The sequence below is a fragment of the Wolbachia endosymbiont (group A) of Bombylius major genome (genome assembly GCF_947251895.1).
GTDB lineage: Bacteria > Pseudomonadota > Alphaproteobacteria > Rickettsiales > Anaplasmataceae > Wolbachia > Wolbachia pipientis.
This window is the reverse complement of sequence record NZ_OX366395.1, coordinates 1,441,787-1,499,457: the sequence shown is the minus strand read 5'-3', so window position 1 is coordinate 1,499,457 and position 57,671 is coordinate 1,441,787. Positions and strand designations below refer to the sequence as shown.

Here is a 57,671-nt window from a genome sequence, read left to right as displayed (position 1 = left end):
ATCTTTAGAAAGAAAATCTACTATTCTTTGGAGGATCTACAGATCGATGTTGATCATTGGTTGCGTTCTTACAATGAGACAAGGCCTCACTCAGGCAAATACTGCTATGGCAAAACACCTATGCAAACGTTTTTTGACAGTAAACATATTGCTTTTCAGAAAAATATTAGTAGCATTAAACAACAGCCTGATATTAGTTTTGACTACGTCAATTCTTCTGTCAGTTAATTCTTCTCTGTCAGATTAAATCTTGTCTTTTACACCTTCATTCTCCTCTTCCTCATCATACAACCATTTTTTTAATAGGCTTTCTGTTTCTTCAAACAATTTCTCTGCTTGTTGCTTATATTTCTTCAAGTAATCGCTTATTTCAAATTTTTCGTAAGGTGCTAACTCCTCGTTTTTGTTGTAAATATATACAACCGCTTGTCCTAAAGCCAACGGAAGATACTGTAATTCTTCTGTCAGTTCCCTTATTTTTTCATCCTGTAAATTGTCTTTTATGTCCAAAGCCTTTTTAACAAATTCCCAAGCTTCAGTTTCATCGAGTACACCTAACCTTATTACTTCTATTCTTCCTTCCTCATATTCTACTCCTTCTACTTCCCATTTTGTGTCATGAGAAGTAATTAAAACATAAGGTTTTTTACAGTCAGGAAAAGATAGTGGTAAAAATTTATTGACGTCTCTATATCCTTTGGCATTGTCAAAAATAAAAAGACTTTCTACGTTCCTAAAATACCTATATACGTCTTTAATGGTAGACTTGATTCCTTCCTCTGTAATAGAAATTTTTGAACCTTCAGTTAACCTTTTTTTTAACTCCTCAGCTAATCCTAAATGACCCTTCAAGATCCTTTTGTGTCTCAGCATTTATCCATATAACATTGCCATCATAATCTTTTCTATATTCATAGGCGTATTTCCTAGCTAACTCACTCTTACCTATTCCCCCAAGACCGCTAATGACAACTATTTGTGATACTTCCGCTTGCTCATTTGTAGTTTTGTGCAACTCTTTGTATATCTTTTGTAATTCACTCCTTCTACCAGTAAACGTTTTAACTGGATACTTCATATTAAACCAAATAGGTTCTTTACGTGCTTGCTGATTATTTAATACTTCTCCTATCTCATCAACCTTTCCTTCTATTCTCTCTACTCCTTGTCTTATCTCACTTACAGTACTGGCCCATAGCTCCACTTTTTGGAAAAATTCTTTTCCTTCTTCTGGTGTGAGAAAACGCTCTCTTTTATCCTTCATCCAATTTGATATCATTGTGGAAAGGGCATTGAGAACGGAGTCATTATCACCAAAGTATTTGAACCTTCTGGCCAAGTCATCATTTATCTCATTTCTGATTAACTTTTCTAGCTCAACATCACTAGGCAAATTCACTACAAACACTAGCTCATTTAAAAAGCCTTTTATTTCTTCATCGCTTACTTCCCTATCTTCAGCACTCATCCTTTGCTTTAAGTATTGAGCAATATTATTACGTAAGTCTCTAAGCTTATATTTTGCACTATCGCCTATATTCAGAAACTCATCCTGTGTTTCTATTTTTTCGACTGTAATTCCCTTGCTTGCTAGACTTTCATAGTCAAAATCAACATTTATAACAATAAAAAAATCCTTTATTTTATCCTTGAATTCTTCATTACCTTGAATTTCTAAAAAGGCAGCAAAATGTTTTACTAAGTTAAGTTCACCACTTTTTGTCAATAAGTCGCCTACACAGATCTTCTTGCTGCCATCTTGTTTATGTTTAACTTGTATAAGCATACATACTGTTGTCCCATTTTGCTCATACCGGAAAACAATATCGTCAAAACCTGCAGCCGAACTCATTTCCGTGGCTAAGCGGAAAAAGTACTTTCTATTCACTGCACGTCTAAAAAACAGCATTAGCCACAATTTTTGATAGTCAATACCATGAATAAAGTTTTTCGCCCCTACAGTAGGATAAGTTTCAGGCATCCTCAACCTCACATAATTTTAAAGATGGTGCCGACAAATGGTAAAAAAATAATAAAATTATATGTCATGAGATTAAAGATATCGTAGCGTAAATCTGAGAATATCTACGAGATGTGCTGTTATGTAAATAAAAAAATGTGACTAATTACTTAATCTTTCACTCAAAATTGAATTCACAACATCAGGGCTGGCTTTTCCCTTGGTGAGTTTCATGACTTCGCCGACAAAGAATCCGTATAATTTTGTTTTACCGCTTTTGTATTCTTGAACTTTATCTTGGTTGCTATTGATGATTGTGTCGATAATTTCCGATATTTGACCTCTATCGGTTATTTGCTTTAGGTCCTGCTCTTCTATGATGAGAGATGCAGGTTTGCCAGTTTCAAACATACTATCGAATACTTGTTTGCCAAGTTTAGCAGAGATTGTTCCATCAACGATAAAATCTAAGAGTTCGGACAAAGCATTTGCTTTGATTGGGGAGCTCACAATATCAATATTTGCTTTATTTAAACGACCGAAAAGCTCTACAGTTAACCAGGTGAACGCGAGCTTTGAATCATGTTTTTTTATCAATTCCTCAAAGTAATCAGCAATCGCCTTATCGGAAGTAATGACGTTTGCATCGTATTCGTTGATACCTAATTTTTCAATGTATCGCTGCTTTTTCTGCTCTGGCAACTCAGGCAAAGATGATTGAATTAAATCAATTTTCTCCTGGCTTACCTCAACAGGTAATAAATCAGGCTCAGGGAAGTATCTATAGTCGCTTGCATCCTCTTTGCTTCTCATCACTTTTGTTTTTCCCAAAGCAACATCAAACAATAAGGTATCTTGACTTATTTCTTCCCCACTTTCTAAAATTTCAATTTGTCTTTGTATTTCATAGTCTATAGCTTGCACAATATAACGTATCGAGTTCAGATTTTTTATCTCACAACGAGTGCCAAGTGCGCTACTGCCTTTTAGGCGGACAGAAACATTTGCATCACAACGAAGTGATCCCTTTTCCATATCACCATCACACGAACCAATGTAACGCAAAATCTGCCTCAATTTTTTCATGCATTCTGCAGCTTCCGCAGATGAACGGAGATCTGGTTCTGAAACAATTTCCATTAAAGCAACCCCTGCACGATTTAAATCTACATAAGTTTTGCTTTCCTCATGAACGCTCTTTCCTGCATCTTGCTCTAAATGAATTCTCGCAATTCTTATTTCTTTTTCATTGTCGTTGATAAATACTCTACCGTTTTTAACTATTGGCTCAAAAAACTGAGTTATCTGGTAACCTTGTGGTAAATCAGGATAAAAATAATTTTTCCGATCAAAGTAAGAACACTTATTAATTTCTGCAGAAAGTGCAAGACCGGTGCGTATTGCTTGCTCTATGCAGTAATAATTTAGTATTGGCAGCGTACCTGGCATTGCCGCATCAACTAGAGAAACTTGAGTGTTATGCTCAGCACCAAACTCCGTTGATGAGCTAGAAAATAGCTTCGTATTAGAAGAAACTTGAGCGTGTACCTCAAGCCCAATTACCGCTTCCCAATCCTCTTTCGTCATGTATTTTATTTAAATGATAATCTTAATATTCTGCAAAATTAGCACAAAAAGTCAAAACAAAACTCATGTTAGCTAAGTGGTATGCAGATTGTTCTACCCATAGAAACAGATTAAATGCAAAACTTACTTGACACCCTTCGCCAGCCCCTTTATCATGAAACTGAAGCTATTTATTTATCTTCTCTGTACAGATTAAATGACAAAAAAACTCAATGTATTTGGCGTCTCATGTTTAATTTTTTGTACTATGTGCACCTTATGTCTTTATCAAATTTCTGGGTTTTTACCTACACAAGCTGAAATACGCTTATAAGTAGTTTAAGACAGTATAGTACGCCAATTTGCAGGATTAGAGAGTGACAACTAGCTAATACGGGATTTCTTTTGCCTTTTTTTCTGCTTAGTAAATTTCTTAAACATTCAAACTAAGGTGAGTTGCATTTAAAAGCAGCTAAATTGCAGTGTTTAAGACTTAAAAAACGCCAATACTGAAAATAGATAACGACTAGGGCTTCTTTTGCCTTTTTTTTTATTTGGTAAATTTCTTAAATATTTATAGCTAAACGATAACCGTCATCCCGCTACTTGTTAGCGGCCGAGATACCGCGAATGAATCGCGGTATGACGTAGGATTGCTGTCATTCCAGTGCCAAGCACCGGGATCCAGCCTTTATTATGCAGTCACTTGGTTGAAATTAAGTCTTCTGGATCCCAGTGTCAGCTACTTGGATGATACCATTCTTTTTCCTGGATTCCAGTGTCTGGGCACTGGAATGACATCCTCCCTTGTGGAGATTGCTCTCAAATCACAATGTTCGTACAGCTATGCAAACACAAAGGTGTCATTCCAGCGCGTGACGCTGGAATCCAGTTGAGCTATTTCAACAAAAATACTGCATTTTGAGATGAACGTTTATTCTCACCAGACTTATTTACAAGTATAACAATTAAAGTCTGGATTCCAGTGTCAAGCACTGGAATGACATCATAGGGGCACTGCCCTTTTGGATGGAAACCAGTGTCAGCTACTTAGATGATACCTTTTTTCTACTTAGTTTGGGTTATGCAAGAAGTCTATTGCATTCCTGAGCAATTTGATTCATTATTCTTTTTGTAAAAAATTTTCTTAACTTTCTCTCCACTTTTTTGGTAAGGTCACTTTAAAGGAAGTCTAATAGATGCTACATAGAAATCCAGATGAGTTTCTAAAGTCTATTCCAAAAGATAAGCGCATAATGTGCCTTGACATGGGAGAAAAGCAAATAGGCATAGCATTTAGCGATAAAACACAGCTCATAGCCACAGCTCATAGCATATATCACAGAAAAAATATGAGCAAAGATTTAGGTTATCTGCATAGAATATTCAAAGAAAATGAATCTGGATCAATGGTAATAGGACTACCATTAAAAATGGACGAGCAAGAAACTAAATGGTGTAAAACTATAATCCAATTCGCAAATAAAATAATAAAAAAATATAAAGTAAATATATACTTACAAGACGAAAGCTTCTCAACATCTATCGCAACTCATACACTAAAAATTACTGGAATATCAATCACAAAATCGAAAAAAATAGATGATAAAATCTCCGCATGTATTATTTTGCAACGAACGTTAGACAAGATAAATACAATCAAATAGTTTTTCCAGATCTGGAAATCTTCAAACTGAATCCCATATAAAAGTTACTCAACAAAACAAGAACCTTTCGTATAAGCATGACAAATTGCTACAGCAAGAGCGTCAGCAGCATGGTGGCATTTTATACTCAAATTTTTAACTATTTGCTTCACCATAAATATAATCTGATCCTTATCAGCATGGCCATTTCCGGTAATGCTTTTTTTTACATAGTTTGCATCATATTCATTCATAGTTAGCTTTGTTATTTTTAACGCTAAAATTACAACCCCTCTTGCATATCCTAAAGTTAGTGAAGATTTAGGATTTTTATTAACAAAAATTTTCTCCACCGCAGCTTCATTCGGAGAGTATAGGGAAATTACTTTCTTTAATTGTTCAAAAATTATATGTAGGCGTTCACCTGTACCCAATTTACCATCAGTTGATATGGTACCGCCGCCCAAAAATTCAATATTATTTTTTTCGTTCAGGCTGATAATGGCCCACCCAGTCTTGCTTATTCCTGGATCTAGACCTATTATTTTAACCACTTAATAAACGCTTAACCAATAGACAAACAAAAATAAAAATATCCAGACTACATCTACAAAGTGCCAATACCAGGAGGCAAACTCAAAGCACAAATGGTCCTGAAGTGTAAATTGGCCTTTCCGTGCTCTAAATAAACACACTGATAAAAATATTATTCCTATTATAACGTGTGCGCAGTGAAAACCGGTAATCATATAAAAATTGGATGTATAAATAAGCTTTTCTCCTGTTTCTTGTAGAGAAAAACTCGCTTCATGATACTCTATTGCTTGCACTATTATAAAAAAAACTCCAAGCAATATAGTTATAGACAGCATTTTAATCATGCTCTTTTTATCATTTTTAAGTAAAGAGTGATTTGCCCAAGTAATTGTTGTACCAGAAAGCAATAATATTAACGTATTCATGAACGGTAGTGACCACGGATCAGGTGGCAAAATTCCCTCAGGGGGCCATTCAACTTTTTTTGCAGGAGAAAACGCCTCAAATAAAAAAACTGGATCAAGCCAGGCTTTAAAGAATGAACAAAAGAACACTATAAAAAATACGACCTCCGAGAGAATAAATAAGTACATTGCAAATTTGAGTCCATGTTTTACAATGGCAGTGTGACATTTGTCATAAATGGCCTCCCTTATTACATCTCTCCACCAATAAAACAGCACCCCTGATACTGCAAAGATTCCCAAAACTAAACAAAACACTCCGAAAATTTGTTTATGAAGCGCGCCAACTAATCCAAGTGCAAGAATAAGAATTGCTGCTGATATAGCAATTGGCCAAGGGCTTGGATCCACTAAATGAAAATCATGTTCTTTACTTTTCATAGCATTTTAAAAAATACTTATTAAGGATACAAATTAGCTTAAAATTGTCAATATTTCCTAAAATCTTGATTGAACTGTGAAAAATTATATGCACCGTTCAAAAAATCTAACATGAATTGGGCGCTTATTCTAAATAACTTAAGCATCATGCTCTTTTCATTTTCTCTTGCTTTGCTGCAATATCCATCAACAATATTTTCCAAAATAATGCATCCAGACTCTATAAAACTACCGCTATAAAAATCAAACCAATCCTTATATCTATTATTTTTCTTGAATCTATTTTTCATACTATCAACGATAGTCTTGTATATAAACATATAAGAATACAAAACTGTTATGGCTTCATAAGTGTTGCTATATGAGGTAGACAAAAGAAAATTAGTGAAATTTAAGCACTCAAGAGATTGCTCTCCACGATTTATAGCATATATAGCAAAGTAGTGGTTATGCAAAATTCTTTCAATAGCAATTGCCCCTCGAGCCACCCTAATAAGTGAAACAACATTGTTACAGTCTTCTACCCTGGATGCAGTAATTAAGACGGTACGAATATAATCACTCAAGAGTAATGTACCTTGTTGAATATAGAATCTGAAACTTTCTATACTTAGAGTGTTATTCGCCAATTCAACATTAAAAGGATGCTCAATTATATCCTTTAAAAGATTTGATCCATAACAACTCTTAATTATACCACTGAACACTACAATACTGCCAACGTAAACAACTTGTGCTAATGCGTTTTTATTGAGGTATATTAGAGTAATATGCCTCATCCAAAAACATTATCTCTAGCTCCAGTCCTTTTCTACAAAGCTCATATATCTTTTCCTTTTCACAGTCACTAGCTTTTTTGTATAGCTCACTTGTAATATCACTAACCTCTTCAACCACCGCGTCCATTCCTTTGCTATTACAGATATCAATCCACTTTTTGTATTTGTTATTTTTAATCCCCTTAGTTGTTATCTCATTTACCATATGGCATATAACAATTTGGTATACATTAAAGAGAGAATAAGACAACACTAAGGTCTCAGTAACAGAATTGTGATACGCAGTACTCATGAAAAGGTCAACACAGGCAGAACAAGCTCTTGACTTTTTATGATTATCAGATAGATCACAATCCTCGAAATATTTTTTATATTGTTCTCGAAAATCAAATGCCCCTTTTGTTATATCAATTAACCTACTCATTGTCTCAACATCATTAACTTTAGCTGCAACAAGTAAATGAGCACGAGCGCAATCTACAGAACCTAGAAAATCCTGCTGAAGGTAAAATTTAAATCTTTTATAATCTAAAGTACCATTCATCAATTCAACATAAAAAGGATGTTCTTTCATCTTATCAATAAGATCGGAAAACTCTTTTACAATTACGTTGTACAGTTCTCCTTCTATTTCGTTATACACTTTATGAGCCTCACAATAAAAACTGAATATAAAAAAAATTATCACTAATATGGTATAATTATTATGAAAAAGCAATTATACTTTAACAATAAGCTAGTATATGAATATGGGGCTGTAAATCAAAAATTTTAGCAATCTAAAGAAATTTTACTATTACCTTCTATATTGAATTCTCTACAAAGATCAGCAGACAAGTTCATGTTTTCCCAAGAAAATCCACCATCATTTTCTGACTTTTTACCAAAATGTCCATAACAGGCTGTACGTTTATATATAGGATGATTAAGCGATAAATGCTTGATTATGCCTTTTGTTGATAAATCTATATTATTCTCAATAAACTTTTTAATTACTCTTTCCTCTATCGTATTCGTACCAAATGTATCAATATAGAATGAAGTAGGTTTTGATATACCAATTGCATAAGAAAGCTGCACCAGACAACGTTCAGCCAACCCTGCAAAGACAATATTTTTAGCAAGGTATCTTGCCATATAAGCTGCAGATCTATCAACTTTGGTTGCATCTTTTCCGGAAAATGCTCCTCCACCGTGTGGAATATAACCTCCATAAGTATCAACCATAATTTTTCGTCCGGTTAATCCACAATCACCAACTGGCCCACCAATAACAAATCTACCAGCTGGATTGACTAAGAGATTTTCCTCAGGACACATCCATCCTTCAGGTAAAGATGAAACTATGTAAGGGTAAATTATTTGTATTAAACAGGACTTGATATGACACTTTAAAAAAGTAAGTTAAGAATAATAAAAATAAGGAGTGTTAGAAATGAGTACAATACAAACAAAAATACTAAAACCAAAACTAGGATTACTAGAGCTAGCAAAACAATTAGGAAATGTGTCTCAAGCGTGCAAAGTGATGGGATACTCAAGAGATACATTTTATCGATTCAAGGAGTTATATGAAAATGGGGGAGAAGAAGCATTACATGAAATAAGTAAGAAAAAACCGCTATTAGCAAACAGTGTAAAAGACAAGATTTAATCTGACAGAGAAGAATTAACTGACAGAAGAATTAACTGACAGAAGAATTGACGTAGTCAAAACTAATATCAGGCTGTTGTTTAATGCTACTAATATTTTTCTGAAAAGCAATATGTTTACTGTCAAAAAACGTTTGCATAGGTGTTTTGCCATAGCAGTATTTGCCTGAGTGAGGCCTTGTCTCATTGTAAGAACGCAACCAATGATCAACATCGATCTGTAGATCCTCCAAAGAATAGTAGATTTTCTTTCTAAAGATAATATTGTAACACTCATCTTGCATAGTTCTATGGAATCTTTCACATATGCCATTAGTTTGTGGAGAGTTGGCTTTGGTTCTAGAATGATCGATATTTTCGATTCCTAAATATAGCTGATAAGCGTGATTTTCGGGCTTGCCACAATACTCCGTACCCCTATCAGTTAGAATGCGTAATAATGGAATTCTCTGCTCATCAAAAAATGGGATAACTCTATCGTTAAGAAGATCTGCAGCTGTAATGGCTGTTCTGTCCGTGTAAAGTTTAACCATTGCAACTCTGGAATAAGTATCAACAAAAGTTTGCTGATAAATGCGCCCTATGCCTTTGATATTGCCCACATAATAGGTATCTTGAGAACCCAAATAACCTGGATGTTGCGTCTCAATTTCACCATGAGCTTCCCTTTGTTCTTTCACTTTTTCTAAAGCTGCAAGTTGTTCTTCAGTTAAAATGATTCCGTCTTGAGCTACTTTTGCCTCCAGTGCTTTAAGTCTCTTTTTCAAAGTTTCAAGGTCATTTCTTAGCCATACAGATCTTACTCCTCCTTGGGAAATTATTATACCTCTTTTTCTCAGCTCATTTGCAGCTCTTTCTTGTCCATATGCAGGAAATTCTGTAGCTATGCCAATTATTGCTCTTTCTATATCTTCCGAAACTCTGTTTGCTAATAGCGGTTTTTTCTTACTTATTTCATGTAATGCTTCTTCTCCCCCATTTTCATATAACTCCTTGAATCGATAAAATGTATCTCTTGAGTATCCCATCACTTTGCACGCTTGAGACACATTTCCTAATTGTTTTGCTAGCTCTAGTAATCCTAGTTTTGGTTTTAGTATTTTTGTTTGTATTGTACTCATTTCTAACACTCCTTATTTTTATTATTCTTAACTTACTTTTTTAAAGTGTCATATCAAGTCCTGTTTAATACAAATCTGTGAACGGTTACCTTGGATGACAGAAAAGAGTGTTGGAAGGAGGCAATATTAAAAACTTAATTTCAGTCCAGCCAAGAACACATAACCAGAGTTGTTATTTTCTATTTTAGGCTCTTTTGTACTAAACTTTACAATATCGAAATAGTATGAAGTACCTAAAAAAAGAGAATTTTCAAGACTTAAAGCATATGATGTTAACTCGTTTGTACCTTCGCCTGCAATATCCCTACCACTACTAAAATATGTTAAGCTTGATTTGTAAGAATCAGAACGGTAAGCGATACCTGCATTCATATAATACGTATTATTTGTTTCAGGATTACGCTTCTCACCAGATTTACCACCATTACCATACGAAAAAATGCAATCAAGATCGAACAATTTTAGCTTCAAACCAAAATTCCAGTGTAGTAATTGATTGCGGCATTCATAATTTTTAGAAGTCCCATCTGAGCAATCAGTTAAATTTTCTCTTGCAAATTCACCAGTTAAGGCAGTAGTAAAACCTATATCATCTGACAAGCTGTTTTTATAGGAAAGGCCAGCAGCAATTAGATTGCTATATTGTAAGTTATTTTTTCCTGGGACGTAACTGAACCCGAGTTGAAAGTTATAGATTTTAGGGGAGATGTAGTTAATTGATGATTGTTTTAACCCTAGTTCGAGTCCATTATACTCACTGTAAATGTTGGGTTTTACCCAAAATACCTTGTCTTTATCATATCCAGGGTCACCATCTTTTTTAGGATCACCGCGCAAATTTGCATAGTTTGCCCAGCAACCATTTACTCCTCCAGCAGCTGCATAAATTTTTGAAGTGTTAATTAACATGCTCTGACCAACTAAACTTCTTTTACCATATTCAATTGATCCAAGTTCCTGGTTTTTTATGATAAAATACCATTCCTCCATGTCTAACTTTTCTATGTCTAACGCTTTTAGGTTTGCAATACCAGAAACCCCTGCCTTAACATTAACCCCCATTTGAGTATTTGGATAAACTTGCTGTAAATAAAGAAAGCGCAAGTATGAATCACTTGAAGTTTTATCCTTAGGCTTAGCATTGAAAGAATCTCTGTTGAAGGCGTAGCCGAATCTCAAATCTATTTTTCCGTCTAGTTCTGCATAAAATATTTCCTTATCCAAAATTGTTTTAGAGCTAGCACTATTCTGCAAAAACAATGATGAAAGCAGTGCTACCAGGTAGTACTTTAACTTCATAAATAAACTTAAATCTTTATAAAAACTTAAGTTTAAACTCAATATAAATAAAAAACAACTTTTCAGAAGGTACCGCTGGTAGATTTTGCTGCCTGTTTTTGAGCTATATTCCCATAAATTATTGATACACTTGGTAATTTTTGCATTAATAACTGCTTATTAATGGCAGAATGTATACGATTAATTATTTTAGATGTACTTTTTACATCGCAGTTAATCAAAACAAAAAGCACTTTATTCTCATCAATATACCCTAGAAAATCATCACTACGGCAATTTTTATAAAAATGTTCTATGATAACTTTCAGTGCATTATTTGTCTCACTACAGCTACTATTTAAGCCAATCACTCCTATAGCTGCATTAATTTGATGTTGAAAGGCAAAATTTAATATAACGTATAACTCTAGAATAGTGGACTCATTGCCCGGTATATCGAATAAGTCATGGTTTTTATATTTTTTACCCATTAGATATTTATCTCTAAAGATTCCTAGTTTATGGGACAAACTGATATCACGTATTAATAGCTCATAATTTATTTTATTACTGGCAAATTGTGCAGTGCGGAAAACTTTTACTTTTGTCCTGATATCTTCTCCTTTAGCATCAGTTAAGGAAAAATCTATCACTTTAGGTAATATATCAAGTAAATCGTGCCCATTTTCGGTATACTCTAAATAATTCTTCATGTCGTCAGCTGCTCTTGCACTTAAAATATTGATTAACGGCTTATTAAGTAAATTCCCTTCCTCGTATTTTAACAAATTCCTTGCGGCTTGATTGAGCCCTAAAATTAACACGTTTTTTTTCTTATTATCCTGACAAACAGATACCACAGCATCATCTTTTCTTCTTGCAGTTATGAAATCATCCATACTTTCATTCTATACAGCGTATTTATAAGTATAATAAGATTATATTAAGATTTACTTACTTATTAATATGCTTAATTGGGTATAGACAAAATGTCATATGGGATGGCTTTGTTAGCTGCTTTAGGTGGTAATAAATGGATAGTCAAGCAAAATTACATTTGTAACTTTACTTGACTTGTCCGTTTTTTTTATGTCTTTATTACAATCATAACCTCTAGCTCTGAGTTATACCCCTTTATTACATTGTATTAGATGGAAGTAGAACAGGACCCAATTTTGCGTTTTGTTGTTCTGAAAGACTCCCTAAAAGATCTGTACCAGGTTTTAGCTGCTCAGCAAAATCAAGATTACTGCTTGGTCCTGAATCTTCCAATTGCACGATAGTGCGGCAAGCTTCTTCGTATGATGGTGGTTGTTCTTCTGAAAGATCTGGGTACAACCCTAACTGCTTAGGTTCATCGTATGGTGGTGCCGAAGGTTTTTTACCATAATCGCCTACTTTTGTTTCTTCTTGTTCTAATTTCTTCACATCTTCAGTATTAGTTGCTTTATCTACATATTTTGGTCCTTCTATAAAGTCTTGCATTTCTTTTGCAAAACTTTGCTCATAGTGCCTCTTTATTAAGTAAGCTACACCTGCTATTATAAGTGCTAACGTTGCAACAACCAAAAATGGAGTTGCTGTATACATAAGAGCCTCTAAAAAACCTATACCACCCCTTCTAAAATCACAAATGTGGATTGCTATAAGTGGAGCAAAAAACAACATACAAAGTGTGGCAATACCAGAAGTACAAAGTGCAGGCACTCCTATTTCCTCACAATGTTCTTTTTCTTTTCTTTTGTTATTAAGGCTTTGATATATTTCATGAATGTTAGTGTTGTTAGTATAGTCTTCTAGTTCTTTTGAAATCTCAGCCTTTAATTTTGCAACCTCATTTTCTAGTATAGAATAGTGTTTTTGCTTCAATTGATCATCCAATACTGATTTACCGCCACTAAGAACATTTAAAATGTCTTGTTTGCATACCTCAATTTTTTTAGAAATTTTAGAATTGTTTTGTAGCTCCGCTTCTTGTATATCTTGATCCATTTTGGCCTGTAATTTTTTACTGATCTCATCAAAATCTTTAGATAAATTCCTGTGAACAAGGTATTTTAATATAACAGGTAAAGCTAGCGCATTTTCTTTATAAAGTGAAGACAAAAGCTCTAAAGCGAAAGAATTAGGTATTGCTTCTCTTGGTAGAGTTAAAGTTAAAATTTTATTGCCAAAGTAATAATGTTTCATAACTAACTCTACCAAAGAATCTTTGAATCCTTTTCGATCATCTATATTAAATGTATTGCCAACAAAGAATTCTTCTAATGCTTTAAAAGGACAACAGTTTTTCTCTAATTTTACTTTTATAATACTGCTTAACATCGTAACCTCACTAATTATTTTATGCACGCAGTTTAACACTATTTTAATTACTTGTTAAAATATTATAGTTATTAACTATAATATTTAATTAATAAAGCTTTATTTCTTTTAATAAGGAGCAATCTAAGATAGACGGCTGTTAGAAACTCTCATTGCTGCCTTTTTGTTAACAGTGGTATTAGACTTCAAGTTACTGCAAAAAATGTTTTAAAACATAGTGATATCTTGACTTTGCTTAGTTAATACTCCAAATTATAAAAAAACAGATAGTCCTATGACGACAAGTCTATTACAAGGCAAAAAGGGGTTAATAACTGGAATAATAAATAAGAGATCAATAGCATGCGGTATAGCAAAAACTCTCTCAGAGCACGGGGCAGAACTTGCAATCACCTACCAGAATGAAATAGTAAAAGAAAAATTATTACCGATAGCAGATGAATTAAATGTGGAGCTAATATTACACTGTGATGTTTCAAATGAAGAAATCATAGATAACGCTTTTGAAATAATAGAGAAAAAATGGGGTACTCTTGACTTTTTGGTGCATGCAATAGCATTCTCCGATAAAAATGAGTTAAATGGTAAATATGTCGATACTTCACTGAATAACTTCCTCAATGCAATGCATATATCGTGCTATTCTTTTACTGCTTTAGCGCAAAGGGCTGAAAAAATGATGTCAAATGGTGGTAGTTTACTTACTTTATCTTATTATGGCGCTGAAAAAGTTATGCCAAATTATAACGTTATGGGTTTATGTAAAGCGGCACTTGAAGCAAGTGTAAAATATATAGCATGTGATCTTGGACCACAAAATATCAGAGTAAATGCAATTTCCGCTGGTCCAATCAGAACTTTAGCATCTTCTGGAATAAGCGATTTTCACTCCATATCAGAATGGAATAGAAATAATTCTCCGCTCAGACGCAATGTTACAATAGAGGATGTTGGCAAGGCAGCGTTATACTTATTAAGCGACTTAAGTAGTGGCACTACTGGAGAAATTTTGCACGTTGATTCAGGATATAACGTTGTGGGAATGAAGGTGGTTGACTAACAAAGTGCTAGTTTCTTCGGGTTCATACACAACTCTATCAGGAGTTTTGTGACTGTGATTGCAGAAAACATAGAACATAAAATTCCTATTGATAAAGTGACAGAAAAGCCTCTAATTGCTCCGCTGCCAATAATGAACATTATTCCTGCAGCAATTAATGTAGTGATATTTGAATCCAGTATTGTCTTTATAGCGTTTTTAAACCCTTCTTCAATAGCACGTTCCACTCTCTTGCCAGATTTTATTTCCTCACGAATTCGCTCAAATATTAAAACATTTGCATCCACCGCCATACCGACAGTGAGTGCAATACCGGCAATTCCAGGTAAAGTTAGAGTTGCTTCAAGCAGAGTGAGAATTGATAATATAAGAATTACATTAGAAAAAAGCGCAACAGAGGCCAATACACCTAATTTGCCGTAAGTGATGATTATAAATAAAGCCACGGCTACAATAGAGATTGTTGCTGCCATTTCCCCTGCCTTTATTGATTCTTCTCCAAGGCTTGGGCCAATGTTTTTTTCTTCAATTATTTTAAGTGGTGCTGGCAGTGCTCCAGATTTTAAAAGTATTGCAAGTTCGCTTGCTTGTTTTTCAGTGAAATTACCGCTAATTTCTCCCTCTCCATTTAAAATTGGCTCACGTATTGTAGGTACTGTTAAGACTGTGTTATCCAGAACAATTGCAAAAGGCTTTCCTACATTTTCTTTAGTGATTTTCGCGAATCTTTTACTCGCTATGCTGTCAAATTTAAAATGCACTGTCGGTTTACCTAAATTGCCGAATCTAACTGATGCGTTAACCAGCGAATCGCCACCTATTTCAGTTTTGCGGAATATTGGATAAGAATTACCTAAAGAATCCTTGAGCATGACAGTAGTTTCGTGATCTATATCCTGCACCTTGGCTATGTTAGTGTTTGCCAAATGAAAAGCTAGCTTAGCAGTTTTGCCAAGCAAAGATTTTATCTGCTTGGTGTCTTCTACTCCAGGCACCTGCACTAATATTTTATTCTGTCCTTGTTTTTGAACGCTGACTTCCTTTGTGCCAAGTTTGTCCAAACGGCGCTGGACATTGTTTATTGATTCTGCAACTACTTCACTGATCAAAGAATTTTTATAATGGGGTTTATATGAAATGAGAATTGAAGAATCTCTTCTATTTAGCTCTAAATTTGGATTTATCGCATTAATCAACACAGATGCTTTTTTATAATCATCAATATTATTTAAAGTTACAACGTTATTTTGTACGTTAGATTCAATATTTTTTGTTAGCAATGTCTCTTTTATCTCACCTGCTAGCATGCCTAGCTTTTCCTTAAAATAGAAGTCTAAGTCTATGTTTAAAAGCAAAGATGCCCCTCCTTTCAGGTCAAGGCCTAAGTTTATTCTTTTTTTCGAAATAAAAAGCTTATTATCAAAGAAATTTGGCAGTGTTATGTATAAAGCAAATAAACAGATGCATAATACTGAAAAAGATTTGACTATAAGCCTGTTGTACATAAGTTGTAGGTTTAAAATTGTAATAATTGATTGTAAGTTAAAAATAGATTTTTGTAAAATTCTCTATTTGACCTTACCCAGAAAAAGTAGAGAGAAAGTTAAGACGTTTTTATCATGAGAATAAATTGTGCAGGAATGCAATAGTTAATAGTAGAATGTCTACGTTATTTGTTATAAAAGATTTCTATGTATTCAAATATGGCAGTTCTGGTTTGTTGAGCGAGAAGTATCAATAAGCAGCTCCCTTTTAAGTGAACTTTTCTGCAACAGAGTTATCGTAACAACAGCCCTTATGGCTCATGCTGGAAATGATGTTTTTTGTATTCAATAGAAATTGGTAATTTTGAGAGGTATACTGTGACCCTTGATCGCTATGTAACAGCAGATTTTTATCGGGTTTGCGTTTATCAACGGCCATCAATAAAGAATCTATAACTAATTATCATGTTACTCATTAACCACCATGCGTGAATATAGGTCAATTATTGCCGCCAACAACCTTCTTTAGTTTTTATGTAGGTAATCCCAAACTTTATTTGGCTGATCAGTAGTAAAATTTTGATCCAATGTGTTCGGAGCCACAACTCGGTTGCTTATTTGCTGTTTTTTATTTTTGAACCTTCGTCTAAGCTTGGCTTTAATGCCATTTTCTTGCATAACACTTTGTACTGTTTTAATTTTTGCCTAAAGCTTTTAATTCAGCGTGAATTTTAGGGGCTCCATATCTGCATTTAGAAGCTTGATGTATTTTTTGAATATCTGCTAGAAGCCCTTCTTTTGCTAATTCTTTACTGCTTTTTTCCTTAGCAACCCATACCACCAGTACAAAACCCTACATAGTTCCTGTGTTTTATAGCAATTTCTATATAAAAGAATACTTTACTCTTTTTCTTTGCCCAGGGCTTTTTTTAAGATGTCTCTTTCTCTTATTAGCTCTTTTTTTAGATCAAATCTTTCTTTGTCATAAGGAGCCTTTGCCTGGAAATGCGTATGCTCCAGACATTTTTCCATCATATTTTCTTACTTAACATACTGCCATCTATACCTAGATCTTTTGCTATTTTTGTACTTGCTTGACCTGTTTCTTTAACCAGCTTAACAGCTTCTAATTTGAATTCTGCTGTATATTCTCTTCTATTTGTCATATTTTGAAAAAACGTTTTATTTTACTCCAAAAACGTCTTAACTTTCTCTCTACTTTTTCTGGACTAATCTGAATCGGTTGACAAATTGGACGTTTGATAAGCATAATTTGGAGCTTCTTGTGTAATGACTATATCATGAGCGTGACTCTCTCTTAATCCTGATGCAGTAATAGTAACAAATTTGCAGTTTTTCTTCATTTCTTCTATATTCCTGTTACCAGTATAACCCATTGCAGCTTGCAATCCGCCAATCAATTGATGGATTACTCCTGAAGCTGGACCTTTGAATGGAACTCTTCCTTCCACTCCTTGTGGAACTAATTTGAGTTTTGAATCTTTATCTTGAAAATAACGGCTAGCTGAACCTCGTTTCATTGCACTAATAGATCCCATTCCTCGATAGCCTTTATATGCTCTGCCCTTATACATGATAATCTCACCTGGACTTTCGTCAGTGCCAGCAAAAATCGAACCAATCATCACAGAGTCAGCACCAGCTGCAATAGCTTTTGCAACATCTCCTGAGTATTTTACCCCACCATCAGCAATTAGTCTTACGTTTCTTGCTCTACACGTCTCTGCAACATTCTTGATTGCAGAGAATTGTGGCACACCAACGCCTGTAACTATTCTGGTTGTACAGATTGATCCTGGTCCTATTCCAACCTTTACTGCATCAACACCCGCATCAATCAACACTTCAGCAGCCTCCTTTGTTGCAATGTTTCCACCAATTAATTGCGTATTAGGATACATCTTTTTTATTTCCCTAATGGTATTGATAACGTTTTCGGAATGACCGTGAGCAGTATCCACAACAACTACATCAACTTCTTCTCCGATCAAAGCTTCACATCTTTCTATACCATCTTTTTTACCAGTGCCAATTGCAGCGGCAACTCTGAGCCGTCCTTTACTGTCTTTACATGAATTTGGGTATCTATTGTATTTTTCAATGTCTTTAACCGTAATTAAACCTATACAACAAGAATTTTCATCTACGACCAAAAGCTTTTCTATTCTATTTTCATGCAACAATTTCATTGCTGAGGCACTATTCACTCCCTGCTCCCGCACTGTCACTAACTTATCTTTTGTCATCACTTCGGAAACTTTTACATTCATGTTCTGGTCTTCAATAAACCTCACATCTCGGTTAGTTAAAATTCCAACTAACTTGCGTTGATCGACTACAGGAATGCCAGAATAATTGTGCTCTCTCATTAATGAAATTGCTTCCGCAACTGTTTTATCCGGTGAAATCGTAATTGGGTTATACACGATCCAACTTTCATATTTTTTCACCCTTCTCACTTCTAAAACTTGTTCATCTATTGATAAATTCTTATGTATGCAACCTATCCCTCCATGTTGGGCAATAGCTATTGCAAAGCCCGATTCAGTAACAGTATCCATTGCAGAGGATATGAGAGGGATATTTAGTTCTATACTATTTGTTAAATAAGTTTTTGTATCTGCATCGCAAGGTAATATATCAGAATAGGCTGGCAAAAGAAGTATATCGTCAAACGAATAACAAGCTTCCATTTTTTTCATAGGCTTTATTTAAAGCTTATACGCCAATTAATTAAATTGCAATAGGCAAAATTAGCTAGGAGCCTTTAATTGTATAGCTCTAACTGTTTTTAGGAGATAGAAAAGCTATATGGTTGCTAATACATTTTATTGCAGAATAAGCATTCTATAGCTAACCCAAGAAAGGTTTCCCTACGTCATACCACGATTCATTTGCGGTATCTCTAGATCCCGCTAACAAGCAGCGGGATGACGGTTCTTCAAATCGTTAAGGTGTCATCCAAGCCTCCTATGATGTCATTCCAGTGTCCCTATGATGTCATCCCAGTGCCCAGACACTGGGATCCAGGAATTTTATTAAGTATAAAAGTAGCCGTTTTATGTTAAAATACAACGTTTTAATGATTATGAAAAAGCTGGATTCCAGACTGGAATGACATCGTTTACTATGTGCCATATTGCAATGTTCGTACAGTAAGCCATAGGATGACAGAAGCGGAGCTATAGAAGCCGGTGTGGCTCTGTCGTATAGCTCTAACTGTTTTTAGGGGATAGAAAGGCTATATGGTTGCTAATATATTTTATTGCAAAATAAGCATTCTACATTATTTGCCAGCAAACAAAACTGCTCAATGGTTAAGTCTTCTGGACGCTGGTTTCCACTCAATTTAGCGTTTTCAAGGACAGTTTCAGCGTGGTTCGTTATATTTTGCAAGCTATTTCTCAGCATCTTTCTTCTTTGAGAAAAAACAGCACGTGTTAATCTTGTTAAGGTTTCCAAATTTACTGCAAATTTTGGGATAGGCAAAGGATTTACTGTAATTACTGAAGAATGTATTTTTGGTCTTGGAAAAAACTCTTTAGGTTCAATATCAAATTCCTTTTTTATATCACATAGTAACTGGCTTAGCACTGATAAGGAACCATAATCTTTAGAATTGGGTCTTGCCGTAATGCGATCTGCTACCTCTTTTTGAAACATTAATGTCAAACTCGTAAAAAATTTTATATTATTTAACCACTTTAAAAATAACACTACCGAGATATTGTAAGGCAAGTTAGCAATAACTTTAACTGGGCGCTCTATCAGCTCTTCTTCTGTAACATGCAGTGCATCCGCTTCTATAATTCTATACTTTCCTTGATGCTCATTTAGCAGTTGGTCATGGTGTTTTACTAAATCTCTATCTTTTTCTATAGAAAGTAGAGACTTTGGATTATGCACCAATATTTCTCTTGTTAATGCACCATATCCAGGACCAATTTCAATGACATTAAAATTTTCCAGACTACCAGCTAAAACGACTATTCTTTTTGTTATCTCACTCGATAAAATAAAATTTTGCCCTAGACTCTTTTTTGGCTTCAGTAAAAATTTTCTCATATTATTTTCATTATACAGTATTTTAAAAATTAGTTGACTAAAATTCATTGATAATTGTATATTATTAATGTGTTTAACGCCGGCTTAGCTCAATTGGTAGAGCAACTGACTTGTAATCAGTAGGTTGTCAGTTCAAGTCCGACAGCCGGCACTCTCACTCATATAAGTAAAGTTGATGTCCTTTTTAATAGTAGCAAATTGGAAAATGAATGGAATGCGTTCTTCATTTGTTGACTTTATAGGCAAACTTAACGACAAGAGCAACGAAATTACCTCTAAATTAGTAATTTGCCCTCCTTTTACGTCATTTCCAAGCAGTATAGAGTTGAACAATAATATTAATATAGGAGCACAGAATTGCCATCATAAAAAGTTCGGTTCTTACACAGGTGAAATTAGCGCAGAAATGTTAAAAGAACTAGGGTGTACTTACGTAATACTTGGGCATTCTGAAAGGGCCAATGAAAAAGATAGTGAAATAAAACTTAAGTCGGAAATAGCAATAGAATCAGGCTTACACCCAATTATCTGTGTAGGTGAAAATTCAGAAGATTATAAGAATGAAAAAACAAAAGAAGTAATAGAATATCAATGCAAAAACCGCTTGCCAACACACGGTGAATATACCGTAGCATATGAGCCAATATGGGCAATAGGCACAGGTCATGTGCCAAATAATGATGCAATTGCTGAGGTGATAGAGGTAATAAAATTGTGTACTAGTAAAAAACACATTATATATGGTGGTTCAGTCAGTTCAGAAAATATAGAAAATTTGTTAAATATTTCAAATTTATCAGGAGTTTTAATTGGCAGTGCAAGCTTAGATTTCGATCACTTTTATAAAATCATACAACAGGTTGAAAAAAAGTTTTCTCTTATCAATTCTAAAAGTAGATAAGAGGGAATTACTCACTATAGAAATAGGGCTATCACGGGCGTCTCAGTAGATTCCGCTAACGCGTACTCCCTAGTCATACCGTCACGGTATCCGCTAACACGTAGCGAGATGAAGGTTGTCAAGGTAACACTGGTTTCCATACAAAAGTGGTGTCATCTAAGTAGCTGATACTGATTTCTATCCAAGACGGTGTCATCCCAGTGCCCAGACACTGGGATCCAGAAGACTTAATTTCAACCAAGTAGCTGCATAATAAAGGCTGGATTCCAGCGTCACGCGCTGGAATGACATCTTTCTTGGTGAACTCAAATCATAATGTTCGTACGGTTGTGGGCTTATAGCTAAAGTAATCTAGAAAATTAACGATATTTTATTCCCCGGTGAACGCTCTATTTTGTTTTCCAACTCTAGTTCTAAAAGAGCCATTAGAGCTATGTTGGTAGAAAGTCCGCTTGCTAGTATAAGTTCATCTATGTCAACAGGTACAGAGTTAATATGATCAACTATAACAGATTTTGCCTGTTGTAATTTTTCTTGTTTTTGGTTAACAAAATGGTGCTCAACATCAAATAGGTTTTTTTGCTGCGGAGGTAAACTAAACCTAATACTCTCTATTATGTCATCAGCGGATTCGATAAGCTTAGCACCGTTTTTAATTAAATAATTACTACCACTACAGCGTGAATCTAAAGGGAAACCAGAAACTGCAAACACCTCTCTCCCTTGATTTAAAGCAAAATCTGCTGTTATTAGAGAGCCAGAACGTTTCGATGCTTCAATCACTGCAACACCCAGCGATAGACCAGATATAATTCGATTCCTCTGAGGAAAATATTGAGGCTTTGGTTTAGTAGCAAATGGAAGCTCAGTAATTACTAAACCACCGTTCCCAGTGATTTTTTTGTATAGATCAAAATTCTCTTTTGGATACACCACATCAATTCCGCTTGCTGTAACAGCAATAGTGGGATGATTTTTGTATATTACACTGTTTGCTGCAGTATCGATTCCTTTTGCAAGTCCAGAAACAATAACAAAACCAGCTTCGCTTAAATCAAGTGCCAACTTATTGGCAAAATTTCTTCCATTCATTGAAGAGTTACGCCCACCGATTATTGCAATTATCTCACGGCTTAATAATGATATATCACCAAGCGCAGTTATTACAGGAGGACAACTAGAGATATTTCTTAAAAGATCAGGGTAATTTGGGTCACATGCGGGTATAATTTTAGCTCCAATTCTTTCTGCATTATTGATTTCTTCTCGTGCATCTTGAATGCCATACACCTTATTATTAGCCACCCTATTGAGATATTTCAACACCTCATCTAGCGATCCATGTGTTCTTAGTATACTAAAAAACTTTATTGGTCCTATAGTTCTAGCCAAGCTTAACCATACTTCTAATTCTTTGTTGTTCAATTTATTTATCTTCATAAAAGGCTTGAATTTCTTATCAATTTAGTGTACCCAAGATAATGCAAATATACAGTGTTTTATGACGCATTTTGTTACAGATAAATGCATAAAATGTAAATATACGGACTGTGTGGAAGTATGTCCCGTTGACTGCTTCTATGAAGGTAAAAACATGCTCGTGATTAACCCAGATGAATGTATTGATTGCGGAGTGTGCATACCTGAGTGTCCGGTGGATGCAATTGTAACTGATGATTCCATAAAAGATATTTTAGAACTAGATGAAGAGTTGCTGAGCAGCGAACAAAAAACTTTCAAGTCATTTTACAACATAAACGTAGAATACTCACAAAAATGGCCAAATATCACAGCTAAAAAACAACCTCTCTATACTGCAGAAGAGTATAAGGAAAAAAAGGATAAAACAACTTATTTTGATGAAAATTTAGAATAATGCTACTGAAGGAAAAGAAACTTTTTGTATTTCAGGGTTGTTGTTTTTGGTTGCTGAAAATAGTTGCGTTATCTAAGTTGTTATGCTGATAAATTAGTATCGATTAACTTAAGGATTAAGGAAAAAAGCTTATTGACTTTTGAAATATTTGATTATAAAATTAGCTATTAGCATCAAATCTTGGGGGTAAGTTGTGAGTATAAATAAAAGAGAAACCATTAAAAAGATTGAAGGGTTACTTTTTCAAGTGAATGGTGATCTTGAAAAAACATGTGATCTATTATCAACAGTAGAGTTAACCGAAGATGATATTAAAATATTGCTGAAAGAGATGATAAAAGAGTATCATAGCTTGTCTGAAAAGATTTCTTATAGTTGTGGAATTACTGCAGGCGGTGCACAAGATGCCAACGCAAACAGCTTCAACGAAGTTTTTAAGCTAGGTTCACAAGAGTTAGCATTAGCAATGATGTCAGATTTCAGAAAGTCTTATGATCAAGAATTATTTAAGAAATATAAAAAAGAAGAAATGTCTTATCCTGAAGGAGAAGGAATACAATTTATTAGAGAATTAAGAGTTCTAAGTAGAATACTTACTATATCTTTAATAAGGAAACTTGATGAAGTTTACAAGTTTACTCCAGAAGAAATTGAGCGTTTGAAGGAATATATGTTAGTTAGCAACTATGATACAAGCAAAAGTCTTTCTGATATAGACAAATATATGCATGCACTATCTGCCTTAATTAAAAACTCTTCACTTGATACAAAAAAGATATTTGAGCTAAATAATCGAATGATAATACACAATACAGCCTTAATTGATTTAGTAACTAGTGGAGTAGTGAAAAAAGAAGAAGCAAAAGAACAATCTGCTGAGGATTTAGAAAAGCTTGTCTGTGAACAGTATAAAGGTACAGCAAACATGCCAGTACCGTTGACGAGCACGCTATTTGAAGTGGATAAAAAAAGTGCTTGAAGAAAGTAAGAAGGTCTTATAGTTAGCCAAAGTAGGTATTTAATAAGCTTAATGTAACCATTATATATGCTATATAGTAAAACATAGAATGCTTATGGTTCCAACTATAGCAATTTTAAGTGGTGGGTTTTCTTGTGAGAGAGAAATATCGCTTATGAGCGGAAAAGCAGTAAAGAAGGCGCTCGATAGCCTTTCATATAATGCAATAGAAATAGATGTTGACAGCAATATTGCTGAAAAGCTTAAAAAAATTAATCCGGGCCTTGCTTTTATCGCTCTGCATGGACCTTATGGTGAAGATGGCTGCATTCAAGGTTTATTGGAAATCTTAGGTATAAAATATACACACTCAGGAGTTATGGCTTCGGCTGTTGCTATGAACAAGGCAATGTCAAAGCATATATTCCGGTCCCTTAGTATTGATACTCCAAAAGGTTATGTAATTAGCCGAGAAGATGTACTAAAAAATAATATTAAAATCGATTATCCGTACGTCTTAAAACCAATTAATGAAGGTTCAAGTATTGGAGTGTACATAATTTTCTCGCACGAGGATTACTTAGAACTGAAAGATAATAGTTCTACTATAATGGAAAAGATGATCGTAGAAGAATACATACCGGGCATAGAGTTACATACTGCTGTATTGCTGGATGAAGCAATTGGTACTATAGAAATAAGACCAAAAAATAAATTCTATGATTATGAAGCAAAGTATACAGATGGATTTGCAGAACATATATTTCCTGCTGAAATTCCTAACAATATATATAAAATGACCTTGGAACACGCACTGAAAGTTCATCAATTTTTAGGATGCAAAACTATTTCCCGCTCAGATTTCCGTTATAATCCCAAAAATAACACTTTAAAAATGCTTGAGATTAATACACATCCTGGCTTTACTGAGTTATCGTTAGTGCCAGAAATTGCAAAATTGGCAAAAGGAATCAATTTTAATGAATTAGTTAAAATTATTATTGAAGATAGTTTGCAGCACAAAAATATTAGGGATTTAAGTCATGTTGAGCAGTATTACTAGAAGCCAAAGGAGTTTTTTGCGTAAGTGTGCCTTGGTTATTATCACAGCACTTTTTCTTACGCTAATACTTTACAGCTCACTTGATAAAATAATAAATCGATTTAATTACTACTTTACTTGGTATAATGACTGCCTATCTAGTTTATTACTCAGTAGTGGATTTTCAATCGACGAAGTAGTCGTGAGCGGCAATAAATTTACAAACAAAAAGGATATTCTAAGTTTGACAGATAGAACGCAACCTATCCTGTATATATCACTTTCAAAACTTGCCGGTAACATACAATCCGTAAGCAGGTGGATAAAACACGTAAGAGTTCACAGAATTTTGCCCAATACTCTACACATTAATATAGATGAGCATAAACCGTTTGCTCTCTGGAAAGATAATAACAAAACCTCGGTAATTGATTTTGAAGGTAAAGTGATCGTAGATGACTATCTAGTAGATGATCTTGTTGTAATTACAGGACAAAACTCGTTATCAAACCTAGAATTTGTTAGAGATGTGTTGGAGAGTAAAACTCAATTAAGAGACCACATTTCTTCTTTTGCTTATATAGGGAATAGAAGATGGAATATCATACTTGATAACGATTCCACAGTAAAACTGCCTGAAGATAACCCTTATAGTGCATGGAACTATTTAAACCACTTACACAATACAACTGATTTTACTTTCAGCGATTGGAGTATTATTGATATGCGTATTACTGATAAAATCTTTGTGAAGAGGTGATCTGCTGTCATCCAAGCAGCGGGATACTTAACCGTCATACCGCGATTCATTCGCGGTATTCAGCCGTTAACAAGCAGCGGAATGACAGCAATCCTACGTCATACCGCGATTCATTCACGGTATCTCTTGGCATAGATCCCGCTAACACGTAGCGGGATGACGGTTGTCAGGCTAGCTGTCATCCCAGTAGCCTCCTTCTCCTGTCATCCCAGTGCCCTCTACCTTGTCATCCCAGTGCCCAGACACTGGGATCCAGGAAAAAGAATGGTGTCATGAAAGTAGCTGACACTGATTCCTTTATGATGGTGTCATCCCAGTGTCAAGCACTGGGATGACAAGGTAGAGGGCACTGGGATGACACCCTACTAGCGGAAGTTACTCTCAAATGTTTGTTCATGTTAGCTATAAATATTAAGAAATTTACCAAACGAAAAGAAAGGCAAAAGAAGCCCCGTGGTGGTTGGCTATTTACTATGTACTAAAATATCGGCGTTTTTTTTATTCTAAAACGCTTGATTAAGAGCGATTTAGTTGCTTTTAAGCCGCAACTAATCTAAATTATAAACATTAAGAAATTTACTAAACAGAAAAAAAGGCAAAAGAAACCCTAGGGTAGCTAGTTATTCACTATCCATTTTTTAAGTTGGCGTTTTTTTATGTTTTAAATGCTTTATAAGCACATTTTAGCTTATATTAGGTAAAAACCTAGAATTTTATAAAGACATAAGGTGCACATAGTGCAAAAAATTAAACATGAGACGCCAGATACGTGAGTTTTTTTGTCATTTAATCTGTACAGAGAAGATAAATAAATAGCTTCAGTACCATGATAAGGGGGCTGGCGAGATGTGTCAAGGAATTTTTACGTAAGAGATCTATTGAAATGCCCCTGTAAAATTATACTATTAATTAGTGCACTGTAAATTTAAAATTATAGATATGTTAAGCAGATTGGTAATTTTGCTATTAGTTTCCATACTTCCTTTTTCTTCATACTCATACCAGTTTAGAACCAAAGCAAAGCAAGCAGTAGTCTTAGATTTAGCTTCAGACTCGTTCATTTTTGACCATAATTCTGATGAAAAAATGGCCCCATCTTCAATGAGCAAGCTAATGACTTTATATGTAGCATTCGATTATCTAAAAGCTGGAATAATACACATGGAGGATAAATTTCGAGTAAGTAGAAAAGCGTGGGAAAGAAAAGGCTCTTCTATGTTTTTGAAAGAAGGTCAATTTGTTACAGTGAGAGAATTACTTGAAGGAATTACAATAGTTTCAGGTAATGATGCCTGCATAACACTAGCCGAGGGCATTGCAGGATCAGAAGAGAACTTTGTGGCTGAAATGAATGAGGTTGCACAAAATTTGAATCTGAATGACAGTCATTTTGTCAACTCAAGTGGGTGGCCAGATGGAGATCATTTTATGAGTGCAAAAGACTTGGTAATGCTGGCAAAAAGGATTTTCACCGATTTTCCTGAATATTATGATTTATTTTCTGAACAATATTTGACATATAATGAAATTGTACAAAAGAATAAAAATCTTCTACTTTTTCACGACATTGGGGTTGATGGCTTAAAAACCGGTTATACAAATGCTGGTGGTTACGGCATTGTAGCATCTGCAAAACGAAATGATAGGAGAATTTTTGCTGTCATAAATGGCTTAAACACTGAGAAAGAGCGAATAGAAGAAGCAAAAAGACTGATACAATATTCCTTAAATCATTTTAACACCAAGAAAATATTCGCTAAGGATAGCATAGTTGAGGAAGTAAATGTTCTCTATGGAAAAGATAAAAAAGTGCCTATTACAGTTGCAAACGATGTTACCATAACTTACAACCGCAAATTGCATGACCAAATTAAGGTGCGTATTGAATATAAAGATATGATACCTGCACCAATTAAAAAAGGTCAAGAAGTGGGCAAAGTTTTTGTAGAAATACCAGGTATTGAGCAACAAACTACACCACTTTATGCAGCAAATGACGTGCAGGAATTGAATTTCGTAGAAAAGTTTTTTAGGATGTTGTTTTAAGTTTGATATTAAAGCAATTTCGAAAGAGAGATTTATTGCACTTTAGTGTAGTTTTAACTAACAATTTCTGTTACAATACAAGATTGAAGTGTTACGAAAATGTGCTGGTTGTATTTGTTGCTGTCTAGTATCCTAGAGATACTGTGGGCTGTAACGCTAAAGTTTAGTAACAGTTTTACTAAAGTTGTGCCTTCGATTGCAACATTGGTAATTATGATCATTAGCATTTACTTTTTATCTCTTGCAGCATGCTTTCTACCTATTAGGGTATGCTATGCAGTTTCCTCTGGAATATGCACAATTGGAATAACTATAATTGGTGCAACCACTTTCACAGAGAATATTAATTTATCTCAAGTTTTATGTATCGTTTTAATTGTAATAGGAAGCATAGGGCTAAAGCTCTCTATTTAAACCTAAAAATTTATGCATGAATTGGATATATTTACTCTTATCGTCACTAATTGAAGTGTTCTGGGTCATAACACTTAAGCATAGTTATGGATTTACTCATCTCGTACCATCAATAATTAGCATACTCTCCATGGCTCTTAGTACATATTTACTTTCGCTCGCTACACGTTCTATACCTATCGGAGTATGCTATGCAATTTGGACTGGAGTGGGCGCTATAGGAGCTTCGATACTTGGAGTTTACCTATTTGATGAACCAGTTAATTTATTCGAAGTAATATGCTTTATTTTAGTTACATTCGGGATTATAGGATTAAAATTGTTTGATACTGCAAAACAAACTGTTGATAAAATGGAATAAAAGATCCCACTGGGATGAAAGAAGCAGATACTCCATATTGTCATGCAAATTGGAATCTACCGTCTTAAGAGTCAAGATAAAAGTTGTTATTTTTTATCATGGCATTTAAACAAACGATAATTTTTCTCATGACAGCAACTAATGCAACCTTAGCAGCTTTGCCAGAATCAACCAAACGCTGATAAAACGCTTTCATTTTTCTGTTGTGGCGCATAGCAACAAGAGCTGACATGTATAGTGCTTTTCTTGCATAAAACCTGCCTCCTTTGATTTGAGCTTTGCCAACTTTTCTTCCACTTTCACTAGTTTTAGGTGCAACTCCAACTAAGCATGCAATTTCTCTATTCTCTAATCCACCAAGCTCAGGCACCTCTGTCAGTAGAACGCTCGCCGTCTTTGACCCAATACCTTTATAGCTGATTAAAAGCTCATTTTTTCCTTTCAATTCAGGGTCAGAATCTATTGTGTCTTCTATGTCTTGCCTAATTTCTTTCAATTGTTTTTCAGCAAACCCTATCTGTCTTTCTATGTATTCTCTAGCTTTTCCCGTCGCACTTTGCAGGCGACACTTGTTTGCATGAATTGCATCATTTAAATTACGCTCAACTGCCCCCAGCTCCTTTAATTCCTCTTGCTTTTGTGGAATTATACATCCTTTTACTTCACCGTCTTTACTGACAAATTCAGCGTATTTTTCCAGTAATTTAGCATCTAACTTGTCAGTTTTTGCAAAATGATTGCAAGCTTTGGCAAATGCATATACCCGATTCGGGTGAGCTTTATGGACAGTTATCTTGCAACAATTTTATAATGAGCTTTTCATAGCCACCAGTTTACACATAACTTGATGGGTAAATCGACTATATTTGTTTCTATAAACTTAGATATAGCATCACTCACGTTTGCTATGCGCTTATACTTGCCATTAATTGAGATGTCCAATGCTTCCTTGGAAACATCTACTCCCATGAAAATTATTCTAGCCATTTTTGTACCTATAAATATCATCAAACAATAATGCAAAATGCTGTATACAGGATTGTAATTCGATCTTTTAGATCCACCTACCGTTCGTACTACATTTTGCTTTAAGCCTTACTATTACCCACAAATAAAAACATAGTATTGTATTTACTCAAATAATTTAATTTTATTAACCTGAAAGCTTATTAGATTAAAATTATTAAACTAAGAGTTATAATTTTAGCAACTAAAAGCTGTAAATTGCACCATATAAACAGTTATTTCAAGCAAAAGTTATGCCATTAAGAGCTATGCAACAAACATTTATATTTGTGGGTAATAGTAAGATCTAAATCCGATAGAGCATTGTTGGCACACCATCAAAAGTCGCCTCAGACCTCTAATGCATCAATGTACAGACTTACACCTTTTAGTTGGTAATACCATTTTAGACGTTTATCATTCGTTTTAGAAAATACTATAGTAGCGGAATGACGAATTTTTGTTTTTCAAATTGTCAGTAAATCTAAGTCAGTTTAGCTATATAAAACATAGTATAAAAAGAGCTATTTTAGCAAAATTTTAAACAAATAAAGTTAATTACTTCACAATTGATACCTTACGAGAAAAGCACATTTGATACAGATTTAAAATACAAGTTAACGAATTATTATGATTTTTACCAAGATAATAATATAGTAAGGTTTGGTAGTGAGGTATCAAAATGGGAAAATACACTAATGCATGGTTTTATAAGAAGACTGACCCAAATCATCACGATTGTGCAAATGATGGCACTTGTGGGCAATCTATACAAAATTGTGAAATTGGTAATACAGACATTTCTTTTTTTGATAGTAACAAAAACTTAATTGCCAAAGTACCTAAACTACCAAAGTATTCTAGTGATAAATATGGGCATCAATTGTATAAGGAAGCCGAGTCAAAGCAGTTCAATTATTTTTCCACAAATATACATGATATTTTGTCTAACAGCTTTACCGTTAAATACGGGTATATAAATTGTACTATAAAATACGACAACTTATCTGAGCAGGAACAAAACCAAATAGAAACAGACATTAAAACTGCCTATGGGGCATTTAAAGAAAAGTTTTGCTTCAAAGATAGTAGCATAATTAAAGATATAAAGGTTTACATTTTCAATAATAGAAGCGATTATATAAAGTATAACAATCTTCTCGGCATAGATGAAGACGGTGGTCCAGGATATATTACACGAGGAGTAACAGATTATCAGAATATTCTGACATATAAGCAAAGTGCCATGGATTTTGTTCTAGGTCATGAGCTAGGTCACATATTTCAATTACGTTTTTCACCATCAGCAACAGTCCGAACTTTGAATATTCTGGATACTGAACTCATAGCAAATGTTGTTGGACGAGAGGTAGAAGAAAAAAATTATAAAGCTATTTGCAAGCAGATGGGTGTAGATGAATATAAAGACCGTGGATCAATGTTTAGTTTTAAATACAAAGGCACCACTTATAGAGCAGAACACAGAGATTATCTTTCAGCAGAAGAAGAAAAACTTCAATTTATCAAAGACATTAAGAACTCTCATGAATCGCTCGTTAGTGAATGTGATGGATTGGGGAACGAGAATACAACTTTAGTGATTTACATTGATGAAAATAAGGAGATAAGTCGAATGTATTTTCAAAACTCCGACAAAAATATATTCAAACAGCTAGATAAGACATTTATAAGCAGAAGTAACCCTGAAGAAGAGGTGGAAGAATCAAATGAAGTAGAACAAAGTGTATTAAACAGGACTTGATATGACACTTTAAAAAAGTAAGTTAAGAATAATAAAAATAAGGAGTGTTAGAAATGAGTACAATACAAACAAAAATACTAAAACCAAAACTAGGATTACTAGAGCTAGCAAAACAATTAGGAAATGTGTCTCAAGCGTGCAAAGTGATGGGATACTCAAGAGATACATTTTATCGATTCAAGGAGTTATATGAAAATGGGGGAGAAGAAGCATTACATGAAATAAGTAAGAAAAAACCGCTATTAGCAAACAGAGTTTCGGAAGATATAGAAAGAGCAATAATTGGCATAGCTACAGAATTTCCTGCATATGGACAAGAAAGAGCTGCAAATGAGCTGAGAAAAAGAGGTATAATAATTTCCCAAGGAGGAGTAAGATCTGTATGGCTAAGAAATGACCTTGAAACTTTGAAAAAGAGACTTAAAGCACTGGAGGCAAAAGTAGCTCAAGACGGAATCATTTTAACTGAAGAACAACTTGCAGCTTTAGAAAAAGTGAAAGAACAAAGGGAAGCTCATGGTGAAATTGAGACGCAACATCCAGGTTATTTGGGTTCTCAAGATACCTATTATGTGGGCAATATCAAAGGCATAGGGCGCATTTATCAGCAAACTTTTGTTGATACTTATTCCAGAGTTGCAATGGTTAAACTTTACACGGACAGAACAGCTATTACAGCTGCAGATCTTCTTAACGATAGAGTTATCCCATTTTTTGATGAGCAGAGAATTCCATTATTACGCATTCTAACTGATAGGGGTACGGAGTATTGTGGCAAGCCCGAAAATCACGCTTATCAGCTATATTTAGGAATCGAAAATATCGATCATTCTAGAACCAAAGCCAACTCTCCACAAACTAATGGCATATGTGAAAGATTCCATAGAACTATGCAAGATGAGTGTTACAATATTATCTTTAGAAAGAAAATCTACTATTCTTTGGAGGATCTACAGATCGATGTTGATCATTGGTTGCGTTCTTACAATGAGACAAGGCCTCACTCAGGCAAATACTGCTATGGCAAAACACCTATGCAAACGTTTTTTGACAGTAAACATATTGCTTTTCAGAAAAATATTAGTAGCATTAAACAACAGCCTGATATTAGTTTTGACTACGTCAATTCTTCTGTCAGTTAATTCTTCTCTGTCAGATTAAATCTTGTCTTTTACACTTCCCGTGTTTCTACGGCGCACTGTCATCCCAGTGCCCAGACACTGGGATCCAGAAGACTTAATTCTAACCAAGTGGTTGCATAATAAAGACTGGATCCAGAAAACTTAACTTTAAATAAGTGGCTGCATAATAAAGACTAGATTCCAGCGTCACGCGCTGGAATGACACCATTTTCGGTCTCTTAAATTGCTTTAGCTACAAACATTAAGAAATTTACCAAACGAAAAAAAAGGCAAAAGAAGCCCTAGTCATTGTCTGTTTTCAGTATTGGCGTTTTTTAAGTCTTAAACGCTGCAATTTAGCTGCTTTTAAATGCAACTCACCTTAGTTTGAATGTTTAAGAAATTTACTAAGCAGAAAAAAAGGCAAAAGAAACCCCGTGTTAGCTAGTTGTCACTCTCTAATCCTGCAAATCGGCGTACTATACTGTCTTAAACGACTTATAAGCGCGTTTCAGCTTATATAGGTAAAAACCCAGAAATGTTGTGAAGACATAAGGTGCACATAGTGCAAAAAATTAAAAATAAGACGCCAACTACGTTGTTTTCTTGCTGTTTAATCTGCACAGATGAAGATAACTGAATACCTTCAGCATCATGATAAGGGGGCTGGCGAAGGGTGTCAAGTAAGTTTTTTCGTTTCTATTCCCAATAAAAGTTTGTTATATGGTTATGCAAGAAGTTTAATACTCATAGTTTCAAGCATATACTGAAATATTTCATTAGCTATAGCAACATCTTGGCGTGGGGCTTTGCCGTGTTCTATAAACACAGAGATTGCATAGCGCGGGTTATGGTAAGGGCCATAAGCGATAAATAACTTATGACTTTCGCCCTTAGAGTTTATCTCTGGTGTACCGGTTTTACCGGCAATTTGTATACCGCTTAGCCCTTTCTTATAGGTTCCAGTTTTAGAATTCACCACATCAAACATAGCTTTTCGAACTATGCTAAGATGCTCACAATCCAAATCAATATCGGGAAAATCTTGTATCGTTTCATTCATCTTAATGTGGGGAATTACCTCTTTTCCTGTTGCAATCCTCGCTGCAAGAACTGCAAGCTGTAGTGGTGTTGTAAGCATATACCCTTGTCCTATAACTAAGTTGATAGTGTCACCTAAATACCACTGCGAATATAGCTTTCGTGTACGCCAATCTCTATCTGGCAACAATCCCGGAGCTTCTTCTTTAAATGTTCCAATCAGTGTCCCACTTCCAATACCAAATTTTCTGGCCATTTCTACTAGAGAGTCTACACTTATTTTTTTTCCTATATTATAAAAGTAAGTGTTGCATGATAATGCCATTGCCTCATTTAAAGATACATACCCATGGACTTTGCTTTTCAGACAACGAAATTTCCGCTCACCTATTTTCATATAGCCCTTACACGAGAATTTCTCTTCTGGTGTTATTATCCCGTCTTTTAAACCCGCAAGCGCAACCATTATTTTAAATATTGAACCAGGTGGAATTTGATATGATAACGCACGATTCACGAGCGGCAATGAAGGAGCATTCAAGCTTTCCCAAGTCTCATTTGATAGCCTGCTAGCAAAAAGATTATTATCGTAAGAAGGTGAATTATATAATGCTAAAATTTCTCCATTATTTACATCAATTACCACTGCGGAGCCTTGGTGATCTTTAAATACCTCTGCGGTTTTCTCTTGCAGATTAATATCAATTGTCAGTTGTACATCTTGTCCGTCTTGTTGTGGTATACTTGATAATTCTTTTATGACGCGTTTTTTAGAATTTATTTCCTGCTCAGATTTTCCTGACTTGCCTTTCAATATATGATCATATGTATATTCAATACCGCTGATTCCTACTTCGCTTATGCCTTGCTGTCTTTTTGTATATCCAATTACATGAGAACACATTGAACCAAACGGGTAATAACGTTTATAAAGAGCAGTTATTTTTTCTGACGATTTTGCTATTTTATACTCGACTTCTGATAATGTCTGCAAATCAACTTCCTTACCAGAACCATCAAACAAAACAACATACGAAATTTTGTTTACCGCAAGTTCAATGCTATTCCTATCTAAAATTTTGCCCCGCTTAGGCATAATAGTAGCAACTCTTATTCTATTACTATTAGATAGTGCTTCGTACTTTTGTCTGTTTCGTATTTGTAAATTATATAACCTGCAACTAAAAACCGCAGAAATGGTAAGCTGAATACCACCTAATATGAATGCTCTGCGGTTAAAGACTTTGTTTTTTGTCCACATAACATTCCTTCAAAATGCACTTTTTTCCCCTCTTTTATTGTTACACTTCTGGCTTTTACCGTATTACAAACCCTTTTTTCCCACTCACTTAAGGTCACAAACTTATAACCTGATTTTTTTAGTATTTTAATAATATGAGGTAAAGCTTCAATTGTGTTTGATCTGTTATTGTGATCATGAAACAGTATAACTGCCCCATTATGTATATTACTTAAAACTCTTTCAACTAAAGCTTCTGGTTTATCACCTTGCCAATCTAGCGAATCAACTGTCCATAATATCGAATACATATTCAATTGATCAGTATTTTTAATCAGATTATCGTCATAACATCCATATGGCGGACGAAACCATTTTACATCTTGTTTTGTTGCACTTTTAATTGGTATATTTGTCTTTTCCAGTTCTTGCAATTGTTCCTCACTTGAAAGTGATGTCAGCTTTCTATGTGACCAAGAGTGATTGCCTAACTCATGACCTGATTCATGAATTTTCTTTACTATTTCAGACGTTTTTTTATTTATACGTTCACCAAGCACAAAAAACGTTGCTTTTGCTTCATAGCTTTCCAGAACATTAATAATATCGTTTATTCTATTGTTGGAAGGCCCATCATCAAACGTAAGCGCAACAAACTTATCGTCGTTATTCAATAATTTTTTTATATTACTTAAATTTCTATATGATAGATCCAGATTACAACTGAGCCCACAGTATGGTAAATTAAAATTACAATCACTACAAAAAGCCGTACTTGAATATAGTAAGAAAAAAGTGATTATCCTTATAAACATTTGTAATCAGCAAAGTGATAGAATACTACACTTTTTTGCTAAGTTAAGCCATCTTTAATTGCTGTAGCCTTTACTTCATCGCTTCTTTAATATATTGTATTAACAATTTTATATAATATATTATGATTGCAAATATAAATACCGTTGCGCTTCAGGGAATTAGCACAGTAAATGTCAATGCACAAATTCATATGGCAAATGGTATTCCAGCTTTTAAAGCAACAAGGACAACATTGCAAATTTAGAGTTCAAAAGGGTTATTCCTCGAGAACTATTGCGTCAGAAAGTTGGCGCTGAATTTGTATATAATGTTGACCTTGGAGGTTTTTATGAATAATAGTGAGAGAAAAGAAAAATTGGAAACTCGCATTTTATCAAGTAGAGGCAGGTCTTTACTTGACCATGAGCTACTGGAACGTACTCTATCTGAATGTGAAGAAGGAAGAGAAGTGGCCAAAAAGCTAATAGAGCTCTTTAGTAGTTTAGGAAGGGTAATTAACGCTGACTTTCATGAGCTAAAAAATGTTACAGGAATGAATGATGGAGCAATAGCAAGTATCTTTTGTCTGAAAGAGATTTTCGATAGGATACTGAAAGGTAAGTTAAAAAAGCTGTCGATTCTTGATAACAGAGAAGAGCTACTAAAATACTTTAAAACAGCAATAGGGCAGTCACGAAAGGAAAGCTTGCGAGTAATATACTTAGATCGAAGTGGTCATTTGATATACGAGTATATTCAAGACTGTGGAACTATAGACAGAGTACCTCTATATGTGAGAGAAATAATCAAACAGGGATTACTGATCGATGCATCATCTATTGCAATTTCACATAATCATCCAAGTGGAGATACAGAACCATCAAAGGAGGATGAGGATAACACACTTACATTAGCTGCAACCTGCGAAAATGTAGGAATGAAATTAATAGATCACATAATCGTAACACAGAAGAGCCACTTTAGTTTTTATGATAGTGGTTTATTGTAATCTGTAGACCGGAAGGAAAGTTCTCCAACTTTCCTTCTTTTTTTCTACTTCATAAATTAAAAAATTCAATATAAGCTTGAGCAGCTAAAATTAGTAATGAAAGGTGGAATTAGGCAAAAAAATAAAAGAACTTAGATTATACTGTGGTTTAACACAAACTGAGTTGGGAAAGAAAATAGGCGTTTCGTATAGACAAATACAAAGGTACGAAAATAGTTCAAACCAAATTTTGGCCAGTAGGCTATACGACTTAGCAAAAGCACTATCGATTAATGTGGCTGATTTTTTTACTGATGTGCATGTCGACTCACATGAAACTTATGATGAAGAAATACTAAAATTAGTCAAAGGATATAATGAAATTAAAAGCAAAAGGTTACGTAGCGTAGTTTATATATTGGTAAAATCTTTTTCTCAAAGTTACAATGAGAGTTAGTATTGCTTCAATACCTCAGTTAATATATTAATAAATGATTGTACAAGATGAACAACATCCTATTGATAAACAAATAGGTGAAAGAATAAGGAAGAGAAGGTTAATATGCGGTTTTAGCCAAAGAGACTTAGGAAAAAAGCTCGGAATTTCATTTCAGCATATACAAGGATATGAAACTGGAGAGGTAAGGCTTGTAATTGATAGATTGTATAATTTGGCAGAAGCTTTGTCCGTTGATATGTCATATTTTTTTACCAAAGCTTCTGAAGACTTACACGATAAGGCCTTTTGTAGCGATGTGGGTAGTGAAGAAATATCAAGGCTAGTGAGGGAATACAGGAAAATTAAGGATGAAACGTTGCGTGATATTGTGCATTCAGTGATAAAAGCGCTTGCCAATAAATAATATTGCCTGAATATATCTTCAATCCACTTCTACAAGCAATGCTAGTTAAGGTAAATTTTTTATGGTAATTTTGATTAAATTTCAAGAACTACTTTACTTTGCAATAATTATGGCTATGTAAAAACATAGCCACCAATCAAGAACGTCCTACAGATGTCGTTTTGGTATCTTTTAATTTGCTCACCCAAGAAAAGGTCTCACTACTTTTAGAATTTTGGTCGCCCCACCTTCCACATCTAGTAAAGCTGCCTTTTTCCACTACTTCTTTAACAGACATTCCACCAAATAAACAACCCTTTCCTACGATTTCTCCTATTTCTTGCAACTCGTTCCACATTTCTTCATCTTCTACCTCAACTTGTACTTGATGATAGTCTTCTGTGTCATGATATACCATTAAATTTAGCTCTCCTAGGCTAGTGCAAAGTGTTACTGTAAAAGCGCTGTTATCGGATATATCTACGTAATTTCTTTTACCGTCTTTCCCAGTTTTGACCTCAACTTCACCATCACCTATTTTTATGATACTACCGCCAAGGTTTAAGTCTCCTTTACTTAAGCCCAAATTTTTTGCACCTTCTACAACTTTGGCAACATCAACTATGCAGCTATGTGAAAATTCAATATAGAAGGTCTTATTATCGATTTCTACATCTTCAACAGTTCCTTCTATAGTAGCGTCTTCTCCAACTTCCCTAAGTTTCTTGAGCCTACTATATATTTGTGGCTCAATTTCTTTTTGCACTTTTTGATACATTTCAGCTATTTTCTTATCAACTTGTACATTAAAATCTGCTCCATGTAAGGCTAACTTTCTGATTATATCTTCTTGTTTATTTTCTTTGAATTCATCACGATACATCTTAAACATTGTAACGTTAGTGAAGCTAAAGCCATCTTCGTTGCGAGCGTTTACTCTTATTCCTAAATCCAAAGCTTCATCGACGATTTTACTTAATTTGTCTAGATTTTCAGCTGCAATAGCTTTTTCCAAGAATTCATTTAATTTCACATTTTCATATTCACTTAGCCTTATCTTGCATAAAGCTGATCGAAATGGATTGAGCTCCTCAGGATATGTTAAGACAGGTAATTTACTAATCTTTTTATTTGCTGTTGGAGCAGCTTTTATAAAATTAGGTAATAACCCTTCTTTTGCTATTCGCTCTACCGCTTTTAACATTTTACTAGACAATTTTTTACCATTTATTTTTTTCATTGTAACCCTCATTTAATTTCATTACTATTCGATCATATCGTGATAAATATTATTTAATTGTTAATATTATACGACTTATTGATTTACTATATATTATAATAACAAGTTTTGCGGGCATCTACACTAGAAAAACACATCCTATAAAAATTATTTCAGTTTCAACAAAAATGGGGTATCGTAATCGTAAAATTGAAAAAAATGGATATCCTATCTTACTCTACTGAAAAGCTGAAAAAGCATTGTCAGCTACTTGATGATGAAGAAAAAATAGTTCTATATGAGCAGCTGCTAGACAAGGCTAAAGATATACTTGAAAACTCAAGAGATGATATTGCAAAGTTGAAAGAGGTAAGCAAAGCAGTTGTAGCAATAGAGGAAACTACCGATAAGCAGTTACTAGAAAAGTTTAATGATGATCACCCGCTAAGAGAAGTGGACATTTTAATCTACTCTCCTCAAGGAAATACTGAATATCTATTCAGCATAGATAACTCATCAGAGCTTTATGATTTAAAAGAAGATAAAGAAAAAGCTCTTTATAATGCAGTAAAGTTAAATGATGTTGAGCTTGTAAAAAAGCTGCTAATGATCCTTTCACCTACAGAAGTAAGTAATTTTGACACGAAATACTTGGAAGAATTGAAAATATTGCTGTCAGGAATTCACAAAGAATTGCAATTATCACAAGATATGAAAAATTATCTTGAGAAGACGATAAAGTTCTATAGTTTTTTATGTAGTAATTTTAACTTACTAGTTACAAATCCTACTGACGTAAAAGCCATAATTGATCTATTTGCTGCTCAACCAAATATTGATTACCAAATAGATAAGCTTCTACTTTCTTTTATTGTAAGAGATGTTGAGGAAAAAAAGCTAAACTCTGAAATTAGTCATATGATAGAACTTCTTGAGCAACACGAAAGATTTGCTGAGCTCGAATACAAGGTTAGAAGATTAAGATCAGAGTTTGCAAGTGGCAAAAGCAGATACTCGGCTGAAGTAATACGAAATAGCATTGCAGAACGAGAAAAAGAGATGAGGGAAATTGAGAAAAAATACGTAAGGCCAAACGATTTAATTAGCGAGAGGCAGAAATTATTAAAGCAATTACTTTGCTAGCTTTTTTTCCACTTCATAAAATTTGTTGTAAATTTGAATAAGAGGTGAAAAGTGCAATTAGGTAAAAAAATAAAACAACTTAGGTTAGATCGTGCTTTGACACAGACCGAATTGGGAAAGAGAATAGGTGTTTCGTATAGACAGATACAAAAGTACGAAAATGGTTCAAATTGTGTTTTGGCCAGTAGATTATATGATTTAGCAAAAGCACTATCGATAGATGTTGCTAACTTTTTTACTGATATGCACACTGACTCACATGAAGCTTATGATGAAGAAATACTAAAGTTAGTCAAAGGATATAACGAAATTAAGAGCAAAAGGTTACGTAGTGCAGTTTATATATTGGTAAAATCTTTTTCTCAAAGTGATAATACATAGTTAATATTACCTGATACGTAAAATGACTATACAACATCCTATCGATAAACAAATAGGTGAAAGAATAAGGAAAAGAAGGCTAATGTGTGGTTTTAGTCAAAGAGACTTAGGAAAAAAGCTTGAAATTTCATTTCAGCATGTACAAGGATATGAAAGCGGAGAGATTAGGCTTGTAGTTGATAGGTTATATAAATTAGCAGAAGTACTATCGGTTGATATGTCGTATTTTTTTACCAAAGCCTCTGAAGACTTACATGATAAGGCCTTCCATAGCGATGTAGGCAGCGAAGAAATATCAAGGCTAGTGAGGGAATATAGAAAAATTGAGGATGAAACTCTGCGTGACATTGTTCATTTAGTGATTAAGGCTCTTGCTAATACAGGCTTTAAAGCATAAATTCTCTCCTTGAGTCGTTGAAGAAAACTTAAACTTTCATTTTCTTCATCATTTTGCTTTTCTTTCACTTTGATGCGTGTAGTTATACCCTACACAAAGTATAATGTTTTAAAAATAAAAACCTGCACCATAAAATATTGAGATTTAGAATATTAACTTATAAAGTCTTTTCGGCAGTTTTAGCGAGGGTTTATTAGCAAGGATGTTGGAGGTTAGCAATGACTATATCTGAAGGTGTAATACAGCGTATAAGGCATAATGATAAGAACGCGATAGGGGGATGATTTTTTGGTCAAGGTGGCTGTGCACCATCCAGCTAAGTTTGATAGCTTAGAACCTGTCTTGAAAGGGAATAAAGAAAAGAGTATGATGAGGTAAGCAAAAAATAGGAGGGTAAATTGTATCCAAGTGATATAAGTGACAAGGAATGGGAAATTTTAGAGCCCTATGTTGCACAAGGAGCGATAGGACGACCAAGAAAACATAACATCAGAACAATTATTAATGCAATAAGGTATATAATGAGGGGTGGTTGCCAGTGGAGAATGCTACCAAAGGATTTTCCCCCATGGAAAACGGTGTATGACTATTTTATCAGGTGGCGTAATAATGGAAAATTGAAAAAAATACATGACATGCTAGTAAAAGAGGTAAGAAAAATGGTTGGTAAAAATGAAACACCTTCAGTAGGTATAATTGACAGTCAATCAGTGAAAACGACTCAAAAAGGGGATCAAGAGGATATGATGCCGGTAAAAAAATAAAGGGTAGAAAACGCCATATTATTGTAGATACACTAGGTCTTGTAATTACTGCAGAGGTACACAGCGCAAGCATTCAGGATCGTGATGGTGCTACCAATCTTTTTATTCAAGCTAAATGCAAAGCTCCAACATTACGTAAGTTTTTTGCTGATCAAGGATACAAAGGTAAATTACAAAATCGATGTTTGTTGGAAACTGGATGTTTGCTAACGATTACCAAGAAATTGGTTGATACAGGATTTCAGGTTATTCCTAAACGTTGGATTGTAGAACGAACCTTTGCTTGGCTTTCCAATTTTAGACGCATGAGCAAGGATTACGAGCATTCTCCTCTTACTTCAAAAAACAATATCTTATTTAATATGATTACTTCTATGCTTACTAAATTAGCTGCTTAACTCCTTTCAAGACAGGTTCTTAGAAGTAACAAAATTTTTAGTAAATAATAAAGGTGTAAGTTTTAACGCTAAAACTAATGACGAAAACAAGCCTATTCATATTGCAGCTGATTTTTGAAATATCGATATTGTAAAGTTTTCTCTTAATAAGGGAGTAGAAGTTGGTACAAAAGGTAAAAACAATTGGACTCCTTTGCATTATGCTACCAATAAAGGATATCTAGGGATTGTAAAGCTTCTAATATAAAAGCAACAACAAGAATCATTTATTAATTCTAAAACCACAGATCAGTCTACTATGCTGCCAAGGAAGGACATTTATCAGCTGTAGAGTTTCTCATAGAAAAAGGAGCAAGAATTGATATTAAAAATTCCAATAATAGATCACCATTGGAACTTGCAAATGATGGAGGACATGAAGAAGTTGAAAGTTTACTAAGAAATGAATTACTTCTTGATGCTGTCAAGAGAAAAGACCGCAGTGGAGTAGAAGCTCAACTTGATAAAGGGGCTAATGTTAATTATGTACGTCGAGAAGATGGCTGTGCACCATGCTGTCAGTTATAACCATGAAAATCTTGAGTTTGTGAAGTTCTTAATAGGGAAAGAAAAGGTGAAATTATTTAGCACCAAAGATTAAAGAAGATATAGTAAATGGGAGGCAGCCAAGAAATTTGAAATTAGTTGATTTGAGAGAAATACCGGTGTTGTGGAGTGAGCAGATGGAAAAATTGTAAGGAATGGCGTCTTAATTTACAAAAGTAACAGAAAGAGTACGTGCCAGAAGGAGCTGATACGAAGGGCCATTCCAAAAGATGTTGAGGAAGTCAAGATTGATGTAAAAAAGCAAATCAATGTTATAAAAGCTGACACTCAATTATGCAAAAATATCAATATAAATGACGAAGATTTTAGCATGCTAGATACGACAATGGCAGAAAATGTATCGAATTTTAGCTGCACATTTTAATAATAGATCTGGGGAAAAATTCTATAGAAATCGAAAAATGCAACGTACAATACTCTAAATCCCAGCATACAACTCGAGAAAGTAGTACATGTGGACTAATCTACAGCTTCCTTTGAACCTGAAAGCGTACTTGAAAATTCATAAGTGCTAAGTAAATTCTTTTTTAACCATCTAAATAAACTTCCTCCATCATTGCTGTGTAACAAGTCATATACGGAGCTATGATCCACTTACAAGTAGTGACTTATGTTGGTGAGATTCTATCTTTAACTCGTCCATACTACACCTTGGTAAGCTTGAATAGCATTTTGCCAAGATTTTATTACTATTAAACAGTGGTTCAAAATGATCATGTCCCTTATTTACTATATGTAAGACATTATTGTCATCATAATCTATCCTATTATACTCACCTGTACTTCTTGATCCTAAACTATCTATTAGTTGATGCAAGGATGGATCTTGTTGTTCATCAGTAGCATGTAATGGATTACTCTCTACAACATGCAATTTTACACCATACTTTCCGCAAAGTATTCTACCTTCAACCTCAGGATCACCCCATCTATTGTTATTTAGAATATTTTTTGCATAAAAATCTGGAGTTTCCCTACGCACCACGCCATTATTATCATGACTGTTAGTAATAGCATTTATGAACCATTCTGGTGGGTTATTTCGTGCAAACTCTTTACAATATTGTCGCAATTGCTCAACAGTAGCTTTTATCCCTAATTGTTGTTCTAGTTCTTGTCTAAACGAATCAAAAAAACAGTTTCCATCTTCAATTGCTTGTCCTAAATAGAAATTATCAGGTATGTTTGATTTTTGTTCTTTATCACCTTGTTTTTCTGCTTTTTCAATAACTCCTTTCTCTAAACCAAAAATCTTACTCCAGTTATATTTACCTTCTAACCCCAATTTTTTACTTTCCTTTTCTGCTGCTTTAGCTAAGTCTGTTTTAGAAATATCCCCTTTTTCTTCACAGAATCTAGATAAAGTTTTAAAGATTTCTACCAGGTGAGTTTTTATGTCAAAATTCTTCTCCTTTTTTACAATATTAGACTCAATATAGCGTAAATCCTGTAATAGTTGTTGCTTTTCATTTACAGTTTGAGCAGCTGAACTAACTGTTTCGGAATATTGACAAAGTTTTCCTGATCTAGTAAAGAAACCTCGTTCTATGGCTTGATCAACTGGTAACCCCCCTAGTAAGCAATTCTTACCTATTTTTTCGTTACAATTTTTTAATTCCTCCAGTAAATCTTGATCGTTCACCTCTACTCTTATTAGATCTTTATTTTGTGTATCAGGATATAACCTGACCTCTAGTTCCCCCTGAATGGTATAGAAAGTTAATACTATATCACCACCTTCTGTAAGATCTGTGTAATTCCTTACACCATCTTTTGTGATAATCTCTACTTCACTATTACCGATCTTTACTATATTTCTTCCACACTTTACATCTCCATGGGTTAGCCCTAAATCCCTTGTTCCATCTGTAATTTGTGCAACATCTATTGTACTGTCCTCTGAATATTCTAAGTAAAAAGTAGCGTTATCCATTTTTGCACGATTTAACTTGCCGTTGGTCGCATTTTTTGCGATTTTCAGGAATTTCTGAGTACAATTAACATACTTTTCATGAGCTTTTATCATATTAGCTTTGTGATCTTTAAATTCTAATTCCAGTTCGCCAATTACATCTATACTGTTTTTAGTATAGCACGCTGCTCCCCACGATACCAACTTACATACTATATCACTTGCAACTTTAGGATTCTTTTCTAATCTACTAATTTCTTTTATTACATAATCTGTAAAGTTGTACTTTTCACCTTGAGAAGATTTTTTAGCGAAATTTAACATTACTCCGAAATCTATAGCTCTATCTACAACTTTTTCCAGTTGATCCATACTTTCAACTTGAGATATGTCATTTAAAAATCCACCTAGCACTATCTGTTGGTTTGGGATACTCCATAAAGTCCTAGGTGGAAGCAAACACTTTTTCTTCTTATTGCACATATTTGCATCTTTTTTAGGATCAGTTGCTCCTGCCTTTAGAAGTAAATCCACTGCTTCTTTGCAAGTAGCTCTAGCATAACTAAGTACTTTTGACATACCTACTCTATCCTGAACAATGAAAATCATTTTGAGATCCTGACTATTCTTATGTTTATCCAGAAACTTGCCTAAATTTTCAATAGCCTGACGATTAAAAACTTCACCTATAACATGAGGTTTTTTATAATCTTCAGGCGAGAGTATACCTAAAAGTATATCATACAGCTCTTTACTCAACTTTTTCTGATTGTCAGTTAAGAAGCATTCTAAAATGTGGCAGTTATTATTATCAATAGCAGTTTGTAATGGGGTTTTTCGTTTATTGTCCCGTATGTTAGGATCAGCTTTTCCCTCCAAGAGTAGATTTATAGTGAGATACCTATAGTTACTATCAGCAGCATAATGTAAAGGTGTTTTCCCTTCATTGCTTTCTATATTAGGATCAGCCCCTGCTTGTAGAAGTAAATTGACTAAAGTAGGACCGCTCTGATCATCATTGAGTCTTGAAGCAGCATGCAATAACGTTAATCCTGACTCTCCCCTTTTAAGGTTAAGAACAACTTTTAAATCTTGATCGTCCTTGTTATTTTTTAAAAAATTTTCAAGTTTTTTAGTATCGTACTCATGAAGATAAGAACCTATACCCTTAAGAGTTTTTAGTAATTCTTTATTTAACTTTTTTTGATTCTCGTTCAAATTTGTTGTATGAGCAAGCCATATACACACCAGCTCCTCAAATGAACATTGACCATCAACTAGAGATCTACCTCCATTTAATTCAGATGGAACCCATAAATATTTTTTAATTAACTCGTACTCTTCATCCAATAGTTTGTCTGTTTCTGACCACTCTTGTCCAGGACTTAATTTCTCTTCTAGCTTTTTGCTCGCTTGTTTACTTTGCCCGTTGATAGCTTCAGCAATAACCATATTTTCCTCCTAGCTTGATATATTATGTACAATATATAATATGAGTCAAGCTGATTTTAATATAATATTTTTATTATTTTGCAATTTTTGAGTTTTTGTAGTAAGTTCAGGTGTTTACATAAACTTTCTTTTAACCTAATAAAGATGCCTGATAGGATAGTAAACTTGCAACCTTGATTCAGAGTGTTAAGCAATCAACATAGCAGAATTTATAGTCTCTTTCCTTCCACATCAACTTCAACTTGACACTTCTATAAAATTCTCCGACATTGATTTTGAACTTACTACACGGATTTTTTTGCCTGCCCATCTGTAATCCACTACTCAATAAAGCCGATCTGGTTACAAAATGAAGTAGTCAATATAACACTATCAACCAATTCTAACTATAAACCTTGTATCTTGAAAAAAGCATCTAATGTTTTAAGCTTAAGCATTAGTTGGAGAAGGGAGGAACTCTGATATAAACCTTAGATATAAAATCTGTTTTGCAGATAAGAGCTCCCTCTCAAAAGTATAGGCTGGACGGCGTCTTAGAAAGACCTAAATGGTTCTAATTCTGTATTAACAAGGTTAGCCTTACTTTTCATTTTTAATGGTAACGTATGGGGTTATATATGATCAACAACTTTCTTGGCATAGATGTATCAAAAGATCGCTTTGATGTTTTTCTCTCATTTATAAGTAAAAAAGGAAAACGTGAAACTAGGAAAAGGAGCTTTAAGAACGATGATCATGGGTTTCAAGGTTTACTGAGCTTTCTACAAAAACATAATGTAGAACAAGTAAAAGCCTGCATGGAAGCTACCGGTTGTTATAGTGAAGCTTTGGCTGAATTTCTACACAATACTGGACATTTTGTTAGTGTTGTAAATCCTTATTGCATAAAATCCTACGCAAGAAGTAAGCTTACACGGCAAAAAAATGATCAGACTGATGCAGAAATTATTGCTGATTGTTGCCAAAGACAGGAACCTACTCGTTGGACACCACCTTCTCCTGAACTGAAAAAATTAAAACATCTTTATCGTTGCTCGGTTGCGTTAAAAGATGAATTGATATTAGTAAATAACCACTTAGAAAAAAAAGAGAGACTGCCCAAAGAAGTTGCAAATGCTTGGGAAGACCTTGCAATGAATATAGCTCAAAAAATAGAAACAATAAAAAACTCCGTACGTGAACTATTAAAGCAACACAAAGAGTTGTTGGAAAATTTTCAACTTCTACTGACTATTCCAGGAATAGGAGAGGAATCAGCAGTAGCTATTTTAGCTGAGGTTCCTGACATAGAAGTTTTTAGAAATGCCAGACAATTGGCAGCATATGCAGGAGTTATACCGAGAAATATAACATCAGGTTCATCTGTATATGCCAAACCCAGATTAAGTAAATCCGGTTCACAACCATTACGTAAGGCACTTTTCTTTCCTGCCATAGTAGCTAAGAATCACAATCCTATTATTATGAGCTTTTGCCAGAGATTAAAGGAAAAGGGTAAGCATAATATGGCCATAGTTGGGTCTGCAATGCGTAAGTTACTTCATATTGTTTTGGTATTTTAAGATCAAAAAAGGCTTTTGATCCTGACCATATCAAAAACTACAGGGCCAGGAGGTTAACTGAAGGTTTAGTACTTTAAAATCAAAAAATGCTTCCATTCTATCTTATGTAAAATGGCATCTTACACAAATTCATTGAATGTAATTGGTATGTTGATAAGTAAATTAGTTTTATATATACAAGACAGCAGAAATTTACTTATCAACATAACTATAATCTGTATCCGCTATACAGGATGTGAGTTGGAAGTATTTTTTAGTTTTACAATACAGCCTAGGCAATGAGACAATTTTTATAAATTTTTTGTTGACTGACAAGACGGCGTCTGCTATTTATGACAGACAATTAAACTCTCAATAATCCCTTTTATCTATAAGGAAAGTCGTCCACAGTGTCAATTCCTAAGTTATCTTTTATGCGTAGAACATTACTAACTGCTATAAGGGTATTTGGGACATTTTGTGCTGGTGCTGGCGCTTGATCATTAAATACGGCATACGAGAAAACCATTTTATCTCCATCAGTAATGCGATCAAACCCTCTACTCTGCAGATAACCCTCCACCTGTTCATCTGCTTCTTCTTCTCTATTTTGTACGTCTGCTTCAGTGGCAGCAAACTTTAGCTCTGTTCCAATCGGATGAGTACCTCCCATCCTTCCTATAGCTCGTGACAATACTAAGTCTAACTTTCCTCCTCCTCCAACCTGAAATTCACTAACTACCCTAGCAGGATTATCGCAAGTGTAAAATAATCCATGCAATGCAGCATGAAACCCAGCTTCTCTAGCATTATCTCTGTTCACTACCCATGCTAATGATTGGAGTCCTGCATTATTTGGCTGGGGTGGATTTAGCACGTTGGAAATTGCTTGGTAAAACCGTTCATGACTGTCTGGATCTTCATTTTCCCAGCCAGTATTCATCATTACATTTGCAGCGCGATGCACATTACTAACGCCACCTATTCGTAAAAGCTCACCTTGAAAAGGCTGATTACCTCTATCAAGCAGGTAGTCAGCAGGCGAGTCAAATGTTTCTACATTAACAGTTAAACCAAGATTATCATTTACTCCTCTTGTCCTTCTATTTATGGTCAAATTACACACCACTTCATGTACCATAGCATTCGGCCAACGCGATAGATCCAATCCATTGTCCGGAAAAAGTTGATTAGCCAATACGTGGCGAACATGAAATACGATCACCTCCTCCTTCTGGTCTCTACCTCGTGATACATGCAAAACCATAGTCAAAGCACGATCTCCAATATTTACTTGTGTATTGTATCTTTGCTCATCTAACATTTTTGCATTACCGTCATAGTGAAACAAGTGCTTATCTACTATTGCACGATTTCCTTCTATTGGCACAGTTCCTTTTGCAAATGCAATACTTGCGAAAGCAAATCCACTTGTATAGAGAAATATTCTTCTATCTCTAGCGTTAACACCACCCCTATTCCTAATACCTGGTACAGCAGGTACACCAAAGGCTGGATGGAGTAGATAATCCCTAACATTTTCTCCAATCTCCTCATCCTCTACAGGTTCAAATAATCTTTCCATTAAAGAAGAACCTTTTGCTAAAAAAGCCCTCACACCAAGCTGTAAACGTCCTGGGTTACCAAAATCGAAATTCACTCCAGCGCAGACAGCTCTTGGTGATAATGTTGGAATAGATATGGATGAAACGGGACATCCATTAACATAATTTCCAGCCTGCTCTAATGCACGGCCAGCATTCCTATCTGCTCTTCTGCCTGCCTTAAGTTCAGTTACACAGGGAACAGAATTAATTAACCTCTGTGTACCACGTACAATAGAAGTAATATCTGCATATCCACCACCTACAAACAGCTCAAGGTAAATATTGGCTACATTGCGATATCTAAAATGCATCAAAACACCGGAAACAAAACCATGATAGTCAGACTCTCTACCATAGAAGTCCAATGCCTGACTATATCTATCGTAGACACCAATAATATGCTGAAACACTTCCTCAGTAGTGTCGTGTACATCATCTGCATCATCACTTTCTAGCTGATTCATCAAATCCGGTAAATAATTATTTTGCAGCCCAGGTGTTCTGGTAATCTCTTGAAAACTATGTCTACGAGTTAAATAAGATGCATGATTTCCAGTAAACGGCCCTTGTCCTGCCTGAAATATCCTACATCTTACTGCTTCCTCTTCTTCATCTTCACCTTGATTATCCGCCCATATAAATGTTTTATACTCTTGCCATTCAAGCTCTTCATCTCGCAGGATACCTTCCAGCTGCTCCCTTTCCTGCTGGCTAAACCTAGAACCGTAGCTATTCTCTCTGTCAGCAATAGTATAGCACCTTACAACTCTTCTGTTATTTCCATCAGTTGTTAGAATTGCAACCTTTAGATTTCCCCTTCCAGGACTACCTGGATCATTATCAAAACGAAAGAAGATTCTTTCATCATTGTTTGCAACACCAGAATCATGTGCAGTAGCAAACATGCCAAAAAAGAACGCAGGAAAAAAGTGATCTTTGCCAACTGAATGCAGAAAAGATGGACATGAATCCAAGAAATATTCAAACTTTTCCGTGAATTCTCCACAATTTCCATTTATTAAACTTCTAACTAACCCATGCATAAAATACTCCTACTTATTGCGACCAGAAAAACTACTAACTTCAGTGCTTCCTAGTGTAGACTGTGGGTCACCAGCTCCACCAAAATCACCTCTTCCGTTAGGCACGGATACCGTATCTAATTCAGCAAACAACTTTTCTGCTAATTTACCATAGTCTATATTTTTTCTCATACCATCCCTACCAACCATTTTTAGGTTATCAACAACAGATTTTTTAAAATACATAAAACTTTCAACTGCACAAAACTCTTTGGCAAACTGTAGTACCTTTAACACCTCTTCCTTTTTTGTACAACCAAGTTGCCAATCGACAATCAATCCTGCAAGCGCACGCTTAATCGGAACCCTTCCATTAGAAAAAAATACCGCAGCTTTTTCCTCACGCCCCTCATGATTATTGAAATTACCACACTTTATAAGGTTCATTATAGCTTCCCTAGCTTGAATAGTTGACTCAGAATTTTCGAGCATCATGTCCGAAAGTGAGGAGAGAAGAAGAGTATAACTCCTAGGTGAAAGTATCTTATCCTCCAGTATTTTATCTTTAAACATCGGAAGTATAGCTTGCATCGTATCAAAAAAACCTTGATGTATCAACGCGCTAAAGAGAGAGTACACTCCTTTATCTTTTTTTGATAGCTCAGAATCTTTAAACAGCTTGTTTTTTGCTTGATCGCTCATTTTACTAAGACAAAAGTCTAAAGTAACAGCACCATTATGGTCACATTGAACAGAGGATAATATAGTAACTGCATCAGTAATTTTCCTTTCTCTTTCTTTTTCATTTAGAAGGCTATAAAAATATTCTACTCCTTCGCTCCACTTAAGTTCTATAGCTTTCTTAAATCCTTCTGTTGCGCTGACATGCTTCTTAAATTCTCCAGATTTTTTATCAACCCAAAAGCTAAATACAGGGTCTTGACTCTTCATATAACCCAACAACTCACTCTTTACATATTTGTTATTGCTAGTTGCAGGCTTACCATCATCATCTATCTCTTCAGAAGAGAAGCTACTTTTGTAAGATTCAAACTGCTTCTGAAAGAGCAAAGGAATTTTATCTATCACGCAGTATCGACATGCCATATCATATATAGGAAGAGGGTTCTTTATTTCGCCTATTTTTTCTTCAGTAAACCTCTGTCCTAAGATTGTATTGTTCAATCTCGTACCTGACCAACAACTTTCATCGCGAAATATGTTGTATAAGAATTGTAGCTTATCATCTTTAAGATATTCTACCTGCCTAATGTAAGTTTTTACCCATCTTTCAATAGCTGAACGCCTTTCAGCCATGACCTTGGAATCTGTATGTTGAATAACACTCTTTAACTTACTAAGCACTGCAGCATGACGCTCCATCTTTTTTGGCATTGTACCTCCTATATAAAAATATTGAGAGTACTATACAAAAGTTAGAATTAAATAGCAACACTAAAATCACCAAAGATAGAAAAAACTCCATGCAAAATATTTTCTATGTTCGAACAAATACAAAAATTCTATTGGAATTATAAGAAATACAAAAGAAAACATCCTTTACCGTTCAAGAAGTTAAACAAGAATCACAAGCGATAAAAGATATACTTACGTTATCATCACAGTCTAAAAATCTAGGCTATAACAATCAAAAAATAAGCGCAAAACCAAAAATAGTGGGAGCGGTTCTTAAAAAATCAGTTAAAAGTAAATCGATAGTACCATTAAGAGCTGAGAATCAAGATTATAGACAAGTAGTGCCAAAAGTGGAGGTGCCTGTTATAGTGGTTAATCGCAAGATGAAAAGTAAAGTAAAAGCAACAGTGGAAAATTTTGAGCAAAACCAAGCAAGAGAATGTGTAGGTATGCAACCCGCTAAAAGTAGTGCCATTATAGCAGCACAATCAGATGTTGGTATAAAGAAAAATCCATTAAAAGTTGCTTCCCAAGCTCAGTCATCCTTTATGAGAAATAAAAGATCTCTAGAAAATCCTGCAAAGTAGCAGTTTGATCATGAGCCTTGTGAAAGCTCTCTTAATTACACATGTAAACGTAAAGCAGTTAGTTACACAGTTTGAAAGACACCTAGAAATAGAGTGAATCCAAATAGATTCTCTAAAAATAGAGTTAAATTTGTTACTTGTTATAATTACAACTTCTATAGACCTGTTGCAAAAGGAAAGCTGCTGTTTTTTACGGTAGTTATTTTCAAAAAAAATCTGATTTACTTTACAGCAGGTCTTATATTATTTTGGAACTTGTTTTTCTACTCTAACTGCCTATTCTGTAAAACCTAAAGAGGTATGCATAAAAACTACTTGCATTGCTAATGTTATTCATTAGCATATAATCAAATCTAATATAGGTTTCTATATAAAATAGGCAGTGGAATTTATGCTCAAAGTGGAGCGTTCAATAGATTACTTAGAAAAAGAAAAAAATAATTCAGAAGCTTCCAAAATATTAGAGAAAGTACAACGTATAGGACAAGCTTATAAATCTTCTGAACTTAAACGTTATCGTAGGTTTGATAGTGATGGTGAAAGAGAGAAAAATACAGAGCTATTTTCTGCTATAAGAAATGGCAACCTGCAGAAAGTACAAGATCTTTTAAAAGCAGGAGTAAAGCTTAACATCATTGATAAAAATAATAAAGATAATACACCTTTACACTATGCTGTTGAAAGGGATAAAAAAGAAATAGTTAGAAAATTACTGCAAGAATGGAAGGCAGATGTTAACGCTAAAAACAATAAAGGTGATACACCTTTGCATATTGCTGTTTCCAGAAATAACAAAAAACTTGTATCGCTACTTCTAGATAAACAAGCAAGAAGTGATATCAAAAATAATGAGGGTAAAGAGCCATATGAATTAGCTAAAAATCAAGAGGTAAGCTATATTTTTAAACATAGGAGCTCTCATTCTTCTGACTATAATGATATTATGAGTCAAGCCAATCTTAATGAGGAGTTGATAAAAATTGTTAAGAGTAGCACCTCAGAAAAATAAAAATCAAACGACATTGAAGATCTTTTGAAGAAAGGAGCGAACATTAATTTTCAGGACGCTAATTATGAGTTAAATACACCGTTACATGCGGCTGTTCGCAAACAGGAACCTAAAGTAGTTAAGCTGCTTGTCAAAAATGGAGCAATACAAATCAAGAATAGTAAAGGTAAAATGCCACTAGATATTGCTAAAAGTCTTAATAACGAAGGTATTATTCAAGAATTAGGCAGAGCTTCACTTCTAAAAAGGGCAAATACTGGAGAAAACAAGCCAGAAATTGGTTCTTCTAAAAAGCCAAGAATTTCCGTAATCGCTCACAGAGATAAGGTGATTTACAAAGTAAATATAAAAGTGTAAAGAAATAGGAAGCTAAATATGGAATGGGTAAATGACAAAAGTGCTGCAAGAAAAGATTGTAGCAGAAAACGCTAATCTCAAGGAAGAAATAAAAGCGCTGATCAGAGAAAATGACAGCTTGAAAGCAAAAATAGTTGAATTACAAGACAAATTGGGCTTAAATTCGCAAAATTCATCGCTGCCACCATCACGAGATATATATCGTAAGAAAGCAAAAAAGAAAAGTGATAAAAAACCAGGAGGTCAGCCAGGACATAAGGGGCATAAGCGTGAATTAATGGCTGCAGACGAGGTAGTGAGCTGCACAATTGATACGATTTGTATGTGTGGAGGTAAGGTTACTTTAGAAGATGAAATTATTCATCAGAAGGCAGAATTGCCAGAAATTAAGCCAACTGTAACTGAGTACAGATTGCAAAGAGGACATTGTAGAGTATGTAATAAAAGAATTACAGCAAATTTACCCGAAGGTGTTGCAAGAGATCTTCTAGGATCTAATGCTAAAACAATTATAAGCAGCCTTAGCGGCTTTTTTATTAACTCAAAAAGAGAGGTACAGCAAATTTTAGGCAGTATTTTTAATCTAAATATAAGCCTTGGTTTAGTCTCAAATACTGAACGCAGGGCATCGAAGAAGTGTGCATCTGAATATGAGAAAATGAAGGAAGAGTTACAAGGAAGCGAATATTTGCATATAGACGAAACAGGACACAGAAATCAAGGAAAGAGAGGCTGGAGTTGGGTAATAACGAACAAAGCGTTGACACTTCTGAAGGTAAGCGAGTCTCGTGGTAAGAAGGTGTTGAAGAGTTTACTGCCAGAATATGATGGCATAGTTGTGAGCAATAGATACGCTGTATACAATTACTTCAATCGTGAAAATAGACAGATATGTTGGACACATTTGGCAAGAGATTTTGAGAGATTTGCCCATAGTAAAAATGTTGAAGTGAGCAAAATTGGCCAAGCACTAAAATCGCTCAGCAATAAGGTGTTTGTAGTAGACAAGGCAAAAAAACACAATTCGATAGATAATTTGAGATTTTATCGACTGATGCGAAAAATTCGGAAAAGGGTAAAACATTTTTTGCGTAAAATGACGAGGGTTGTAAATAGCACTCAAGCTTCAAGAATGGCCGCTAAGATGTTACGGTCTGAGGATATGATGTGGAAGTTTTTAAGAAAACCTGAAGTGATAGAAACAACCAACAACCTTGCAGAACGGCAAATTAGACGGTACGTAATTTATCGTAAAAACAGCTTTTTCACCTGGTCAGAACGTGGGGAAAGATTCGTGGAAAGAATGTTGTCAATATTTTTGACATCACGTCTAAATGGCCAAAACCCCTTTCAAAAGCTACAGAATCTACTAGCTGTCACTGCTTAGTTCTTTATTCATTCTCACAATCCGTGAACGGTTACGAATTTCCTTCATGAAAAAAGAAGAGCCTGAAGGAACAAAAATCGAAGAGGATGAATCAAGAACATACCTTGCTTCTGGATTAAATAATACTCTTCATGGCAACATTTACCAGCTAAAATTGTTAATGTTATTTTTAAAGCGTGGACTAGATAAAAGCTACTCTTTTCGTTTGGCTACAGAGTAGAATAATGCTGAAAAATTTGATGATTTGGTTTTTATATGTAATAATTCAAAATCAAAAAAAATATATCGTTTTTTGCAAGCAAAACACAAGCAAAATAAGGAGGATAATAAAATTGGAATAAGCGATTTACTCACAAAAAATAAAGATGGTGAATTTAATTTGGCAAAGTATTTCATTTCCTACTTAAAGATTAAATACAATCAAGACTTTATCAATGGTGAACTGAAAGATTTTGTTATTTGTACCAACATTGATTTTGATCTAGATCAAAGCAGAACACAAGATGCAGTAAAAAAGTTGAAAGTGCAAAAAAAATAAAGGAAAGGAAATTTTGGTTGAAACAATTAAAGATAATGATGTCTTCTTTAAAGATGGCGGTGAGAGATATAAGCTTTCTTATGAAGTATATAACAATGTTACAAAAAATAATATCATAGAATTCAGTAGGATTATTCCTAGGATGTTTCTATGTTCCAAAAGAGGAAACTTAAATAACAAAATAAATACCCTTTTAATATACACAGAAGGCATTCTATAGCTAACTTAAGTAACCAGATACAACTATAACTTTTATTGTTTAATAACATTTGTGCCATTCTCTCTAACTTGAGCTTATGGTTTAAAGTACTTAATGACCAAGAGCATAATTATTACTACAAATAGGTGGTCTTAGGCTTTCAAGATGACTATTTACTTTCAGCGAATCGTCCAAATCATGCTCTATTTTTTGTGTTTTTATCTCGAATTTAAATCCTAATTTTTCGCAGAATTTTTGAAAATATTCTTTAATAACATCAAACAAGTTTCTACTTTCCCCTTTATAATTTTTTAGTTCCTTAGGAATAGTAAGTAATAATTTGCCATCTTTATAGGTTACACCATCTTTACCATCTTGAGACTCAAGTACAAATTCAAGTGAAGTCGATAGATCGCATATTTTTTCTCCTGGGTTATCAAACTTCGTTACGAACACTAACATATCAGATTTTACTTTTGTACTGATTGGATCAGCACAATCAATACACATTGTTTTATTCTTGCTATATTCCCCTTTTAATCCATATTCCAAGAGTGAACTTTCAAGAATAGGGATGCTTACAGCAAATTCATACCCCGCTTGGTTACAATTAGTGATTATTTCTTCTAAAATAGGGTCATTCGGAACACTTGCTTCTGCGTATTGGAACATTTCCTTAAAGACTTCTTTTACAAATGGGCGATAGTTCTTATTCTCATCTCCTACTTTTAGTAATAGATGCAGATGCTCTCTTCCAGCATTGTAAAATCTCTCAAAATCTTTCCCATATGAGGTGGTTTTCTGATAATCAGGAATTTCAGAATTTTTGCAGTGACTTTTCCATAATTCACATAACGCATTATGTGCAAGTTCCTTTTCAAGATCCTTGAGGACTGAATCAACAAAAGCTCTACCATAATCTGTATCTATTTCTCTTTGTTTTTCTCTTGCGGTTTCACTACTGTATATATCATAACTATTAAAAAGGTTGCTTTTGCGATATTGAGCTCCTTCAATTAATGCAGAGGTTAAAACTGTATCTATAATTTTTCCATTAATAACAAAGTTCATTCTTGGAAAATCGAAATACATTGTTTCACCAGAGTTTGCTGATTTATTGCTCTCACCAGCCTTTAATTCACTAAAACCAAATTCTTTAATTTTAGCCTTCAATGTAACTATTGGATTTGCCTCACTCATACTCCCTCTTTCTTCAAAGTCAATTATACCATAAGAGTTATTAATAGATTATTGACAATATGTAAGCTTAACAAAGGCTTTACACTATCTGTATAATAAATACGCTAAGACAAAAATTTAGATCTAGAAAAGATAATTGAACTTTATTACATTCCATCTATAATAATTTAAAGTAGCAAGCCTCAAACTAGAAGCCTGCTATTACTTACTGGTTACTTTACATCAATTCTCTTGATATGTTTCTCCGACTTAGGTATGGTTACGTGCAATATTCCATCTGAAAAATTAGCAGACACTTTATCTTGCTCTACATTTACTGGAAGCTGAATAGACCTATAGAAAGATCCATAGTATCTTTTTCGATGGTAAAACTGCTTATCTTTTGACTCGTTATTACACGTCTTTTCACCCTTCACTATTAAGCTGTCGCTAGATATACTAATGTCTATGCTTTCTTTGGAAATACCTGGTAGCTCTAGTGAGAGACAATAGCTTTCTTTTGTTTCATAAAAATCGCAAGCTGGTAATAGACTACTACCTCTTCTGGAAAGCTCTGAGTCCCATCCTGTAAAGAAGCTATCAAATATGTTATCAACGGCTCTTTGTAGTCCTCTTACACTAAAGTTATCACATTTATTGTTTTTATTTGAATGAACTATATTACTCATGTTGTACCTCCTTTCACTAATATATGCATTACGTAATCATTCTACTTACTAATTTCAATCCTAAATCTAAAGTCAGAGCTTTTGTTAGATGTGAAAAGTTGTTCCAATTTACTATGACTTGATTATGAGAAAAAAATCTTATTTGGATTACCATGGGTAATGCTATAAACTAGATTAATTGTAGTACGTAGAGTTATTGCATTCCTCCCATTTCTGCGATTATTTTCTTCATCTTCATTTGATAAGTATTTTACTTTCCAAACTTACCTCCAATGATTTATTTAATATTCCCCAACTTTTAGTGCACTAAATTTGCTCATTTTTCCTTAACTTGACACGTATACTTTTTTGAATATTTCCATAAAACCTTTAAAAT

General features: G+C 34.4%; 51 protein-coding genes, 1 tRNA gene and 7 pseudogenes (1 of these 59 cut by a window edge). 32 read left to right on the top strand and 27 right to left on the bottom strand.

Features of this window, described 5'->3' with window-relative positions; all coding sequences use genetic code 11:
• Positions 1–228: pseudogene (locus OPR49_RS07165) on the top strand (IS481 family transposase); it begins 861 nt to the left of the window's first position.
• A 15-nt stretch (positions 229–243) separates the two neighbouring features.
• Here the strand turns inward: OPR49_RS07165 and OPR49_RS07160 are convergent.
• The 3 genes from OPR49_RS07160 to gatB all read right to left on the bottom strand — a co-directional run bounded on the left by OPR49_RS07160 (position 244) and on the right by gatB (position 3,547).
• Positions 244–852 (bottom strand): hypothetical protein, encoded by a 609-nt coding sequence (locus tag OPR49_RS07160; protein WP_265027039.1) that lies wholly within the window; start codon positions 850–852, stop codon positions 244–246.
• On the bottom strand, positions 827–1,981 hold the full coding sequence (locus OPR49_RS07155) for a hypothetical protein (protein ID WP_265027038.1): 1,155 nt from the start codon (positions 1,979–1,981) through the stop codon (positions 827–829). Before OPR49_RS07155 ends, OPR49_RS07160 begins: the two co-directional genes overlap by 26 nt.
• Before the next feature lie 141 nt (positions 1,982–2,122).
• Positions 2,123–3,547, bottom strand: a complete 1,425-nt coding sequence (gene gatB / locus OPR49_RS07150; RefSeq protein WP_265027037.1) for an Asp-tRNA(Asn)/Glu-tRNA(Gln) amidotransferase subunit GatB — start codon at positions 3,545–3,547, stop codon at positions 2,123–2,125.
• Between the two features lie 1,178 nt (positions 3,548–4,725).
• Between gatB and ruvX the strand changes: the two genes are divergently transcribed.
• Positions 4,726–5,193 (top strand): Holliday junction resolvase RuvX, encoded by a 468-nt coding sequence (gene ruvX / locus OPR49_RS07145; protein WP_010082183.1) that lies wholly within the window; start codon positions 4,726–4,728, stop codon positions 5,191–5,193.
• A 44-nt stretch (positions 5,194–5,237) separates the two neighbouring features.
• On the opposite strand, the gene ruvC is transcribed toward ruvX, so the two are convergent.
• The 5 genes and pseudogenes from ruvC to OPR49_RS07120 all read right to left on the bottom strand — a co-directional run.
• The gene (gene ruvC, locus OPR49_RS07140) at positions 5,238–5,726 is read right to left on the bottom strand and encodes a crossover junction endodeoxyribonuclease RuvC (RefSeq protein WP_038199503.1); all 489 of its coding nucleotides are present in this window, start codon (positions 5,724–5,726) and stop codon (positions 5,238–5,240) included.
• Complete coding sequence (locus tag OPR49_RS07135) at positions 5,727–6,554, bottom strand: cytochrome c oxidase subunit 3 (RefSeq protein ID WP_182318989.1); 828 nt, start codon at positions 6,552–6,554, stop codon at positions 5,727–5,729.
• Positions 6,555–6,601: 47 nt separating this feature from the next.
• On the bottom strand, positions 6,602–7,261 hold the full coding sequence (locus tag OPR49_RS07130; RefSeq protein WP_406833439.1) for a thiaminase II/PqqC family protein: 660 nt from the start codon (positions 7,259–7,261) through the stop codon (positions 6,602–6,604).
• Positions 7,262–7,301: 40 nt separating this feature from the next.
• The gene (locus OPR49_RS07125; RefSeq protein WP_265027035.1) at positions 7,302–7,976 is read right to left on the bottom strand and encodes a thiaminase II/PqqC family protein; all 675 of its coding nucleotides are present in this window, start codon (positions 7,974–7,976) and stop codon (positions 7,302–7,304) included.
• A 128-nt stretch (positions 7,977–8,104) separates the two neighbouring features.
• Positions 8,105–8,698 (bottom strand): annotated as a pseudogene (locus tag OPR49_RS07120) (methionine adenosyltransferase domain-containing protein); the annotation flags it as partial.
• Between the two features lie 70 nt (positions 8,699–8,768).
• Here OPR49_RS07120 and OPR49_RS07115 point away from each other — a divergent pair.
• Positions 8,769–8,984, top strand: a pseudogene (locus tag OPR49_RS07115) (helix-turn-helix domain-containing protein); the annotation flags it as partial.
• 34 nt (positions 8,985–9,018) lie between these two features.
• Here OPR49_RS07115 and OPR49_RS07110 read toward each other — a convergent pair.
• The 4 genes from OPR49_RS07110 to OPR49_RS07095 form a co-directional block, all read right to left on the bottom strand.
• Positions 9,019–10,107: an IS481 family transposase gene (locus OPR49_RS07110; protein WP_265027486.1), complete on the bottom strand. Its 1,089-nt coding sequence runs from the start codon at positions 10,105–10,107 to the stop codon at positions 9,019–9,021.
• A gap of 126 nt (positions 10,108–10,233) precedes the next feature.
• The gene (locus OPR49_RS07105; RefSeq protein WP_265027034.1) at positions 10,234–11,406 is read right to left on the bottom strand and encodes a porin; all 1,173 of its coding nucleotides are present in this window, start codon (positions 11,404–11,406) and stop codon (positions 10,234–10,236) included.
• Between the two features lie 62 nt (positions 11,407–11,468).
• Positions 11,469–12,284, bottom strand: a complete 816-nt coding sequence (locus OPR49_RS07100; RefSeq protein ID WP_265027033.1) for a hypothetical protein — start codon at positions 12,282–12,284, stop codon at positions 11,469–11,471.
• Between the two features lie 238 nt (positions 12,285–12,522).
• Entirely contained in the window at positions 12,523–13,710 is a 1,188-nt protein-coding gene (locus tag OPR49_RS07095) for a hypothetical protein (RefSeq protein ID WP_265027032.1), read from the bottom strand.
• 274 nt (positions 13,711–13,984) lie between these two features.
• On the opposite strand from OPR49_RS07095, the gene OPR49_RS07090 reads away from it, so the two are divergent.
• Positions 13,985–14,770 (top strand): enoyl-ACP reductase FabI, encoded by a 786-nt coding sequence (locus OPR49_RS07090; protein ID WP_265027031.1) that lies wholly within the window; start codon positions 13,985–13,987, stop codon positions 14,768–14,770.
• Here OPR49_RS07090 and secD read toward each other — a convergent pair.
• The 4 genes and pseudogenes from secD to rsmA all read right to left on the bottom strand — a co-directional run bounded on the left by secD (position 14,767) and on the right by rsmA (position 20,340).
• Complete coding sequence (gene secD / locus OPR49_RS07085) at positions 14,767–16,275, bottom strand: protein translocase subunit SecD (RefSeq protein ID WP_265027030.1); 1,509 nt, start codon at positions 16,273–16,275, stop codon at positions 14,767–14,769. The genes OPR49_RS07090 and secD overlap by 4 nt on opposite strands.
• A gap of 164 nt (positions 16,276–16,439) precedes the next feature.
• Positions 16,440–17,420: pseudogene (locus tag OPR49_RS07805) on the bottom strand (IS3 family transposase).
• A 63-nt stretch (positions 17,421–17,483) separates the two neighbouring features.
• A complete protein-coding gene (guaB, locus tag OPR49_RS07065) occupies positions 17,484–18,977 on the bottom strand; it encodes an IMP dehydrogenase (protein ID WP_265027029.1) in 1,494 nt (497 codons plus the stop codon).
• A 550-nt stretch (positions 18,978–19,527) separates the two neighbouring features.
• Entirely contained in the window at positions 19,528–20,340 is an 813-nt protein-coding gene (gene rsmA, locus OPR49_RS07060; RefSeq protein ID WP_265027027.1) for a 16S rRNA (adenine(1518)-N(6)/adenine(1519)-N(6))-dimethyltransferase RsmA, read from the bottom strand.
• A 78-nt stretch (positions 20,341–20,418) separates the two neighbouring features.
• Between rsmA and OPR49_RS07055 the strand changes: the two genes are divergently transcribed.
• Positions 20,419–20,491: transfer RNA gene (locus OPR49_RS07055), tRNA-Thr, on the top strand.
• A gap of 24 nt (positions 20,492–20,515) precedes the next feature.
• Positions 20,516–21,241: a triosephosphate isomerase gene (locus OPR49_RS07050; protein WP_265027026.1), complete on the top strand. Its 726-nt coding sequence runs from the start codon at positions 20,516–20,518 to the stop codon at positions 21,239–21,241.
• A gap of 118 nt (positions 21,242–21,359) precedes the next feature.
• Here OPR49_RS07050 and OPR49_RS07045 read toward each other — a convergent pair whose 3' ends face one another.
• Entirely contained in the window at positions 21,360–21,482 is a 123-nt protein-coding gene (locus OPR49_RS07045) for a hypothetical protein (RefSeq protein WP_265027025.1), read from the bottom strand.
• Between the two features lie 110 nt (positions 21,483–21,592).
• Positions 21,593–22,681, bottom strand: coding sequence for a DNA-processing protein DprA (dprA, locus tag OPR49_RS07040; protein WP_265027024.1), 1,089 nt, complete (start codon positions 22,679–22,681; stop codon positions 21,593–21,595).
• A gap of 61 nt (positions 22,682–22,742) precedes the next feature.
• On the opposite strand from dprA, the gene OPR49_RS07035 reads away from it, so the two are divergent.
• The 7 genes from OPR49_RS07035 (at position 22,743) to OPR49_RS07005 (ending at position 28,698) form a co-directional block, all read left to right on the top strand.
• Positions 22,743–23,117, top strand: coding sequence for a ferredoxin family protein (locus OPR49_RS07035; RefSeq protein WP_063630600.1), 375 nt, complete (start codon positions 22,743–22,745; stop codon positions 23,115–23,117).
• Between the two features lie 193 nt (positions 23,118–23,310).
• Positions 23,311–24,096, top strand: a complete 786-nt coding sequence (locus tag OPR49_RS07030; protein ID WP_265027023.1) for a hypothetical protein — start codon at positions 23,311–23,313, stop codon at positions 24,094–24,096.
• An 88-nt stretch (positions 24,097–24,184) separates the two neighbouring features.
• Positions 24,185–25,138, top strand: coding sequence for a D-alanine--D-alanine ligase (locus OPR49_RS07025; protein ID WP_265027022.1), 954 nt, complete (start codon positions 24,185–24,187; stop codon positions 25,136–25,138).
• Positions 25,119–25,877: a cell division protein FtsQ/DivIB gene (locus OPR49_RS07020; protein ID WP_265027021.1), complete on the top strand. Its 759-nt coding sequence runs from the start codon at positions 25,119–25,121 to the stop codon at positions 25,875–25,877. The genes OPR49_RS07025 and OPR49_RS07020 overlap by 20 nt, the downstream gene beginning before the upstream one ends.
• A gap of 939 nt (positions 25,878–26,816) precedes the next feature.
• Positions 26,817–27,923 carry a D-alanyl-D-alanine carboxypeptidase family protein gene (locus tag OPR49_RS07015; protein ID WP_265027020.1) on the top strand — a complete coding sequence of 369 codons (1,107 nt, stop codon included), beginning with the start codon at positions 26,817–26,819 and terminating at the stop codon, positions 27,921–27,923.
• Positions 27,924–28,022: 99 nt separating this feature from the next.
• Positions 28,023–28,337, top strand: a complete 315-nt coding sequence (locus OPR49_RS07010) for a DMT family transporter (protein WP_010082606.1) — start codon at positions 28,023–28,025, stop codon at positions 28,335–28,337.
• Positions 28,338–28,353: 16 nt separating this feature from the next.
• Complete coding sequence (locus tag OPR49_RS07005) at positions 28,354–28,698, top strand: DMT family transporter (RefSeq protein WP_006279756.1); 345 nt, start codon at positions 28,354–28,356, stop codon at positions 28,696–28,698.
• Positions 28,699–28,762: 64 nt separating this feature from the next.
• Here OPR49_RS07005 and OPR49_RS07800 read toward each other — a convergent pair.
• Positions 28,763–29,685: pseudogene (locus OPR49_RS07800) on the bottom strand (IS110 family transposase).
• 700 nt (positions 29,686–30,385) lie between these two features.
• On the opposite strand from OPR49_RS07800, the gene OPR49_RS06990 reads away from it, so the two are divergent.
• Both OPR49_RS06990 and OPR49_RS06985 read left to right on the top strand, forming a co-directional pair.
• The gene (locus OPR49_RS06990; RefSeq protein WP_265027019.1) at positions 30,386–31,465 is read left to right on the top strand and encodes a hypothetical protein; all 1,080 of its coding nucleotides are present in this window, start codon (positions 30,386–30,388) and stop codon (positions 31,463–31,465) included.
• A 53-nt stretch (positions 31,466–31,518) separates the two neighbouring features.
• Complete coding sequence (locus OPR49_RS06985) at positions 31,519–32,607, top strand: IS481 family transposase (protein WP_265027486.1); 1,089 nt, start codon at positions 31,519–31,521, stop codon at positions 32,605–32,607.
• Between the two features lie 706 nt (positions 32,608–33,313).
• On the opposite strand, the gene OPR49_RS06975 is transcribed toward OPR49_RS06985, so the two are convergent.
• Both OPR49_RS06975 and OPR49_RS06970 read right to left on the bottom strand, forming a co-directional pair.
• A complete protein-coding gene (locus OPR49_RS06975; RefSeq protein ID WP_265027018.1) occupies positions 33,314–34,888 on the bottom strand; it encodes a penicillin-binding transpeptidase domain-containing protein in 1,575 nt (524 codons plus the stop codon).
• The gene (locus OPR49_RS06970; protein ID WP_320157598.1) at positions 34,843–35,682 is read right to left on the bottom strand and encodes a polysaccharide deacetylase family protein; all 840 of its coding nucleotides are present in this window, start codon (positions 35,680–35,682) and stop codon (positions 34,843–34,845) included. The genes OPR49_RS06975 and OPR49_RS06970 overlap by 46 nt, the downstream gene beginning before the upstream one ends.
• A 329-nt stretch (positions 35,683–36,011) precedes the next feature.
• Between OPR49_RS06970 and OPR49_RS06965 the strand changes: the two genes are divergently transcribed.
• From OPR49_RS06965 to OPR49_RS06955, 3 genes are all read left to right on the top strand, one after another.
• Positions 36,012–36,671, top strand: coding sequence for a JAB domain-containing protein (locus tag OPR49_RS06965; RefSeq protein ID WP_012673223.1), 660 nt, complete (start codon positions 36,012–36,014; stop codon positions 36,669–36,671).
• Positions 36,672–36,774: 103 nt separating this feature from the next.
• Complete coding sequence (locus OPR49_RS06960) at positions 36,775–37,107, top strand: helix-turn-helix domain-containing protein (protein ID WP_041582615.1); 333 nt, start codon at positions 36,775–36,777, stop codon at positions 37,105–37,107.
• Between the two features lie 34 nt (positions 37,108–37,141).
• Positions 37,142–37,513: a helix-turn-helix domain-containing protein gene (locus tag OPR49_RS06955; RefSeq protein WP_041582616.1), complete on the top strand. Its 372-nt coding sequence runs from the start codon at positions 37,142–37,144 to the stop codon at positions 37,511–37,513.
• Positions 37,514–37,649: 136 nt separating this feature from the next.
• On the opposite strand, the gene OPR49_RS06950 is transcribed toward OPR49_RS06955, so the two are convergent.
• Positions 37,650–38,732 (bottom strand): hypothetical protein, encoded by a 1,083-nt coding sequence (locus tag OPR49_RS06950; RefSeq protein WP_012673224.1) that lies wholly within the window; start codon positions 38,730–38,732, stop codon positions 37,650–37,652.
• Between the two features lie 198 nt (positions 38,733–38,930).
• Here OPR49_RS06950 and OPR49_RS06945 point away from each other — a divergent pair, with 198 nt between their 5' ends.
• The 7 genes and pseudogenes from OPR49_RS06945 to OPR49_RS07710 form a co-directional block, all read left to right on the top strand.
• Positions 38,931–39,854: a hypothetical protein gene (locus tag OPR49_RS06945; protein ID WP_012673225.1), complete on the top strand. Its 924-nt coding sequence runs from the start codon at positions 38,931–38,933 to the stop codon at positions 39,852–39,854.
• A gap of 51 nt (positions 39,855–39,905) precedes the next feature.
• Positions 39,906–40,235: a helix-turn-helix domain-containing protein gene (locus OPR49_RS06940; protein WP_007549995.1), complete on the top strand. Its 330-nt coding sequence runs from the start codon at positions 39,906–39,908 to the stop codon at positions 40,233–40,235.
• A gap of 22 nt (positions 40,236–40,257) precedes the next feature.
• Positions 40,258–40,632, top strand: coding sequence for a helix-turn-helix domain-containing protein (locus OPR49_RS06935; protein WP_007549999.1), 375 nt, complete (start codon positions 40,258–40,260; stop codon positions 40,630–40,632).
• A 398-nt stretch (positions 40,633–41,030) separates the two neighbouring features.
• Positions 41,031–41,794, top strand: a protein-coding gene (locus OPR49_RS06930) for an IS5 family transposase (protein WP_156518237.1) whose coding sequence is annotated in 2 segments (ribosomal slippage) — positions 41,031–41,385 and positions 41,385–41,794 — 765 coding nt in all. Because the reading frame shifts where the segments join, the coding sequence is not laid out codon by codon here.
• A 121-nt stretch (positions 41,795–41,915) separates the two neighbouring features.
• Complete coding sequence (locus OPR49_RS07715) at positions 41,916–42,041, top strand: ankyrin repeat domain-containing protein (RefSeq protein WP_084741744.1); 126 nt, start codon at positions 41,916–41,918, stop codon at positions 42,039–42,041.
• Positions 42,042–42,133: 92 nt separating this feature from the next.
• Complete coding sequence (locus OPR49_RS06925; protein WP_406833438.1) at positions 42,134–42,361, top strand: hypothetical protein; 228 nt, start codon at positions 42,134–42,136, stop codon at positions 42,359–42,361.
• A gap of 50 nt (positions 42,362–42,411) precedes the next feature.
• Positions 42,412–42,531: pseudogene (locus OPR49_RS07710) on the top strand (zinc ribbon domain-containing protein); the annotation flags it as partial.
• 452 nt (positions 42,532–42,983) lie between these two features.
• Here OPR49_RS07710 and OPR49_RS06920 read toward each other — a convergent pair.
• Positions 42,984–45,764, bottom strand: coding sequence for an ankyrin repeat domain-containing protein (locus tag OPR49_RS06920; protein WP_264377396.1), 2,781 nt, complete (start codon positions 45,762–45,764; stop codon positions 42,984–42,986).
• A gap of 617 nt (positions 45,765–46,381) precedes the next feature.
• Between OPR49_RS06920 and OPR49_RS06915 the strand changes: the two are divergent.
• Positions 46,382–47,403 (top strand): annotated as a pseudogene (locus OPR49_RS06915) (IS110 family RNA-guided transposase).
• A gap of 287 nt (positions 47,404–47,690) precedes the next feature.
• Here the strand turns inward: OPR49_RS06915 and OPR49_RS06910 are convergent.
• Both OPR49_RS06910 and OPR49_RS06905 read right to left on the bottom strand, forming a co-directional pair.
• Positions 47,691–49,955: a hypothetical protein gene (locus OPR49_RS06910; RefSeq protein ID WP_191111445.1), complete on the bottom strand. Its 2,265-nt coding sequence runs from the start codon at positions 49,953–49,955 to the stop codon at positions 47,691–47,693.
• A 9-nt stretch (positions 49,956–49,964) separates the two neighbouring features.
• On the bottom strand, positions 49,965–51,329 hold the full coding sequence (locus tag OPR49_RS06905; protein ID WP_264688609.1) for a hypothetical protein: 1,365 nt from the start codon (positions 51,327–51,329) through the stop codon (positions 49,965–49,967).
• Between the two features lie 281 nt (positions 51,330–51,610).
• Here OPR49_RS06905 and OPR49_RS06900 point away from each other — a divergent pair, with 281 nt between their 5' ends.
• The 6 genes from OPR49_RS06900 to OPR49_RS06875 all read left to right on the top strand — a co-directional run bounded on the left by OPR49_RS06900 (position 51,611) and on the right by OPR49_RS06875 (position 55,228).
• Positions 51,611–51,937: a hypothetical protein gene (locus tag OPR49_RS06900; RefSeq protein ID WP_007549972.1), complete on the top strand. Its 327-nt coding sequence runs from the start codon at positions 51,611–51,613 to the stop codon at positions 51,935–51,937.
• A 391-nt stretch (positions 51,938–52,328) separates the two neighbouring features.
• On the top strand, positions 52,329–52,946 hold the full coding sequence (locus tag OPR49_RS06895) for an ankyrin repeat domain-containing protein (RefSeq protein ID WP_007549519.1): 618 nt from the start codon (positions 52,329–52,331) through the stop codon (positions 52,944–52,946).
• 24 nt (positions 52,947–52,970) lie between these two features.
• Entirely contained in the window at positions 52,971–53,303 is a 333-nt protein-coding gene (locus OPR49_RS06890; RefSeq protein ID WP_007549517.1) for an ankyrin repeat domain-containing protein, read from the top strand.
• A gap of 31 nt (positions 53,304–53,334) precedes the next feature.
• Entirely contained in the window at positions 53,335–54,690 is a 1,356-nt protein-coding gene (gene tnpC / locus OPR49_RS06885) for an IS66 family transposase (protein ID WP_264688612.1), read from the top strand.
• Positions 54,691–54,736: 46 nt separating this feature from the next.
• On the top strand, positions 54,737–54,910 hold the full coding sequence (locus OPR49_RS06880; protein ID WP_007549098.1) for a hypothetical protein: 174 nt from the start codon (positions 54,737–54,739) through the stop codon (positions 54,908–54,910).
• 24 nt (positions 54,911–54,934) lie between these two features.
• A complete protein-coding gene (locus tag OPR49_RS06875; protein WP_007549099.1) occupies positions 54,935–55,228 on the top strand; it encodes a hypothetical protein in 294 nt (97 codons plus the stop codon).
• A gap of 310 nt (positions 55,229–55,538) precedes the next feature.
• Here OPR49_RS06875 and OPR49_RS06870 read toward each other — a convergent pair whose 3' ends face one another.
• Positions 55,539–56,627 (bottom strand): hypothetical protein, encoded by a 1,089-nt coding sequence (locus OPR49_RS06870; RefSeq protein ID WP_264688613.1) that lies wholly within the window; start codon positions 56,625–56,627, stop codon positions 55,539–55,541.
• 212 nt (positions 56,628–56,839) lie between these two features.
• Positions 56,840–57,295, bottom strand: a complete 456-nt coding sequence (locus tag OPR49_RS06865; protein ID WP_265027016.1) for an Hsp20/alpha crystallin family protein — start codon at positions 57,293–57,295, stop codon at positions 56,840–56,842.
• Positions 57,296–57,671 lie beyond the last annotated feature (376 nt).

What these genes read in the sequence shown, in the direction of transcription:
- OPR49_RS07155 (WP_265027038.1), bottom strand. Translation starts at nt 1,981, where the DNA reads ATGCCTGAAACTTATCCTACTGTAGGGGCGAAAAACTTTATTCATGGT.
- gatB (WP_265027037.1), bottom strand. Translation starts at nt 3,547, where the DNA reads ATGACGAAAGAGGATTGGGAAGCGGTAATTGGGCTTGAGGTACACGCT.
- ruvX (WP_010082183.1), top strand. Translation starts at nt 4,726, where the DNA reads ATGCTACATAGAAATCCAGATGAGTTTCTAAAGTCTATTCCAAAAGAT.
- OPR49_RS07135 (WP_182318989.1), bottom strand. Translation starts at nt 6,554, where the DNA reads ATGAAAAGTAAAGAACATGATTTTCATTTAGTGGATCCAAGCCCTTGG.
- OPR49_RS07110 (WP_265027486.1), bottom strand. Translation starts at nt 10,107, where the DNA reads ATGAGTACAATACAAACAAAAATACTAAAACCAAAACTAGGATTACTA.
- OPR49_RS07105 (WP_265027034.1), bottom strand. Translation starts at nt 11,406, where the DNA reads ATGAAGTTAAAGTACTACCTGGTAGCACTGCTTTCATCATTGTTTTTG.
- OPR49_RS07100 (WP_265027033.1), bottom strand. Translation starts at nt 12,284, where the DNA reads ATGGATGATTTCATAACTGCAAGAAGAAAAGATGATGCTGTGGTATCT.
- OPR49_RS07095 (WP_265027032.1), bottom strand. Translation starts at nt 13,710, where the DNA reads ATGTTAAGCAGTATTATAAAAGTAAAATTAGAGAAAAACTGTTGTCCT.
- OPR49_RS07090 (WP_265027031.1), top strand. Translation starts at nt 13,985, where the DNA reads ATGACGACAAGTCTATTACAAGGCAAAAAGGGGTTAATAACTGGAATA.
- secD (WP_265027030.1), bottom strand. Translation starts at nt 16,275, where the DNA reads ATGTACAACAGGCTTATAGTCAAATCTTTTTCAGTATTATGCATCTGT.
- guaB (WP_265027029.1), bottom strand. Translation starts at nt 18,977, where the DNA reads ATGAAAAAAATGGAAGCTTGTTATTCGTTTGACGATATACTTCTTTTG.
- rsmA (WP_265027027.1), bottom strand. Translation starts at nt 20,340, where the DNA reads ATGAGAAAATTTTTACTGAAGCCAAAAAAGAGTCTAGGGCAAAATTTT.
- OPR49_RS07050 (WP_265027026.1), top strand. Translation starts at nt 20,516, where the DNA reads ATGTCCTTTTTAATAGTAGCAAATTGGAAAATGAATGGAATGCGTTCT.
- dprA (WP_265027024.1), bottom strand. Translation starts at nt 22,681, where the DNA reads ATGAAGATAAATAAATTGAACAACAAAGAATTAGAAGTATGGTTAAGC.
- OPR49_RS07035 (WP_063630600.1), top strand. Translation starts at nt 22,743, where the DNA reads ATGACGCATTTTGTTACAGATAAATGCATAAAATGTAAATATACGGAC.
- OPR49_RS07025 (WP_265027022.1), top strand. Translation starts at nt 24,185, where the DNA reads ATGCTTATGGTTCCAACTATAGCAATTTTAAGTGGTGGGTTTTCTTGT.
- OPR49_RS07020 (WP_265027021.1), top strand. Translation starts at nt 25,119, where the DNA reads ATGTTGAGCAGTATTACTAGAAGCCAAAGGAGTTTTTTGCGTAAGTGT.
- OPR49_RS07015 (WP_265027020.1), top strand. Translation starts at nt 26,817, where the DNA reads ATGTTAAGCAGATTGGTAATTTTGCTATTAGTTTCCATACTTCCTTTT.
- OPR49_RS07010 (WP_010082606.1), top strand. Translation starts at nt 28,023, where the DNA reads ATGTGCTGGTTGTATTTGTTGCTGTCTAGTATCCTAGAGATACTGTGG.
- OPR49_RS07005 (WP_006279756.1), top strand. Translation starts at nt 28,354, where the DNA reads ATGAATTGGATATATTTACTCTTATCGTCACTAATTGAAGTGTTCTGG.
- OPR49_RS06990 (WP_265027019.1), top strand. Translation starts at nt 30,386, where the DNA reads ATGGGAAAATACACTAATGCATGGTTTTATAAGAAGACTGACCCAAAT.
- OPR49_RS06985 (WP_265027486.1), top strand. Translation starts at nt 31,519, where the DNA reads ATGAGTACAATACAAACAAAAATACTAAAACCAAAACTAGGATTACTA.
- OPR49_RS06975 (WP_265027018.1), bottom strand. Translation starts at nt 34,888, where the DNA reads ATGTGGACAAAAAACAAAGTCTTTAACCGCAGAGCATTCATATTAGGT.
- OPR49_RS06970 (WP_320157598.1), bottom strand. Translation starts at nt 35,682, where the DNA reads ATGTTTATAAGGATAATCACTTTTTTCTTACTATATTCAAGTACGGCT.
- OPR49_RS06965 (WP_012673223.1), top strand. Translation starts at nt 36,012, where the DNA reads ATGAATAATAGTGAGAGAAAAGAAAAATTGGAAACTCGCATTTTATCA.
- OPR49_RS06955 (WP_041582616.1), top strand. Translation starts at nt 37,142, where the DNA reads ATGATTGTACAAGATGAACAACATCCTATTGATAAACAAATAGGTGAA.
- OPR49_RS06950 (WP_012673224.1), bottom strand. Translation starts at nt 38,732, where the DNA reads ATGAAAAAAATAAATGGTAAAAAATTGTCTAGTAAAATGTTAAAAGCG.
- OPR49_RS06945 (WP_012673225.1), top strand. Translation starts at nt 38,931, where the DNA reads ATGGATATCCTATCTTACTCTACTGAAAAGCTGAAAAAGCATTGTCAG.
- OPR49_RS06935 (WP_007549999.1), top strand. Translation starts at nt 40,258, where the DNA reads ATGACTATACAACATCCTATCGATAAACAAATAGGTGAAAGAATAAGG.
- OPR49_RS06920 (WP_264377396.1), bottom strand. Translation starts at nt 45,764, where the DNA reads ATGGTTATTGCTGAAGCTATCAACGGGCAAAGTAAACAAGCGAGCAAA.
- OPR49_RS06910 (WP_191111445.1), bottom strand. Translation starts at nt 49,955, where the DNA reads ATGCATGGGTTAGTTAGAAGTTTAATAAATGGAAATTGTGGAGAATTC.
- OPR49_RS06905 (WP_264688609.1), bottom strand. Translation starts at nt 51,329, where the DNA reads ATGCCAAAAAAGATGGAGCGTCATGCTGCAGTGCTTAGTAAGTTAAAG.
- OPR49_RS06895 (WP_007549519.1), top strand. Translation starts at nt 52,329, where the DNA reads ATGCTCAAAGTGGAGCGTTCAATAGATTACTTAGAAAAAGAAAAAAAT.
- tnpC (WP_264688612.1), top strand. Translation starts at nt 53,335, where the DNA reads ATGACAAAAGTGCTGCAAGAAAAGATTGTAGCAGAAAACGCTAATCTC.
- OPR49_RS06880 (WP_007549098.1), top strand. Translation starts at nt 54,737, where the DNA reads ATGAAAAAAGAAGAGCCTGAAGGAACAAAAATCGAAGAGGATGAATCA.
- OPR49_RS06870 (WP_264688613.1), bottom strand. Translation starts at nt 56,627, where the DNA reads ATGAGTGAGGCAAATCCAATAGTTACATTGAAGGCTAAAATTAAAGAA.
- OPR49_RS06865 (WP_265027016.1), bottom strand. Translation starts at nt 57,295, where the DNA reads ATGAGTAATATAGTTCATTCAAATAAAAACAATAAATGTGATAACTTT.